This is a genomic window from Prosthecobacter sp. SYSU 5D2, assembly GCF_039655865.1.
Classification (GTDB): domain Bacteria; phylum Verrucomicrobiota; class Verrucomicrobiia; order Verrucomicrobiales; family Verrucomicrobiaceae; genus Prosthecobacter.
This window is the reverse complement of sequence record NZ_JBBYXL010000008.1, coordinates 288,358-346,028: the sequence shown is the minus strand read 5'-3', so window position 1 is coordinate 346,028 and position 57,671 is coordinate 288,358. Positions and strand designations below refer to the sequence as shown.

The 57,671-nt window shown below is 60.7% G+C and carries 43 protein-coding genes (2 of these 43 only partly in view); 17 read left to right on the top strand and 26 right to left on the bottom strand.

Features of this window, described 5'->3' with window-relative positions; all coding sequences use genetic code 11:
• The 3 genes from WJU23_RS15940 to WJU23_RS15930 all read right to left on the bottom strand — a co-directional run.
• A protein-coding gene (locus tag WJU23_RS15940) for a DUF1501 domain-containing protein (RefSeq protein WP_346333593.1) crosses the window boundary here: on the bottom strand, positions 1-1,130 show its 5' portion. Its footprint begins 151 nt before the window's first position; the window shows 1,130 of its 1,281 coding nt (coding positions 1-1,130); the start codon lies at positions 1,128-1,130; its stop codon lies off the left edge, out of view.
• A gap of 21 nt (positions 1,131-1,151) precedes the next feature.
• Complete coding sequence (locus WJU23_RS15935) at positions 1,152-3,272, bottom strand: DUF1549 domain-containing protein (RefSeq protein WP_346333592.1); 2,121 nt, start codon at positions 3,270-3,272, stop codon at positions 1,152-1,154.
• An 82-nt stretch (positions 3,273-3,354) separates the two neighbouring features.
• On the bottom strand, positions 3,355-4,878 hold the full coding sequence (locus WJU23_RS15930; protein WP_346333591.1) for a sodium/solute symporter: 1,524 nt from the start codon (positions 4,876-4,878) through the stop codon (positions 3,355-3,357).
• 203 nt (positions 4,879-5,081) lie between these two features.
• Between WJU23_RS15930 and WJU23_RS15925 the strand changes: the two genes are divergently transcribed.
• On the top strand, positions 5,082-6,119 hold the full coding sequence (locus WJU23_RS15925; RefSeq protein ID WP_346333590.1) for a DUF3500 domain-containing protein: 1,038 nt from the start codon (positions 5,082-5,084) through the stop codon (positions 6,117-6,119).
• A gap of 62 nt (positions 6,120-6,181) precedes the next feature.
• Here WJU23_RS15925 and panB read toward each other — a convergent pair whose 3' ends face one another.
• Entirely contained in the window at positions 6,182-6,943 is a 762-nt protein-coding gene (gene panB, locus WJU23_RS15920; RefSeq protein ID WP_346333589.1) for a 3-methyl-2-oxobutanoate hydroxymethyltransferase, read from the bottom strand.
• A 133-nt stretch (positions 6,944-7,076) separates the two neighbouring features.
• Between panB and WJU23_RS15915 the strand changes: the two genes are divergently transcribed.
• Together WJU23_RS15915 and WJU23_RS15910 are read left to right on the top strand one after the other, a co-directional pair.
• Positions 7,077-8,147 carry a membrane dipeptidase gene (locus WJU23_RS15915; protein WP_346333588.1) on the top strand — a complete coding sequence of 357 codons (1,071 nt, stop codon included), beginning with the start codon at positions 7,077-7,079 and terminating at the stop codon, positions 8,145-8,147.
• Positions 8,148-8,210: 63 nt separating this feature from the next.
• Entirely contained in the window at positions 8,211-8,477 is a 267-nt protein-coding gene (locus WJU23_RS15910; protein WP_346333587.1) for a hypothetical protein, read from the top strand.
• A gap of 321 nt (positions 8,478-8,798) precedes the next feature.
• Here WJU23_RS15910 and WJU23_RS15905 read toward each other — a convergent pair whose 3' ends face one another.
• Together WJU23_RS15905 and WJU23_RS15900 are read right to left on the bottom strand one after the other, a co-directional pair.
• Positions 8,799-10,088 (bottom strand): DUF1501 domain-containing protein, encoded by a 1,290-nt coding sequence (locus tag WJU23_RS15905; RefSeq protein ID WP_346333586.1) that lies wholly within the window; start codon positions 10,086-10,088, stop codon positions 8,799-8,801.
• 24 nt (positions 10,089-10,112) lie between these two features.
• Positions 10,113-13,742, bottom strand: coding sequence for a DUF1553 domain-containing protein (locus tag WJU23_RS15900; protein ID WP_346333585.1), 3,630 nt, complete (start codon positions 13,740-13,742; stop codon positions 10,113-10,115).
• A 213-nt stretch (positions 13,743-13,955) separates the two neighbouring features.
• Here WJU23_RS15900 and proS point away from each other — a divergent pair, with 213 nt between their 5' ends.
• On the top strand, positions 13,956-15,470 hold the full coding sequence (proS, locus tag WJU23_RS15895; RefSeq protein ID WP_346333584.1) for a proline--tRNA ligase: 1,515 nt from the start codon (positions 13,956-13,958) through the stop codon (positions 15,468-15,470).
• 163 nt (positions 15,471-15,633) lie between these two features.
• Here proS and WJU23_RS15890 read toward each other — a convergent pair whose 3' ends face one another.
• From WJU23_RS15890 to WJU23_RS15880, 3 genes are read right to left on the bottom strand one after another with little or no spacing between them, the layout of a single operon-like run.
• Complete coding sequence (locus WJU23_RS15890) at positions 15,634-16,215, bottom strand: hypothetical protein (protein WP_346333583.1); 582 nt, start codon at positions 16,213-16,215, stop codon at positions 15,634-15,636.
• A gap of 18 nt (positions 16,216-16,233) precedes the next feature.
• Positions 16,234-17,943, bottom strand: coding sequence for a DUF1501 domain-containing protein (locus WJU23_RS15885; protein ID WP_346333582.1), 1,710 nt, complete (start codon positions 17,941-17,943; stop codon positions 16,234-16,236).
• 43 nt (positions 17,944-17,986) lie between these two features.
• A complete protein-coding gene (locus WJU23_RS15880; protein WP_346333581.1) occupies positions 17,987-22,789 on the bottom strand; it encodes a DUF1800 family protein in 4,803 nt (1,600 codons plus the stop codon).
• A gap of 324 nt (positions 22,790-23,113) precedes the next feature.
• On the opposite strand from WJU23_RS15880, the gene WJU23_RS15875 reads away from it, so the two are divergent.
• Together WJU23_RS15875 and WJU23_RS15870 are read left to right on the top strand one after the other, a co-directional pair.
• On the top strand, positions 23,114-24,169 hold the full coding sequence (locus WJU23_RS15875; protein WP_346333580.1) for a TIGR02597 family protein: 1,056 nt from the start codon (positions 23,114-23,116) through the stop codon (positions 24,167-24,169).
• Between the two features lie 28 nt (positions 24,170-24,197).
• Positions 24,198-24,848 carry a PEP-CTERM sorting domain-containing protein gene (locus WJU23_RS15870; RefSeq protein ID WP_346333579.1) on the top strand — a complete coding sequence of 217 codons (651 nt, stop codon included), beginning with the start codon at positions 24,198-24,200 and terminating at the stop codon, positions 24,846-24,848.
• A gap of 19 nt (positions 24,849-24,867) precedes the next feature.
• Here WJU23_RS15870 and WJU23_RS15865 read toward each other — a convergent pair whose 3' ends face one another.
• The 9 genes from WJU23_RS15865 to WJU23_RS15825 all read right to left on the bottom strand — a co-directional run bounded on the left by WJU23_RS15865 (position 24,868) and on the right by WJU23_RS15825 (position 37,310).
• Complete coding sequence (locus tag WJU23_RS15865) at positions 24,868-26,397, bottom strand: SGNH/GDSL hydrolase family protein (protein WP_346333578.1); 1,530 nt, start codon at positions 26,395-26,397, stop codon at positions 24,868-24,870.
• Between the two features lie 30 nt (positions 26,398-26,427).
• Positions 26,428-26,601 carry a hypothetical protein gene (locus tag WJU23_RS15860; RefSeq protein ID WP_346333577.1) on the bottom strand — a complete coding sequence of 58 codons (174 nt, stop codon included), beginning with the start codon at positions 26,599-26,601 and terminating at the stop codon, positions 26,428-26,430.
• Between the two features lie 323 nt (positions 26,602-26,924).
• Positions 26,925-28,598, bottom strand: a complete 1,674-nt coding sequence (rpsA, locus tag WJU23_RS15855; protein ID WP_133796293.1) for a 30S ribosomal protein S1 — start codon at positions 28,596-28,598, stop codon at positions 26,925-26,927.
• 403 nt (positions 28,599-29,001) lie between these two features.
• Positions 29,002-29,979, bottom strand: a complete 978-nt coding sequence (locus WJU23_RS15850; RefSeq protein WP_346333576.1) for a GDSL-type esterase/lipase family protein — start codon at positions 29,977-29,979, stop codon at positions 29,002-29,004.
• Between the two features lie 273 nt (positions 29,980-30,252).
• Entirely contained in the window at positions 30,253-31,719 is a 1,467-nt protein-coding gene (locus tag WJU23_RS15845) for a DUF1501 domain-containing protein (protein ID WP_346333575.1), read from the bottom strand.
• Positions 31,716-34,463: a PSD1 and planctomycete cytochrome C domain-containing protein gene (locus WJU23_RS15840; RefSeq protein WP_346333574.1), complete on the bottom strand. Its 2,748-nt coding sequence runs from the start codon at positions 34,461-34,463 to the stop codon at positions 31,716-31,718. The genes WJU23_RS15845 and WJU23_RS15840 overlap by 4 nt, the downstream gene beginning before the upstream one ends.
• Before the next feature lie 6 nt (positions 34,464-34,469).
• Positions 34,470-35,933: a LamG-like jellyroll fold domain-containing protein gene (locus WJU23_RS15835; protein WP_346333573.1), complete on the bottom strand. Its 1,464-nt coding sequence runs from the start codon at positions 35,931-35,933 to the stop codon at positions 34,470-34,472.
• Entirely contained in the window at positions 35,930-36,463 is a 534-nt protein-coding gene (locus WJU23_RS15830) for a sigma-70 family RNA polymerase sigma factor (RefSeq protein ID WP_346333572.1), read from the bottom strand. Before WJU23_RS15830 ends, WJU23_RS15835 begins: the two co-directional genes overlap by 4 nt.
• A gap of 52 nt (positions 36,464-36,515) precedes the next feature.
• A complete protein-coding gene (locus tag WJU23_RS15825; RefSeq protein ID WP_346333571.1) occupies positions 36,516-37,310 on the bottom strand; it encodes a class I SAM-dependent methyltransferase in 795 nt (264 codons plus the stop codon).
• Positions 37,311-37,441: 131 nt separating this feature from the next.
• On the opposite strand from WJU23_RS15825, the gene WJU23_RS15820 reads away from it, so the two are divergent.
• The 3 genes from WJU23_RS15820 to WJU23_RS15810 are packed head-to-tail and all read left to right on the top strand — an operon-like array spanning position 37,442 to position 42,172.
• Positions 37,442-38,668 carry a Gfo/Idh/MocA family oxidoreductase gene (locus WJU23_RS15820; protein WP_346333570.1) on the top strand — a complete coding sequence of 409 codons (1,227 nt, stop codon included), beginning with the start codon at positions 37,442-37,444 and terminating at the stop codon, positions 38,666-38,668.
• A 29-nt stretch (positions 38,669-38,697) separates the two neighbouring features.
• On the top strand, positions 38,698-39,531 hold the full coding sequence (locus WJU23_RS15815; protein ID WP_346333569.1) for a GDSL-type esterase/lipase family protein: 834 nt from the start codon (positions 38,698-38,700) through the stop codon (positions 39,529-39,531).
• A gap of 13 nt (positions 39,532-39,544) precedes the next feature.
• Positions 39,545-42,172 (top strand): amidohydrolase family protein, encoded by a 2,628-nt coding sequence (locus WJU23_RS15810; RefSeq protein ID WP_346333568.1) that lies wholly within the window; start codon positions 39,545-39,547, stop codon positions 42,170-42,172.
• Positions 42,173-42,211: 39 nt separating this feature from the next.
• Here WJU23_RS15810 and WJU23_RS15805 read toward each other — a convergent pair whose 3' ends face one another.
• Genes WJU23_RS15805 through WJU23_RS15795 form a run of 3 tightly spaced genes read right to left on the bottom strand, consistent with a single transcriptional unit; the run spans position 42,212 to position 43,803 of the window.
• On the bottom strand, positions 42,212-42,655 hold the full coding sequence (locus WJU23_RS15805; RefSeq protein ID WP_346333567.1) for a YiiD C-terminal domain-containing protein: 444 nt from the start codon (positions 42,653-42,655) through the stop codon (positions 42,212-42,214).
• 14 nt (positions 42,656-42,669) lie between these two features.
• The gene (gene rpiB, locus WJU23_RS15800; RefSeq protein WP_346333566.1) at positions 42,670-43,098 is read right to left on the bottom strand and encodes a ribose 5-phosphate isomerase B; all 429 of its coding nucleotides are present in this window, start codon (positions 43,096-43,098) and stop codon (positions 42,670-42,672) included.
• Between the two features lie 27 nt (positions 43,099-43,125).
• Positions 43,126-43,803, bottom strand: coding sequence for a histidine phosphatase family protein (locus tag WJU23_RS15795; RefSeq protein WP_346333565.1), 678 nt, complete (start codon positions 43,801-43,803; stop codon positions 43,126-43,128).
• A 173-nt stretch (positions 43,804-43,976) separates the two neighbouring features.
• Here WJU23_RS15795 and wrbA point away from each other — a divergent pair, with 173 nt between their 5' ends.
• The 3 genes from wrbA to WJU23_RS15780 all read left to right on the top strand — a co-directional run bounded on the left by wrbA (position 43,977) and on the right by WJU23_RS15780 (position 46,980).
• Entirely contained in the window at positions 43,977-44,576 is a 600-nt protein-coding gene (gene wrbA / locus WJU23_RS15790; protein WP_346333564.1) for an NAD(P)H:quinone oxidoreductase, read from the top strand.
• A gap of 128 nt (positions 44,577-44,704) precedes the next feature.
• Positions 44,705-45,997: a hypothetical protein gene (locus tag WJU23_RS15785; protein WP_346333563.1), complete on the top strand. Its 1,293-nt coding sequence runs from the start codon at positions 44,705-44,707 to the stop codon at positions 45,995-45,997.
• A gap of 83 nt (positions 45,998-46,080) precedes the next feature.
• Positions 46,081-46,980, top strand: a complete 900-nt coding sequence (locus WJU23_RS15780; RefSeq protein ID WP_346333562.1) for a metal ABC transporter substrate-binding protein — start codon at positions 46,081-46,083, stop codon at positions 46,978-46,980.
• A 123-nt stretch (positions 46,981-47,103) separates the two neighbouring features.
• On the opposite strand, the gene WJU23_RS15775 is transcribed toward WJU23_RS15780, so the two are convergent.
• Entirely contained in the window at positions 47,104-48,312 is a 1,209-nt protein-coding gene (locus WJU23_RS15775; RefSeq protein WP_346333561.1) for a class I SAM-dependent RNA methyltransferase, read from the bottom strand.
• Between the two features lie 209 nt (positions 48,313-48,521).
• Between WJU23_RS15775 and WJU23_RS15770 the strand changes: the two genes are divergently transcribed.
• The 3 genes from WJU23_RS15770 (at position 48,522) to WJU23_RS15760 (ending at position 53,933) form a co-directional block, all read left to right on the top strand.
• Positions 48,522-49,853: a hypothetical protein gene (locus tag WJU23_RS15770; RefSeq protein ID WP_346333560.1), complete on the top strand. Its 1,332-nt coding sequence runs from the start codon at positions 48,522-48,524 to the stop codon at positions 49,851-49,853.
• A 139-nt stretch (positions 49,854-49,992) separates the two neighbouring features.
• The gene (locus WJU23_RS15765; protein WP_346333559.1) at positions 49,993-51,726 is read left to right on the top strand and encodes a hypothetical protein; all 1,734 of its coding nucleotides are present in this window, start codon (positions 49,993-49,995) and stop codon (positions 51,724-51,726) included.
• Between the two features lie 425 nt (positions 51,727-52,151).
• A complete protein-coding gene (locus tag WJU23_RS15760) occupies positions 52,152-53,933 on the top strand; it encodes a glycine--tRNA ligase (RefSeq protein WP_346333558.1) in 1,782 nt (593 codons plus the stop codon).
• Positions 53,934-54,063: 130 nt separating this feature from the next.
• Here WJU23_RS15760 and WJU23_RS15755 read toward each other — a convergent pair whose 3' ends face one another.
• From WJU23_RS15755 to WJU23_RS15745, 3 genes are all read right to left on the bottom strand, one after another.
• On the bottom strand, positions 54,064-54,474 hold the full coding sequence (locus WJU23_RS15755) for an HNH endonuclease signature motif containing protein (protein ID WP_346333557.1): 411 nt from the start codon (positions 54,472-54,474) through the stop codon (positions 54,064-54,066).
• Positions 54,471-54,749, bottom strand: a complete 279-nt coding sequence (locus tag WJU23_RS15750) for a hypothetical protein (RefSeq protein ID WP_346333556.1) — start codon at positions 54,747-54,749, stop codon at positions 54,471-54,473. Before WJU23_RS15750 ends, WJU23_RS15755 begins: the two co-directional genes overlap by 4 nt.
• 191 nt (positions 54,750-54,940) lie before the next feature.
• Complete coding sequence (locus tag WJU23_RS15745) at positions 54,941-55,510, bottom strand: hypothetical protein (protein ID WP_346333555.1); 570 nt, start codon at positions 55,508-55,510, stop codon at positions 54,941-54,943.
• Positions 55,511-55,588: 78 nt separating this feature from the next.
• Here WJU23_RS15745 and WJU23_RS15740 point away from each other — a divergent pair, with 78 nt between their 5' ends.
• The gene (locus WJU23_RS15740) at positions 55,589-56,254 is read left to right on the top strand and encodes a hypothetical protein (RefSeq protein ID WP_346333554.1); all 666 of its coding nucleotides are present in this window, start codon (positions 55,589-55,591) and stop codon (positions 56,252-56,254) included.
• Between the two features lie 28 nt (positions 56,255-56,282).
• Here the strand turns inward: WJU23_RS15740 and WJU23_RS15735 are convergent, their stop codons facing one another.
• Positions 56,283-57,347 (bottom strand): hypothetical protein, encoded by a 1,065-nt coding sequence (locus WJU23_RS15735; protein ID WP_346333553.1) that lies wholly within the window; start codon positions 57,345-57,347, stop codon positions 56,283-56,285.
• A gap of 102 nt (positions 57,348-57,449) precedes the next feature.
• Between WJU23_RS15735 and WJU23_RS15730 the strand changes: the two genes are divergently transcribed.
• On the top strand, positions 57,450-57,671 hold the start of the coding sequence (locus WJU23_RS15730; protein ID WP_346333552.1) for an exosortase/archaeosortase family protein. It continues 1,473 nt past the right edge of the window; only the first 222 of its 1,695 coding nucleotides appear in the window; it begins with the start codon at positions 57,450-57,452; its stop codon lies off the right edge, out of view.

The following is a 57,671-nucleotide window of genomic DNA, read 5'->3' as shown; positions in this document are numbered from 1 at the left end:
GCGAAGCCGTCCTTGTCACTGGCACCAAAGATGGTGCCGCCTTTGACAGGGCCGCCGGCCAGGAGGGTGCTGAAGACTTTGGGATGATGGTCACGGCCATTCCGGCTGTTGATCTTGGGCGTGCGGCCGAATTCTGAGCACAGCACCACCATCGTCGTTTCCAGAAGACCGCGAGATTGCAGATCACTCAGCAGGGAGGACAGGGCGGTATCCAGCAGTGTGCCATTGTCCTCCATGGCGTCAGCGATGTCGTTGTGCATGTCCCAGCCGCCGTGGGCCACTTCTACAAAACGCACCCCGCGCTCCACCAGGCGGCGGGCCAGCATGCAGCCCTGGCCAAATTTGTTCATGCCATACTTCTCACGGGCGGCGCTGTCCTCTTCCGTGAGGCGGAAGGCATTCAGATCCTCCGTGCTCAGCAGCTTCAGCGTATCATCATAAAAATCGGTATAGGCCTTGAGGTTGGTATCCTCAAATTTGGCGCGGAAACCGGCATCCACCTTGTTCAGCAGGGCCAGGCGCTTATCAATGAGGTCCTTGGGCGCGCCGAATTCGGCATACTGGAGACCGGCCTCCGGATCGTGAATGGGCAGCGGGCTGTAAGCGGCGGAAAAGAAGCCATTGCCAGCCTCCGGCGCACGGCCCACACAGACGGTGGAGGGCAGGGACTGGCTGCTTTTACCCAGCAGCTCCTGCGCCCAGGCGCCCAGCACCGGGTGCTTGATCGTGCCGCGCTGCTCATAGCCGGTGCGCATCAGGTACTGGCCGGAGGCATGAACCCCGGTTTTGGAGGTCATGCTGCGGATGATGGCCAGCTTTTCCGAATGGTCTTTGGCCAGCGTCGGCAGGAAGCCGCCAAGCTGGTAACCGGCCTTCGTCTGGATGGGATCTCCAGGGCCTTTGGTATCGCCCGTTTTGGGGTCCAGCGTGTCAATGTGGGACATGCCGCCGATCATCTGCAGCCAGATGACATTCTTGGCCTTGCCAAAACCGGGCAGCGATTTCGCATCGCCCGCCGCCTGGCCTTTCAGGAGATGCGGCAGCAAAGTCACCCCCAGGGTGGTCTTGGCCACATGCTCCGCGAACTGGCGTCGCGATAGGCAGTCGAGGGATCGGAGGGAAGTGTTCATGGCTTGGGGAAAGGGTACAGATTACTGCACAAAGACAAACTCACGGGCATTGAAGAGCACCCAGCAGAGGTCGGCGGAGCTCAGGCCGGCATCGAAGGCCTGGGTGGCGGCGGTCATTTCCTCTGTAGTGGGTTTGCGGGAAAAGAAGCTGTAATAAAGAGACTCCACTTTTTTGGCCGTTTCAGCCTCGCCCATGGCGGTGGCCAGGACGAGCGACTGGGGATTTTGCAGCACGTTCTGGGCTTCGCCGTTCATGAGCATCAGCACCTGAGGGATGCTGCCTTCGAAGGTGTTGCTGTCGGCGATCTGGCGGTCGCTTTGGCCGAACATGCGCAGGAAGTGGCCGTCACGCTCCGGCTGGCGTAGCTCAGAGGCGCGGGCCAGGGCGAGGCCATCCATCATCTTGGGCCGGGTGAAGTCTTCTTCGGCTTCATCCGCCATCGGCTCCATCATCTGCGCGCGGCGGTTTTTCTTTTTGGCATTCGGGCCTTTGGCTTTGCCGCCGCCCAGGGGGCCGTCGGCCATGCGGCGCATGGACTGCATCTCACCCAGCTTGGTGACGATCTGCGCCGGGGTGATTTCAGAGACGTTGAGAGCCATGACCTCTTTATAAGGATCAGCACGCTTGAGCTTGAAGCCGTCCACCTTGTCCCCGATGGCCAGCGTCACGCAGGAATCCCATGCCTGCTCGGCCGTCATACGGCGCAGGATGGGGCCGGGGAAATAATAGGGCTCGCCCAGGGCCAGCTCGCGGGTCACGGCCTCGCGCTGATAAGTCTGGGTGTTGCAGAGCAGGCGCATGAAGGCGCGAATGTCGAATTTCAGGCGCACCATCTCGCGGCCCAGATGCTGCAGCAGCAGCGGATTGCTGGAGGCGCTGGGATCATCCAGATCTGTGACCGGCTCTTTGATGCCGACGCCGAAGACCTGCTTCCACAGGCGGTTGGCGATGGTCATGGCAAAGCGCGGATTGTCCGGGCTGGTCATCCAGTCGGCAAAAATATCACGAAGCTGGCTGTCATCATCGGCTTTTTTCAGGGCGGTCTCGGCGTTCTGGTAGCAGCGCAGGCGGCGGTCATCCTTGGTCCAGGTGACGAGCTTTGGTGCGACGCCATCCCCTGGTTTGCCGTCCTTGTATTTGTAGTCATCCGGCAGGGTGACATCATTTTTTTTGCCGTCGGTAATCGCCAGGGAGTTGACGTCAAAAAGGCGGCGTGCCTGCTGGTATTGCTGTTGGGTCAGCTCCGCACGCAGGTCGCGCATCATGGCGCGCGGAAGGTCGCGGTTGTAGGTATCGGAGGAGCCAAAGAAGGCGGCCATTTCATAAAACTGGCGCTGCGTCCAGTCGGCAAAGGGATGGTCATGGCACTGGGCGCAGGAGACGTTGGCCCCGAGGAAGGTGGAGAGGGTGAGGCTGAGGTTGTCCAGCCGCATGCCACGGTCACGTAGCAGATAGCCGGCAGCGCCGTTGTCCAGGAGCTTGCCATCGGCCACCATCATCTCGCGCACCAGCTCATTCCAGGGGCGGTTGTTGGCGATCTGCTCCTTGAGCCATTCCTGGTAGGAGAAGAATTTCGCCTTCTGCGCATCATCCGCCACGCGGAGCATGTCGGAAAAGTAGTTGAACATGTGGGAGGAGAACCCGTCGCTGTTGACCAAGGTGTCTATGACATTGGCGCGCTTCGCGGCGCTGGTGTCAGCCAGGAAAGTCATCGTCTCCTGGCGGGTGGGGATGCGGCCGGCGAGGTCCAGATAAACCCGGCGGATGAACTGCTCGTCACTGGCCAGGGCATTGGGTTGTTGGCCGGCTTTTTGCAGCCCCATCAGGACGCCCCGGTCAATGGTGGCGGCGGACTGGGCCAGACCGGTGTTCTTTTGGATGCCGAGGCCTTCGGGCTTCAGGGTGGCGGCCACTTGCTGGTCCTCAGGAGTGAGGTTGGAAAGGGGGAAATCAAACATGCGCCCGTCGCGGGTCTGCAGGTAGATTTTGCCTTCCTCAATACCGCGAAACGTGGCTTCCACCTTGCGGCCCTGATTGTCCTGCCAGACTCGGAAATTGGTATTGCCATCCGGGGCGGCAGTTTGGGCCGTCACCAAGAAGGCGGGCAAAAGAGCACAGAGGGCAAGGGATCGGGCTTTCATAAACGTCTGAGGGCGGGGTCACCCTTATAACAGAACGTTTGGACCGAAGTTGCGTTAGAATATTCCCGAAGCCGCCTTGGCCTCACGGTTCGTTATTGCGCTGCTGCCAGGTCAGGCCTTCCAGTTCGCGGGCGGGTTTGCCCGGCAGGAAAAAGCTGAGCACCCAGGCGATGGCGATGGTCACCACACAGCCGACGCTTGTGTACCACAGGAACGAAACCTTGATCACCTGTCCGTCTGCCGCCTCTCCCCGCCAGAGGACGCTGAGTAGCGAGGCGGCAAAACCGATCACAGTGCCAATAAGGATGCCCTTGGCCGAAACGCGGCGGATAAAGATGCCGCAGAGGAACATGCCCAAAACCGGCCCGCCAACGAGGCCGATGACCGTATTCGTGGCTTCCACCAGATTGCCCAGTTTAGAGACGATGAAGGCCAGGGCGATGACCATGGACCCGTAAAGAACTGTCCACAGCCGGGCCTGGAAGATCTGCTTTTCATCTGCTGGCAGCGGCTTGCTGGTCAGGCGTTGCTGAAAATCCACCATGGTGGCGGAGGCCAGGGAATTGAGCCCTGCGGAGATGGTGGACATGCTGGCGGCAAAGATGGCGGCAATGAGGATGCCCGCCATGCCCGTGGGCAGCTCATGCACCACGAACCAGGGCAGGATCTGGTCAGACTTCAGGATCTGGCCGTTGGCGAGGGGATCCGGCACATGGTTGTAAAAGGTGCGCAGCACGCAGCCGGTGCCATAAAACAGCACCAGTACGGGGATGGTGACGATGAGCTTATACCAAAGCCCTCTTTGCGCCGTTTTCAGGTCCCGCGCGGTCATGTAGCGCTGTACTGCCACCTGGTCCGTGGCCATTTGAATCAGATTCAGTACCGCTCCGCCGATGAGGATGCCGGCCCAGGTATAAGGGATGGTGGGATCCAGGCTGGCGATGGGGGTGGGCTGGCCGTGAGTCTTGGCCACCTCAATGACTTCTCCAAGGCCGCCAGGGATCTTGCCCAGGGCCACAAAAAGGATCACCAGCTGGCCACCAAACAGCACGCCAAACTGCATCACATCCGTCCAGATGACCGCCTTCATGCCGCCCATCATGGTATAGAGCGTGGTCAGGATGCCGGTGGCCAGAATGGAGAATTCCAGCGGCAAACCGGTGGCCTGTTGCAGCGCCAGCGCCGGGGCATACGTGGCCGCCCCCAGCCACAGGAGCACGCGCAGAATAAACAGGCCTGAGCCAAGGAGCCGCACCGGCAGGGAAAAACGCTCCTCCAGATAGTGATAAGCGGTGATGAACCGTGACCGGTAAAAGAACGGCAGGATGAAGATCGTCGTGACCGGCGTCGCGATGAAAAAGGAGAACAGGATCCAGCCAAATGCCGCCCCGTTTTTAAACACCTCCCCCGGCCCACCGATGTAGCTGATGCCGGAAAACATGGCCGCCATCACCGAGATGGCCACGACCACACTGCCCATGCTGCGGCCTGCCAGGAAGAAGTCCTTCATCGTTCGCTGCTCTTTCACAAACAGGACGCCGATGAGCACGGAGGCCAGGAGATAGATACCAAAGAAAATATAGTCGAGTGTGGCGAAATGGCTCATGCGGGAGAACAGGGCAAAGACAGATGACGGCAGGTAGAAGAGACGGGCTGAAAACGGAATGTCTTGCCGACGGATTGGCCGTTGGGCGTCATAGCCGAAACCTGTCCGTCTAGGCGGCCTCGGCAGAAAGGAAGGCGATTGGCAGGTTGGATGACAAACTGGCCTTGTGCAGAGCGTTCGTGTCTGTCATTCCTTTCCTTCCTATGTCGCGTCTATCTCTTGTCTCTCTCGCCTGTGCGGTTGTCTTTTCCCTGGCCTCTGGCCGGGCCCATGAAGCGGGCCTTCAGATGGCGGAGGTGGCCAATGTGCTCCTGCTTTCCCTCAATGATGAGCAGCGCGCCAAGGCGACCTTCAAGTTTGAGGATGAGGAGCGCATCAACTGGCACTTCATTCCGCGTGAGCGCCTGGGCCTGTCCATGAAGGAAATGACCCCGCAGCAGCGCCTGCTGGCCCACGCTTTGATGAATACCGGTCTGGGCTTTCGCGGTGCCGCCAAAGCGGTGACCATCATGTCCCTGGAGGAAGTGCTCTTCCAGATGGAGAGCGAGGATGAATCCAAAAAGGCCACCGCGCGTGAACGCCGTGACCCAGAGAAATACTTTGTCAGCATCTTCGGCACTCCAGACCCCAAAGGCACCTGGGGCTGGCGCATCGAGGGCCATCATATGTCCCTGAACTTCACCATCAAAGACGGCAACCTGCTGCGCGCCACCCCTTCCTTCATGGGCACCAATCCCGGCGAGCTGCGCCAGGGGCCTTTGACCGGCCTGCGTGTGCTGGGTAAGGAAGAAGACCTGGGCCGTGAGCTGGTGAAGTCCCTGGACGAAGCCCAGTTTAAAAAAGCCCTGGTGGATGAAGTCGCCCCCAAGGAGATGCTGACCGCTGCTGAAAAGCGCGTGGATCCCCTCAAGCCCGATGGCCTCGCGGATACCGATTTAAACGCCGAACAGAAGGCCAAGCTGCGCGAGATCATTGACGAATACCTCACCCGCCTGCGCCCCGAAATCGCCGCCGAAACCTGGGCCGAGATCGAGAAGAGCGGCCCCGTTCACTTCGCCTGGGCCGGTGGCAAAGAGCGCGGTGAACCCCACTACTATCGCGTGCAGGGCAAGACCTTCCTCATCGAATACGACAACGTCCAAGGCCAGGCCAACCACCCCCACAGCGTCATCCGCAGCTTCGACGGCGACTTCGGCCGCGACCTGCTCGCCGAGCACTACAAAGAAGCTCACTCCAAGTGAGGTTGGGCGGATGGTTTTGCGGGGAAGTTTGGTTTAAAGTTCTGTTTTGTTCCCAGCCTTCGTCATTTAGCTTTCACCTCCTCCACCCACTCCTTCACCGCTCGCTGAATCTCGCCTGCGACATCGGCACGGGCTTTCGCAAAGGGTGGCCTGAACCAGGGGAAGCTGCCGATGAGGTCGGGGGTGACAAGGACCTGGGCATCGGTGCCTGATCCGGCTCCGATGCCAATGGTGGTGGCCTTCACCTGAAGGGTGATCTCGGTGGCGACTTCGGGCACCATGCTTTCCAGGACGATGGCGGAGGCTCCGGCGGCATCCAGGGCGAGGGCATCGGCGATGAGCTGCTCGGCCTGCGCGGGGGTCTTGCCCTTCTTTTTATACCCGCCTTCCTCCACCACACTCTGCGGCAGCATGCCGATGTGGCCGACGAAGGGTATACCCGCTTCAAGGATGGCGCTGATCTGAGGGATGAAGGGTACACCGCCTTCCAGTTTCACGGCATCAGCCCCGGCTTCCATCAGCAGGCGGGCATTGGCCAGGGCCTGGGCGGGGGTGTCATAACTATGGAACGGCAGGTCGCCAATGATGGGCGCCCGTTTCACGCCACGGCGCACAGCGGCAATGTGATGGAGCATCATTTCCATGGTAACCCCGGTGGTGTCCGGCAGGCCCAGGACCACCATGCCGAGGGAATCGCCGACGAGGAGAAGGTCAATGCCGGTCTCGTCAAGGAGGCGGGCGGTGGGATAGTCGTAAGCGGTGAGAACGGTGACGCGTTCACCGGCTTGTTTTTTCAGGGGGAGTTCGGCGAGGGTGGTCAGCATGGCGGGGGAGGGGAACCATTCGCAGGAGCGGGCTCAGGTCAATGCAATGCAGGAGCGGCGTTCTTACAATATGGAAGGGCGTGCTTTCTGAGCGCATAAAATCTGCTTATATTCACGTTCCCGTCTCACACTCATGCTCACCTTCGACGCCCACCTTGACCTCAGTCTGAATGCTTTGGAATACAATCGCGATCTGCGCCTGCCGGTGCATGAGATCCGCCGCCGGGAGGAAGGGATGAAGGACATCAAAGGGCGTGCAGCAGGCACCACCGCCTTCCCGGAAATGCGCAAAGCGGACATGGGCCTGTGTGTGGCCACGCAGCTGGCCGGGTGCATGGTGGGCCCGCGACCCATGGCCAACTGGATGTCCTCCGAGCAGGCCTATGCGCAGACGCAGGGCCAGCTCGCCTGGTATCGCGCCATGGAGGAAGACGGCCAGATGCGCCAGATCATTGATCTGCGCGGATTGGATGCGATGGTGAAGTTGTGGACGGACGGGACGCCGAATGAAGGCAAGCCCATTGGCTACATTCTGAGCCTGGAAGGTGCGGACAGCATCCGCAGTGTCGGCCACTTGGAGCGGCACTGGGAGCAAGGGCTGCGGGCGATGGGGCCTGCGCACTATGGAGTCTGCAAATATGCGCTGGGCCATGATCAGGTGGGCGGACTGCCCAAAGGCGGCAAAGAGCTGATCCAGGAGATGGACCGGCTGGGCATGATCCTGGATGTGACCCACCTTTCCGACGGCTGCTTCTGGGAGGCCCTGGATATCTTTCAGGGCACCATCTGGGCCAGCCACAGCAACTGCCGCGCCCTGGTGCCGGATGTGCGGCAGTTCAGCGATGAGCAGATCAAAGCCCTGATCGAGCGCGGCGCAGTTCTTGGAGCAGCATTGGATGCCTGGATGATGATCCCCGGCTGGATCAAAGGCCAGACAACTCCGCAAAGCTCCGGCCTGAAACTGGAGGTCATCTGCGACCACATTGACCACATCGCCCAGCTTGCCGGGAATACTCTGCACTCGGGTATAGGCACCGATCTGGATGGCGGCTACGGCATCGAACAGACCCCGGAAGACCTGGATACCATTACCGATCTGGTGCGCATTCCCGACATGCTCGCGAAGCGTGGGTATACCCAGACAGACATCGAGAATGTGATGCACGGGAACTTCTTGCGGGTGCTGAGGAAGGCGTGGGCGTGACGGAAAATGACTTTAGAAGTGGTTCGCAGCGCGTATGTTAACCCGTTCACTCAAAAGACCGCCATGATTCTGGAACTTGACCTGCCTCCCGATCTGGAACGCCAAGCCCATGACATTCCCGACATTCAGCAGAGGCTGATGTCGTTTGTCAGGCATCAGGTGGCCCTTGAATCATGGCGAAGCCATCACGGCAGTGACCGGGCGAGGCGCTTGGTGGATCAGGCAATGGCGGACGGGGATGCGTTGCAGAACCAGGGCATTGATCGGGAAGCTGCCTTTGCGCTGCTGGAAGAGGCGCATCAACGGATCAGCATTCAGATGATGGCGTAGCGGGGAAGAAGAAAGTGCTCAGCCAAATACTGGCGATTGCGAGGGTGTTAGGAAGAGTAACTTTTAATGCACAAGTGGCGATGGATCCGGCGGGGGCTTCCAGCGTCCCTCCGGGACGCTTTGCTGGTGGATCGTGGGTTGTCGGCTGTCCGGTGGTTCACGGTCGCTACGCTCCCTCCACCACCGGCTATCTTCCAGGGTCCCTCCGGGACCGGGGAGGACGCAGGGGAATCATTGTGGCTCAATAACATGTGCAGGTAGTTATTCAGAAGTGCGCAGTGCGCGGATTCTATGAACTGATCACTGAGCACTCCTGCCGCCTTAACCAAACAGCTCCGCCACAGGCTTCCCGCCATCGGTAATCGGCACCGGGCGGTCGCCGTCGTAGAGTTCTTTGGAGGGGTTGATGGCGAGGGTGGCGAGGACGGTGGCGAAGAGGTCGGGGACGCTGCAGGGGGCTTCGACGGGGGTTTTGGAGAGGTCGTCGGTGACACCCCAGGCGCCGTGGTGCTTGAGGCCGCCGCCGGCGAGGACGACGCTGAAGGTGCTGCCCTGATGGCCGCGCCCGCCGCCGCCATCGTAGCTGGAGGGGCGGCCGAACTCGGTGTTGACGACGATAAGGGTCTTGTCCAAAAGGCCCTGGGCTTTGAGGTCGGTGATGAGGGTGCTGAGTGCCTGGTCGAGATCCTGGATGAGCAGGTGCTGCTTTTGCTGGCCCTGGTTATGCGTATCCCAGCCGGTGCCGTTGACGAAGTTCAGGTTATGCGAAACCTCGATGAAACGGACGCCGCGCTGGATGAGGCGGCGGGCCAGGAGGCAGCGCTGGCCGAACTCGCTGCCGTAGGCGGTGCGCAGCTCGCCCTTCTCGGATTTCAGGTCGAAGACCTCCATGAATTTGGGGCCGGCCAGCTTCAGGCTTTCGCGCAGGGAAGTGTCGTATTCATTGAGCAAGGGGCCGGTGCGGAGGTCCTTGGCGCTGTCGCGCATGGCATGGAGGAGCTGCTCACGGCGGCTCTGGCGGGTATCGGCGATGTGCTCGGGGCGCTTCAATCCGGCGGGGCCGGCATCGGTATCCAGGAGGTATAAAAAGCCGGCTTTGGCACCGAGGAATCCGGGGCCGCGTGAGAAGTTGGGATAACCAATAAGAACGTACGAAGGGACGCCGTCAGTGACGGGGCCGCGCTCGCTGGCGATCATGGAACCGAGGGATGGATAAACCGTGGTGCCACTGACACTGCGGCCAGTATGCATGCGGTTGGAGGCGGCGGCATGCTCATCAATGACGTCATGGTTGACGGTGCGCATGGCGGTGATGTTTTCCATAAGGCCGGCGCAGCGGGAGAGATGCTCGGTGACCTTGACGCCGGGGACGGAGGTCTCGATGGAAGGATAGTCGCTGCCGGGTTTCTTGTCCTTGGCGCTGCCCATGGCCTTGGGATCCCAGGTGTCCACCTGCGAGGCGCCGCCGCCTAACCAAATGTGGATGCAATGCTCCGCCTTGCCCATGGGGAAGTGGGCGACGTGGGAGGACTCTTTGGCGAGGAGCGAAAAGCCTGATTGCGCGGCGAGTCCGCCAGCGCCGGCGAGCTTGAGAAAGGAACGTCTTTTCATGATGAAAGGGCAGTAAAAATGGGATCAGGGAAGGTGGACGAACTCGGGGGAATTGAGGGTTGCCCAGACCATGTCTTCGAGCAGCTCGCGCCATTCGGCATTGAGGGCGGTGGTGGGCGGATCGCCTTCACGGGCGCGTTTTTCCATTTCGATTTTGATGCTGTTGGCCCCGGCGGAAAGGTGGTTGGACCAGGCGACGTATTTGAGGGGCTTTTGCTGGACGGGCGGCGGGCGCTTGCCTTCGGGGATGATGCGCTCATTGAAACCGGGGCTGAGGAATTCAGTGAACAGGGCCAGTTCTTTATCCGTAGGATGGCGGGTGAGCAGGCGGAGGAAGACCTGGTCAATGAGCTGCGCCGGGGTAAGATCCGGCTGGAGGGCGATGGCGGTGATGGCGCTGTCCTCGCTCAAGGTGCTGACCCAGCGGCCCAGGATGCCGTTGGCGATGATGGCGGGCTGGCGGACGTTGGGATCGGTCTCGCGGACGCTTTTCGGTTCCTGGCGGCTTGGGCGCCAGCCAAAGTTTTCCAGCACGTCCACAATTGCCTGGGCCTTGGGGATGGCGAGGCTGGGGCGGTCGCGCTCATTGGACATGGAGGTGAACTCCCAGGCACGGCGGGGGATGCCGAGGCTGATCATGGCCTTCTCCGACTGGGTTCCGTCGTTGTCCATGGTGAGCTCTTCGGAATCGAGGTCCTTGCCCACGGAAGCGAAGAGGGAATCCACAAGCTGCTCGGCCGTCATGCGACGCTGGACGGGGGCGGCGAAGGTGGGCGGGGCACCGGGAATTTCCGGACGTGTCTGCCTCTGGTAGGCCTCAGAATTGAGGATGAGGCGCTGAAGAGTTTTCATGTCGTAACCGCTGGAAACGAACTCTTTGGCGAGCCACTCAAGCAGTTCGGGATGGGAGGGCTTGGAGGCTTCCCAATCTTCCACCGGCTCGACAAATCCACGGCCGAGAAGCTGCTTCCAGATGCGGTTGACGATGACCTGCGCGAAGCGGTCGTTGTGCGGGGAGGTGATGATGGCGGCGAGCTGGGCGCGGCTGTCTTCTTTGGCGGTGGCCGGGGCGGCCTCGCTGGCGGAGAGGAGCTGTTTTTCAAAAAGCTCCGGCCAGGCAGGTTCGATGATCTCGCCCGGCTTGAGGGTGATCTCGATGAGAGGCTTGCGACCGGCGAAGGTGGTCAGGGGCACCGAGGAGGTGGCCGGCAGGGTGATGGGCTTGCGGCCAAGCATGGCGGCCATTTCAAAAAGGTCGCGCTGCTTGGACTGGTGATAAGGGGAATCGTGGCAACGGGCGCAGGTCATCTCCTGGCCGAGGAAGGCGGTGCTGAGGATGTGGGCCTTGGCGGCCATGGGCACATCGTTTTCAGCGGCGAGGCTGAAACCGGCGGGGCCTCCACCAAGGACGCTGCCCTCCATCATGATGAGCTCGGTGACGAAGCGGTCCATGGCGAGGTTGTCGCTGAGGGCTTCATGGATCCAGAAACGGAAGGGGCCGGAGTTGTTAAGCGTCGGCTTGAGGATGTTGGGGTTTTCCGCGAGGACGTCCTGCCAGTAGGCAGTCCAGTGGTCGGCCCAGCGGGGATCTTTCAGCAGGCGGTCAATGGCCTGGCTGCGGCGGCTGGGGGAATCTGTGGCGAGGAAGGCAGCGATCTCCTGATGGCTGGGGACGACACCGACCGTATCCAAGGTGACACGGCGGAGGAACTCCAGGTCGGCGGTCAGCGGGGCAGGCTCGATCTTGCGGGCGGCGCTGGTGTAAGAAGCGCCTTCTTTGATCCAGGCGGTGAGGAGCTGGCGGTCTTTTTCGGGAAGGGGATCGCCCTTCGGAGGCATGATGTCATCGGTGGCATCGGGGTGGATGATGCTGATGAGGCGGCTTTCTTCCGGCTTGCCGGGGACGATGGCTGGCTCGCCGGATTCGCCACCGAGCATGGCCGCTTCGAGGGTGTTGAGGCGGAGGTCACCTTTGGCTTTCTCCTCGTGGCAGCGGTAGCAGTTTTCCGAAAGGATGGGCTGGATGTGCTTGGCGAAATCAATGCCGGTGGCGCTGTCGTCGTTGCTGCCGGAGGCCTGTTTCCATGAGGCGGAAAGGAGGGAATCAATGCCGGGCTGCGATGGGGATTTTTTGGTGGTGGCGATGGCGCGGGCTTCGCTATGGCGCTTGGCCCAGAAGGCATCGTGCTTTTGGCGGAGGGCGAGGCGGTTTTTCTGGTCGAGCGAGGTGTAGTAGCTCATGCGCTCTTTGCGATAAGCGGCCCAGCCGGCATCGGTGAGGGGGATGGCGCGGTCAGTGGGGGTGAGGAGCAGATGCCGGCCATCGGGGCTGAGGAGGCTGAGGCTGGTTTCGCCCAAGGTGGTGCGGACGCGGCCATTGCCGGCGAGCATTTCCAGGATGTAAACGTGGGGCTTGCCGTCGCTGTTGATGGTGAGGCGGGTTTCGCGGTCGCCAGGGCCGAGCAGGCGGAGGGCGGGGCCGCTGGATTCGGCTTCCTCATGCTCCACTTCGTTGTGGGCACCGCCGCCGGATTTGCCCAGGGCGACTTCGGCGATGATCTTGCCATCCATCCACAGGCGGGCCTGGCCACGAGCGCGGAAAAGCAGGTCCTGCTTGCCCGCAGGCAGGGTGACCTGGGCCATGGCGCGGAGGAGGTAGGGATTGCTGCGCTCTGCGCGGACGCCGGGGGCGATGTATTTTTGGGCGATCTGGAAGAAACCAAAGGCATCGTCCTCATAGACATCCGTGGGGGCAGGGAAGAGGCGGGGCCACTTGGCGGTCTTGCCGAGGTTCTCGACGATCTCGACGCGGACTTTTCCTTCAGGCAAGCCGGTTTTTGGCAACTGAGGTGTGTAAGGAACGATGGGGTAACGCTGGGCGATGACCTTCGATGACAGGGTGGTGCGGTGGAGCTTCACCTCATCCATGAAACCGGTGAAGGTGACGCTGGGCTGCTTGCTCATGGAGGTGCCGAGCCAGATTTCATCATCATCCACGACGGGGGCCTGTGTGGTGGCACCGCCCATGTCCCAGGCACCGGGCATGGCCTCGCCGTCCACATAGGCGCGGATGGAGTCAGGCTTGCCGAAGGTGTAGGTGATGGCGACATGATGCCAGCCGGAGCCGATGCCAAAACCGCCGGTGGTGGACCAGCGGTGCCAGTCGCCAGCATGATCGCCGTCTTTGCGGCTGCGGAAGAGGAAACCGGGGCGGAGGAAACCGCCGCTTTCCCAAAGGCGGAGGGCGTAGTTCTGATTGTTGCTGGCAGCACCGGGATTTTGGGTGCGGCCTTTGCCGAGGATGTAAACATTGCCTCCTTTGGGGACGGCGGTGGGGTTGACCCAGGCCTCGAGGGTGATTTCGTCGCCATTGTCGAAGTCGTAGGGGCTGTTCGCGCCGGGATCGGTGACGCGGATGAGGCCGTGTTTCTCACCGCCAAAACGGGCGGCGCGATTGGCTTCGGCGAAACTGGAGAACTGCTTGGGCGAAGGGCCCTGCTGATCGAAGACGACGGCACCTTCGAGCTTGCAAGGCTGCGAGGGATGGCCGTCGAAGCTCCACTGGGCGACAGGGGCAGGCGCGGGATCAGCGGCGGAAAGGAGGGCGGTCTGGGCGAGTGCGCAGGCGCAGATCTGGAGCAGGATCTTTTTCATGAGTGGTCGGCGGAAAGAATATAAACGCGGGTGGGAAGAGGTTTTTGGCAAATGGGGAGGCCCCACGATCGTGGGGGTGGGGGTGATTTATGATTTGAAGGAATTGGAGGGAATAGGGTGGCGGTCTTTCTAGATCGCATCACTGGGAGAGTGATGAGTACTTTACGGGGACGTTGACCGTTGGCTGAATGGTCTTACTGTGGGCATCCAATCATGAGCCAAGCCCCCGCCATTTCCCCGACCCGCGAGAAAGATTTTCCTGAGTGGTATCAGCAAGTTGTCCGTGCTGCCGACATGGCAGAGAACTCGGAGGTGCGGGGATGCATGGTCATCAAGCCGTGGGGCTATGGGCTGTGGGAGAACATCCAGAAGCAACTGGATGTGAAGTTTAAGGAAACCGGGCATGTGAATGCCTACTTCCCGCTGCTGATCCCGCTGAGCTACCTGGAGAAGGAAGCGGAGCATGCGGAGGGTTTTGCCACGGAGTGTGCGGTGGTGACGCATCACCGGCTGGAGGCGCAGAAGCAGCCGGACGGGACGACGAAGATGATCCCGACGGGAAAGCTGGAAGAGCCTTTTGTGATCCGGCCGACCTCGGAGACGATCATTGGCGCGGCGTTTGCGCGCTGGGTGCAGAGCTACCGTGACCTGCCGCTGCTGATCAACCAGTGGGCCAATGTGATGCGCTGGGAGATGCGGCCACGTCTGTTCCTGCGCACGGCTGAGTTCCTGTGGCAGGAAGGCCATACGGCGCATGAGACGTATGAGGAGGCGATGGAAGAGACCAAGCTGATGCACAAAGTGTATGCGGACTTTCTGCGCAACCACCTGGCCATCCCGGTGATCCCTGGGGAGAAGACAGAGAATGAGCGCTTCCCCGGTGCGGTGAACACTTTTACCGTTGAAGCGATGGTGCAGGACAAGAAGGCGATCCAGGCGGGGACGTCCCATTACCTGGGGCAGAATTTTGCCAAGGCTTCCAACATCCAGTTCCTGGGCCGTGACAATACGCGCCAGTTTGCCCATACGACGAGCTGGGGTGTGAGCACGCGGCTGATCGGCACGCTGATCATGGCGCACGGGGATGATGACGGGGTGATCGTGCCGCCACGGGTGGCTCCGTATCAGATCGTGATCCTGCCGGTGACACCGAAGCCGGATACGCGGCAGGAGGTCATTGATGCCTGCGAGGCACTGGCGAAGACACTGCGGACGCAGGTCTTTGGCGGGGAGCCGCTGCGGGTGCATGTGGACAAGCGCGACCTGCAAGGCGGGGCGAAGAACTGGGAATGGATTAAAAAAGGCGTGCCGATGCGGGTGGAAATGGGACCGCGCGACATCACCAGCCGGAGCGTAGCTGTGAGCCGCCGCGACCAGGGACCGAAGGCGAAGGAGATCATCGGCAAAGAGGACTTCCTGCGCGATGTGACGGAGAAACTGCAGGAGATCCAGGATGCGCTGCTGGCGCGGGCCACAGAAATGCGGAACGCGAACATGAAGAAGATGGACACGATGGAGGAATTCCAGGCCTTCTTTGCGGACAGCGGCCCCGGCGGCTTTGCGTTGATGCACTGGGCGGGCAGCAATGAGGAGGAAGACAAGATCGCCAAAGACATGAAGGTGACGATCCGCTGTGTGCCGCTCAGCGATGAATTTGCGGAGGAAGGGAAGTGTTTTATGACGGGGAAACCGAGCAGCAAGCGCGTGGTTTTTGCGAAGAGCTATTGAGAGGCAGAGGGCGGTACTGTATTCCACACTCTCCGAGTGAGGGGTATGGGCGCTAAGATCGCGAGGGACCTAAATGGGAGCTTCGCGATTGGAAAGGGAAGAGGGCGGCGGTGGTTCTGGATCGCATCACTCGGAGAGCGATGAGTACTGTACTGCTGCGGTCTCACTGCTCCGGGGTGGCGCCGAGGCCGGCGGGGCTTTCGTTGAGGATGACATCGTCAGAGGTGAAGAGGTTTTTGTCGGGGCCGGCGGAGCGGATTTCAATACTGTTCTCGCCGTTGGCGTGGAACCAGTAGGGGGTGCCCCAGCGGTCGAGGAGCTCGCCGTTGCGGATGCGGGGGGACTGGCGGGGGAGCCAGATGCCGTCGCCGGTATCGCCGACGAGGGCGCGGGTGACGTCGTTGTTGTCGCCGAAGGTTCCGGGGCCAAGCGCGCGATTATGCTGGGAAAGGAGGTCCTGAATGATCTCCAGCTCTCTTTCCGGGGAGGTGTCCTCCCGGGTCATCTCCTGGTGCAGTTCCACGATGACAGGGTCTGTGGCGGTGGTGTCTGCCAGCGTTGGTCTGGCGGGGATGAGCTGGAGGGCGGGATCCGGTGGCGGCGGGGTGCGGCCGGCTTTGGTCTGGGCGGCTTTCTGGAGGGCGGGGTCCGTGAGCACCCGGAGCATCCAGGTGGTGAGGATGCCGAGGACGATGAGGAGGAGCGCGAGGATGTAAGGACCGGGGCGCTTGGGAAGCGAAAACATGGTAGAAATCTGCACCGGTCAGGCGCTATAGTCCACAAAGTCGAGCTTGCCGGCGGGGGAAAAGGGATCGGTGAAGCGGGAGAGGTTGGGGAAGATGGTGCCGATCTGGCCGGAATCCACGCCGAACCATTTGGCGATGACGGAGGCGTACTGGTCCACGGAAGTGGAGGGGATCCAGCGGCCGCGGTTGCCCTGGACATCGATGCCGCCGTTGGTGGTAAGGTTGGGGAACTGGCCGAAGACGCGCTTGCCTTTGACCTTGCCGCCCATAACCATCATGTGGCCGCCCCAGCCGTGGTCCGAACCACCGGTAGCATCCGTTTTGTTAGGCGTGAAGGTGCGGGTGAAGTCGGAGGCGGTGAAGGCCATGACATTGTCCCAAAGACCGACGGAGGCGACGCTGTCGCGGAGGCCTTTGATGGCGCAGGAGAGGCCAAGGAGGAGGCGGTGGTAGCCCTGGTCGGTGCGGGCGACGTTATTGAGCACGGGGATCTGGGAGACGTGGGTGTCCCAGCCGCCAAGCTGGACGAAGAAGATCTGGCGCTTGTTATTGAGGACGCTGTTACCGGCGATGAGGCGTGAGACCATGCGCATCTGCTGGGCGAAGCCATCGGTGAGGCCGTTGATGCCGCTGCCTTCATAGGCGCTGATGAAATGCTCGTCGAGGGTGGTGCCGCCTTCACCGTTATCGGTGATGGAGAGGGCCTGGCCGATGAGGCCTTCGGTGACACGGGCGTTTTTGGAGACGTTGATGTAGGCCTCGTCAAAGAGGCTGGCGTGGCTCATGCCGAGCATCTGCTCCAGGGCGGCGAGGCGCCAGCCGTTGGAGGTGTTTTTGTAATTGGTGCCGGCGACATTGGGGGCCTTGAACGGATCGTATCCGGAAAAGGGTTTGGGGGTGAGGGAGAGGAGGCCGTTAGTATAGTTGGTGCCGTAGCCGCTGAGGGTGGTGACGCCTGCAGCTCCCATGACATAGGGCTGCTGCTGGGTGCCGACCTGGAAGCTGTTCAAACCGCTGATGGAGACCATCATGGCGAGGGCATCCTCGTCAGTGTTGTGGGTGCTGTCCAGGATGTCTGCCAGGCGGCCGCCCCAGCCGCTGGTGAAGGGTTTGTCCGGGATGGAAGACTGCCATTGGCGCTGCTGGTCGGAATGGGAGAAGAGCTGGGGCGGTTTTTGGGAAGGGGGGAGGGAGGTGAAGTTGGCGCGGGTGACGTTGGGCTGGGTGAGGACGCCGACATTTGAAATGAAGGCGAGCTCTTCGTTATCAAAGAGGGTCTTCAGGTGGATGCCGCCCGGATGCACGGCCAGGCGGTTTCCATTGCCGTCAGCACCAAGGTATCCGGAGGTGTATTCGTATTCGGAGACGGGATTGATGGGCGCTAGCTGGGTGCCTGCACTGACGATGTCTGCGAGCGGGATGGCGATGCCGCCATTGCCACCGGCGTAGGTTGGGACGCCGCGCCCGCTTTCATACTGGGTGCGGGCTCCGCCGGCCAGGGGGATGAGGAGGTTGTTCGTATCCGTGCCGCCGTTGAGGAAGATGCAGATGAGGGCCTTGTAGTCCCCGGTGCCGGCCCCCTGGGCAGCCGCTGTGCCCATGAGCTTTAAATGGGCCAGGGTATTGACGACGCTAGTGATGCCAAGGCTGGCGCAGCCGGACTGGACCATGAAGTCGCGGCGGTTGGGCTTGCTGCGGTCCGGAGTTTTACGAATGAAAGGATTCATGGCAGGTGCGGAAAGAGTGGGAGAGGCGCTAATCGCGGGCGGTTTACCTGGCGGTGAAGGACTGGGGGCTGATGCTGACGAGATAGGCGGCGATGCGGCAGCGGTCGCGGATGTTGTTAGGCGTGCCTGTGCCCTGGGTGGTGCTGTATCCGTAAAGGAGGGCGGCGACGATGGACTTGCGGGAATGAACGATGGCCGGGTTTGCCAGGTCCTCCAGGGTGAGATCGGGGAGCTGGGCCTGGAGCTGGCCGCCGCACCACCACAGGTCAAATTTGTTCACGATGGCAACGGTGGCTGCGAAATGGGCGGCGGTGTTGTTGCTGCTGGTGCCAGAGATGCCGCCGGCACTTAGAAAGGTGGTGTTGTAGAGGCTGATCAGATCGGAGTAATCCAGGAGCACGGTGTCCTTTTGCAGGTTGCTGGCGGGGAGGTCGCTGGCGAAGTAGCCCATGGCTTTGGCATGGTTGGACATGCGCGCGGTGTGCCGCTGGGGGGTGATCTCCACGGTGACATTGGCGGTGGGCTGGCTGTTGAGGCGAATGGTGTAACTGTCCAGGCCGGTAAGGGCGGCTCCCTCCGTGGCGGTGGTGGTGCCGCCGGATTCTACTATGGTGACGCCGCCACCGTCATTGTCATTGATGGTGACGGGGACATTGGCACTGACACTGTATCCGCCGCCGCTGGAGGTGTAGCTGATGGTGGTGCTATGGGTGCCCTCGATGACGGCATCATCCACGGCAGTGACGGTGACGGTCTGGGGGATGTTGTAGTTGGCAGAAGTGAATGTCAGGGTGGAGGGGGAGAGGCTGACCTGGCTGTTGGCGGCCGGGGTGAAGGTGAGGGTGCTCGTCGGGGTCCTTCTCATCGTCACCCGGAAGGTGTCAGTGTAGCCGCCCTCCAGAACGATGGTGCTGTTTTGGGTCTGGGTGATGGCGACGCTGGTGCTCTGTTCATTGTCCGCGACAGTGGCCTGGAGGGAGGGCGCATGCACACTGGTGTAGATGGCATCAGCGGTCTCGATATGATGGCCGATGATGCCGACATGGGGGCCTTCATTGGTTGTATCATTCACCGCGGTGACGGTGAAGAACTGCGGGGTGGCGTAGTTGGCCGGAGTGAAGGTGAGGCTGGCCGGGGAGACGGTGACCTGGGTGGCATTGTTGGCCCCGGTGACCATCGGGCGGGCGAAGACGGTGACATTGGAGCCGGGTGCGGCCGTCAGATGAAGGGAATAGGTGTCTGTGGCACCACCTTCGACGACGAGGGTGCTGTCTGCGGTTTCCGTGAGGACAACGGAGGCTCCCGCGCCTGCCTCATTGTCCATGAGGGCAACATCAATGGCGGGGAGGGTGCGGTTGCTGTAGTTCGCGTCGGTGCTGATGGCTCGATGAAAGATGGAAGTGAAGTGGCTTCCTTCGATCTCCAGGTCATCCACCGCCGCAACGGTGACGGTTTGAGGAGAACTCCAGTTGGACGGAGTGAAGGTGAGATTGGTGAGGGGGAGGAAGTTATTGGCGACAGCGGTGGCTCCAGGAGGAAGGACTTTCACCTGGGGGCCGGCGCGGGACGAGATGGTGCTGATGATGTCATCCACGCCCGTGCCGGGGAAGGTGGCCATGCCCTCAAGGGACGCCCAGGTAAAGGTCCACAGCCGGTTGATGCGGTTGACAAGACTGGTCTCAGATGCGATCTGCATTTCTGGAGAAAAGAGGCCTGCCTCAGCCATGGGACCCGGCACGACATAATCCGGCAGGAACCAGTTGAAGACACTGGGGGCGCGCAGAGGGGACTGGCCGAGGGAAGTCGTCTGGTCCGGCATGCGGATGCGGGTGGTGCCTGAGACGTATTTGTCCACCTCGGCGGCAGGGAGTGATTTGGAATAGCCGGGCAGGCTCATGCTGTCGGTGGAGGAGAAGGGCACCTGCATGTCCCGGAGATGGGTGAGAGGGAGGCCCGTGCTGGCTTTGAGGCTGCGCAAGACGGCCATGAAGTGGACGAGGGGCTCCTTCATGCGGCCGTGGGAGATGGAGGTGTCCGCCAGCTCCAGGCTGCGGGCTTCATAGTCCAGCAGGATGGCCTTCATGACGGCCCCGAGGTTTCCATTGCTGTTGCGATAGACATTGGAAACGCGGTAGAGATAGCCGGCGCTGGGATTGGAGGTGGTGAGGCGCTGAATGAGCCAGCGTGAGATGTTGATGGGCGTGTTGTTGTGCCCGTTGTAACTGCCGGAGGTTGGGTCGCCAGCAAGGAGGTTGTGGGCAAGCCTGAGATCAACATCCACCATGGCATGGGTCTGGGCATCCGTGCGGCCTGCCAGGGATTGGGCCGGGATCAGGGTCTCGCCGTGCTTGCCTTCCAGGAGAATCTTTTGCCCAAAATCGTGGTAAACGGTGCTGCCCACACGGCCCAGGGTTTTCATGGGATAAATCCAGGGACCCTGGAACCAGCGATCCCCACCGCCCTCACCAAAGCTGGTGAAGCTGACGCCGGCAGTGTTGGCACCGCCCTGGACCTCCAGATTGGATCCTACACGCTGGTTGTTGGAAGCAGTCATCTGGAGGCCGTTGAAGCGCTGGATATTGACCGCCTGATGGCGGACGCCGTGGCAGAAGCCGGTAAGGACGCGGGCCAGCTCGGTGATGTCATCGTTATCATAAGTGGGGATGGGCAGGCCATCGGATCCGAGGACGAGGCTGCCATCCGGATGGCGAAGCACCAGGCCGATGCTGAAGAGCTGCATGATCTCGCGGGCATAGTTTTCATCCGGGTGGATGGTGACGCCTGAGGAGACGTAAGTGGCGCGGTTGCGGATATGGCTGAGGTAGATGCCCATCATGGGGCTGTAGGTGACTTTTTCGAGAAGGTCGCGGAACTTGCCAAAAGCACCGTCGGCTATCATGTCCCAATAGCTGGCTGCGGCGTAGTGGCGGTCCTGGACGGTCTGGTCCATTTCTGAGATGACGAGGATCTCAGAGAGGGCCTGGGCCATGCGCTGGCGGACCTGGGCCTTGGCCCCCATGGCGAGCGTCCACATTTCCCGGCGGCGGTTATTGTGAAAGGGGTGGTTGTTGTTGTAGGTGCCGTCAGTGGCCGTGTTGATGGTGGGGTTGCCAAAGGTGTCATAAGTGACGGTGTAGGTGACCCCGCCAAACTTGGGGTCATTTCCGGCAAAGATGGGTTTGTTCCCCCGCATGATGAACTCCTCATTGTCTGCTGCGATGACAAGCTGCATGAGGTTGGCATTCGGCGTTTCCTCTGGATCCATCTGCTTGTCCAGCCAGGCTTCGTAGCCGTCCAGGTAGGTGCCGCCGCCGGAGATGGCGGCCGTGACCTCGGCCAGGACCTCCTGGTACAGGGCCTCTGTGCCCCCATAGGTGCACTGGTTGAGGAAGCGCCAGATGTCACGCTCCAGCGCGCCAGCGGTTGGATTTGCCCAGTTCTCGCTGCCCGGGGCGGGAGCGTCATGGATATTGGAATTGAAGGTGAATTCAGAGGAGCCGGCAGCTTTGTTGAAGTAGCCGCGGATTTCACCGGTGGGATTGTCTGCGGTGGTGACGCTGATGTAAAGCTGGCCGGCGTGGAGGGCGGTGAGCATGGCCTGATCGGTAAATTTGGTCTGGGCGGCGCGGATTTCCCACTGTCTGCCGCTGACCTGGCCAAAGCCGACATTGATGATTTCCAGGTCGCTGTCCACCCGCAGGTAGGCGGTGTTCTGGGGGGAGGTGAGGTTGCTGAAGGTGAGGCTGATGGCGGCTTCATCATTGTCGCCATTGACGAGCGCGGTGGCGATGCCAGTGGCGGTGGTGTTGACGCCGGCCTCACGGCCCAGGTAGGCGACGAAGAGGGTGCGGTTGGCTTCCTCGGCGGGGTCCGCATCAATGATGGTGGCGGTGCCGGTGAGCGGTACGGTGCCGGAGCCGATACCTGGTTTCAGGACATTGAGGGTGAGCAGTTCGGGGACTTCCGGTGAGCTGTCCGCGACGGGGTTGACGATGATGTCCATCTCACTGGCTCCTGCAGGAATGGTGACGGTGCCAGTGGCGGTGCCGGTGACCATGCCGCCTGCCTGGCTGACGGCGAGGGTGTAATCATTGCCGCTGGTGGAGCCTTTGGTGCTGTCAGGATTGGGGGCGGTGGTGAAAGCGAGGGTGAGTCGTGCGCCGCTTTTATCCACAGGGCGGACGAGGCGGAGCCGGGCAGCGGTGCCCTCCTTTTCCAGGGCGTCTTCCTGGCCGGGGAGCTGGGTCATGCTGAGGGCGAAGAGGCTGGCCATGACGTCACCGTCACTGGCGGTGCCGCCGGAGGCATTGCTGGGACTGCTGGCGAGCGTGGGGCTGGTGCCGGTGATTTCTTCGGCCCAGTCGCTGACACCGTCATTGTCGGTATCCTGGTCGGTGGTGCGGATGCGGTAAAACGCACGCCCGGTGCCGCTGTCCATGGGGGTGACGAACTGGAGTACGGAGCCGTCACCAGTGACAGGATCTCCCCGGTTGGTCCAGGTGGGGCCGCTGGGCGTGTTGCTGCTGATGAGCTGATAGCCCTTGCCCACTTTTGACTGGATGCTCAGAACGACAGAATTCCCTGCGACGAGTACATCCCCCACACGGTTGCAGTCGGCCGGGTTGCGAGGGTTTGTTCCGGCGATGCTTTCGGTCAGGTTGGTGCAGCCATCGTTGTCCTCGTCCCCGCCAGGTACCAGGTCCCAGGCATCATAAAACTGCTGCCAGATGTCGCAGAGACCGTCGTTGTTGTAGTCGGTGCCTGCAATCAGGGGAGATGAGAAGGCGAGCAGCACTGAGCCGGCGGCCAGGGCTTTCACATTCATCCAAGGGGTGGCGCGATGCATGATGGTTGGGAGCGGGTTGATGCGGGAGAAGCTTCCCCGGCGGCAGGCAGGAAAGGCGTATGAAATTGGAGTTTTAACAAAAAGTTGCGAAATATGTCAATCTCCAATTTCCCGCTCACTTGGAGGGCGATGGCCGTTGATTATCAAAGATGAAAGGCTGGCTTGGGAGGAGGATTCCTTTCATTTTTGAGAAACATGTATCGAACAGGCATATTTCCCCAGGCCGATGCCCAGCCGGATGATTTTTCACGCTGGACTTTGTTACACTTTTTGTTCACGCTGCGAAAAAACCGACTTAAAATCAATCCGCCTGTCTGACTGACCATGAAAAGATTGCCGCTCCTGACTATCTTTGCCCTTGCCTGTTCCCTGCACTGTCCTGGCCAGGAGATTTCCACTCCGCCGGTGGGATTCAACAGCCTGGTCTGCCCGTCCGGGTCTGATACCTATGTGTCGGTTTCATTTAACCGGCCGATGGCTTTTCTGGGAGCGGTGGACACGGCGGGCGGGAGTGCGGTCACGCCGCAAGGGGAGCTAGCCTGGACTGCCAACCAGTTTGTCACGTCAGGGGCGCATTTTGTGAAGTTCATCACGGGTTCCAAGGCCGGGGCTTTTTATGAAGTGACGGGGAATACCGGCAGCGCCCTGACCCTGGACCTGGCAGGTGACAGCCTCAGCGGGGTGGTGGAAGGGGACCGGATCGCCGTGGTGCCCTACTGGACTCTGGCGGACCTTTTTCCGGTGGGGAACCAGACCATCCACCAGTCCGTCAATACGACGAGCTTTGGCCGGCGGACAGTGGTGTTGTTTCCCAACCTCACCGGTTCCGGGATCAACCTGGCACCTGGGGGCATGTACTATCAGACAAGCGACGGGTGGAAGGATGCGCTGAACGGAAATGCAAGCGTGAACCCGCGGCTGGAGCCGGACCAGTACCTGATCATCCGCCACCGCAGCCAGGATGCGGCCACCACCTTTGCAGCCGCCGGCGCGGTGGATACCTGGACGGTGCGGAGCGTGCTGGCCACCCAGGCCAATGCCGGCGTGGACAATCCGGTGAGCAACCTGCGGCCGGTGCCGGTCAAACTGAAGGATCTGGAGCTGATTTCCAGCGGGGCGTTTGTGGGCAGCGGCGGCACGACATCGTTCGTCCGCAAAGACCTGTTGCATGTGTACGACCATGCTGTTGTCGGGATTAACAAAATCCCGTCCCGTGTTTATTTTTATAACACCCTGACGCAGCAGTGGCTGTCCGCGCTGGAAAGCAACCGGGTGGCTGATGATGACCTTATTTTGCCAGCATCCGGCTTCATCATCCGGAAAGCGAAGACGGGTGACGGGGCCTCCAGCCTGTGGACCCACCAGCCTGTCACCCAATAATCCTGTCCTGTTTTTTTATTGAATCACCATGAAAGTGCTCCCTGCGGTTGTCCTGATCTTGTTAGCGGTTGCGCCTGCCAAGGCGGCCACCTTTCTTTTAACCTATGGCATCGGTGAAATCACCGGCCTGACTGCGGGGGTATCCAAAGCCATGCTGGTGGTGGACACGGCCGGGGACGGTTTTGCCGGCATCAATGATCCGAACACCGACAATGTGAACCACTTTGACCTGGCCAACTTTTCACTGACCGCAGGCTCAACCGTGGGGGATGACATGGCGATCTGGATTGCGACGGCGCAGGATCTGGGAGATGGGTTGCTGGGTTTTGATTTCTCCAGCCAGGCCTTTAACACCAGCGACAGTGTCTGGAACGGCCTGCTGGGAACGAATCAAAGGCTGGGAGTGTATTGGTTTCCTGAAGGCACCAATGAAGGCGGCGATCCGTTCGGTTTCTACCGGACGAATGAAATCGAAGAAGGCGATCGCGGGTATTTCACCCCGCTGGACGGCGGGATCAATTCCATCCAGACAGCGACTCCTACATTAGGTGGAGAAACGGATCCGAATGCCTTGACCGCCAACAATGGCACGATCGGCGCCATCCCTGAGCCTTCCCGGATGATGCTGATGCTGCTGGGGTTTGCCGGTCTGATGATGCGCCGCCGGCGTCGGGCTTGATATCCTGGGACTGCGGAAATTATGTTTTAGGCAGGGCTTTTTTCAGGGCTTCGGCCCAGATATGGTAGCCTTTTTGGTTAGGGTGCACCCCGTCCGGCATGAGGTCCTTGGGCAGGGTGCCATCGGGCTCAAGCCACTTGTCCGTAATGTCCAGGAAGGTGATGCGGGGTTTTTGGCCCAGAGGGGCGAGGCGGCGGTTGATATCGGCCAGGATGGCGCGGCGGGGATCGGTGGGCAGGTGGCCGCGCGGGAAGATGGCCATGAGGATGATCTGCGCCTGCGGGCATTTGGCCTGGGCTTTTTCGATGATGAGGGAGATGCCTTCGGCAATTTCTGCCGGGGTGTTGTCGCGGGCGTTGGCGGTCTTGGAGGTGTTGTTGGTGCCGATGTGGATGACGATGGTCTTTGGCTGAAGTCCGTCCAGCTCACCTAACTGGATGCGTTTCAAGACGTTCTGGGTGCGGTCCCAGCCGAAGCCGAGATTCAGCACCCGGCGGCTGCCGAAGAGGGCTTCCCAGCTTTCGGTGCCCCGGTTGGCTTTCTTGCCGCCATCCGGCAGGCCGCCCCAGAAATGGGTGATGGAATCACCAATGAGGACGATTTCAGGATCGAGGTCATCTTTGATCTTCATGACCTCCGCGTGGCGTTCTTCCCAACCATACATGTCCTTTTCCAGCTTGCCGACGGGGAGAATGGCGGTGTTGACGGAGGTGAGAGTGGGAATGACTTTGGTGATGGCGGCGGTGACCTGTTCGGCCAGCCGGGTGTAACCCTCGCTGCTGAAATGGACGTCCTTGGGGTTTTGCAGGCGGGCGAGATCGGGCTCAATGAAGGAGTAAAGGTCATTGATGGCGATGCCGTGCTTTTGCATGACGCGGGCTGCGGCGGCGTTGCGGGCGATGAGGTCGGCATTGGTCGCATCCTTCATCCCTCCCTCCGCCACGGGCGTGGTGCTGGCCCAGATGACGGTGGCACCGGTGGCCTTGAGTTGGGTGGCAATGCTGTCCAGCCGCTGCTCATAATCCGCCAGCGGAGTCTTGCGGTCATGGATGCCGAAGTTGAAATGAATGATGTCCCACTTACCAGTGCCGAGCCAGACGGGGAGTTTTTTGAGGCCGTTGGCCGTGGGGCCGCAGTTCTCCGGCGCCCGATGCAGATTGGCCACGCCCGCCAGGGCCTTGCGCGTGGCCAGCGTGTAACCCCGGGAGATGGAATCACCAATCAACAGCACGCGCGGCAGCTTGGGGTCGTCCTGCACATAATCCCAGGCGGTAACTCTCCCGGCCAGCTTGTCCTTCTGATATAGTGGCAGGTAAAAGCCCATGCCCAGGTTTTCCTCAAGCACGGTTTCCCAGGCCTGCTGGTCGGGCGGCAGCGTGGCTTTCCAGGCGGCGAATTTGGCGGAGAGCGCCTGCTGGTCAGCGGCTTTCTTTTCGGCGGCGGCGGCTTTTTGGGCTGCGGCTTCCGTGGCGTTGGTTGGCTCGGCGGCGGATCCAGTGAAGGGGAGGGCAAGGAGGAGAAGGACGAGGATGCGGAGGAAAGTGGGCATGGGGATGATTTTAATTTATCAAAAAATGCGTCAGCCGTTGCGATAAGGTTTGGTGGGTCTGCCTGACTTGGTAACCAAGCCTGCGCGCACCAGAAAAGCGAGGGCCGTATCCTTCGATTTGATTACTTCTAGATGGTGTTCGCGCATGAGTTTGAGCTCATAATCAATCTCTTTTTTGCTGCGATGGTGGACGATGCCGCACATAGAGTTGAAGATAGGTGGGGCTGCTTTTTTTGACAAACCCAAGTTACGTGTGCTGGGGTAGTTTGCCAGCCAGCAAGGATGTTCTGAATGAGGAGGCGGGAGTGATTCGATAGGCGTGAGGGAGGCCCGGTGTGGGGTGTCTCGCCCTTACAGGGCTTTGGGCTGGGTGGGGATGGGGCTTGAGGTACACCAGGGCTGCGTCGCTTCGCTCCTTGCCCTTCGCTAGGGTGTTGCGCCCCTTTGGGGCTGATGATCTGAGCACAAAAAAGAGGGACGTCTTGCGACGTCCCTCCGTGAGGTTTTCAGGCTGTGGCCGGGGGCGATTACTGCCCGGGGCGCCAGTCTTCGGTGGCGAACTTGAATGCCTGCTCGAGACCGACGAGGTCGGTGCTCGGGCGGAGTGCTTCGAAAGCCTGGCTTTCTTTTTGCACATCGGCTTCGCTGTAGTTCATGGCCTTGATGGAGAGGCCGACGCGGCGCTCCACTTTGTCCACCTTGATGACGCGGGCTTCGACGTCGTCGCCGACGTTGATGACGTCCTTGACCTTGGCCACATGATCTTCGCTGAGCTGGGAGATGTGAACCAGGCCGTCGATGTCGCCTTCGAGTTCCACGAATGCGCCGAAGGAGGCGATCTTGGCGACCTTGCCCTTGACGACGTCGCCGACTTTGAAGCGGCTGTCGATCTCGGACCATGGGTCGGTCTCAAGCTGCTTCATGCCGAGGCTGATGCGCTGGTTGGCCTTGTCGATGCCGAGCACGGTGGCTTCCACTTCCTGGCCCTTTTTGAGCATTTCGGATGGGTGGTTGACCTTGCGTGTCCAGGAGAGGTCGGACACGTGGATCATGCCGTCGATGCCTTCTTCCAGTTCCACAAACGCGCCGTAGGCGGTGAGGTTGCGGACCGGACGGGTCATCGTGGTGCCAATCGGGTAACGAACGTCGATGTCGTCCCAAGGATTGGTGTCGAGCTGGCGGACGCCGAGGCTGATCTTGCGCTCTTCCTTGTTGATGCCAAGGACGCGGGCTTCGATTTCCTGACCGACCTGGAGGACGTCGGAAGGACGGGCGATGCGCTTCGTCCAGGAAAGCTCGGAGACGTGAACGAGGCCTTCGACGCCTTCTTCCACTTCGCAGAAAGCACCGTAAGCGACGAGCTTGGTGACCTTGCCCTTGACGGTCTGGCCGACAGGGTAGCGTGCTTCGATGTTTTCCCAAGGGTTGTTCTGGAGCTGCTTGAGGCCCAGAGAGACACGCTCTTTTTCGCGGTTCACTTCCAGGATGACGACGTCCAGGCGCTGACCGATGCCGACCATTTCGGTAGGATGGTTCAGGCGGCCCCACGACATGTCGGTGATGTGGAGGAGACCGTCCATGCCGTTGAGGTCCACAAACACACCGAAGTCGGTGATGTTCTTGACCACGCCGACGACTTTGTCGCCAGGGTTGACGGAGTCGAGGAACTTCTGGCGCTGCTCGGCGCGTTCTGCCTCGATGACTTCGCGGCGGGAAAGGACGATGTTTTTGCGGTCGTCGTTGATCTTGACGATCTTGAATTCGAAAACCTTGCCAACGTATTCGTTGAGGTCTTTTGGCGGGATGATGTCGATCTGGCTGCCGGGGAGGAAGGCTTCGACGCCGACGTTGACCATGAGGCCACCTTTGACGACGGATTTGACCTTGCCTTTGACGAGACCGCCGTCGCGGAAGACGGATGCGATCTTTTCCCAGTTCTGCTTGTAGGCGGCCTTTTCCTTGGAGAGGACGACCATGCCTTCATCATTTTCCAGTTTTTCGAGGAGGACTTCGACCTCGTCACCGACCTGGATGTCTTCATCTTCAAACTCGTTGGCGGGGATGGCACCTTCGGATTTGTAACCGATGTCCACAAGGACGATCTGCGGTTTGATTTCGAGGATCCGGCCTTTGACGATGGATCCTTCGGAGAGTTCACGGAAGGATCCTGCGATCATCTCCGCGAGAGTAGCTGCGCTCATGTATGTTTTTCGGGTTAGGAGTGTTCTGTTGATAACCGAACACGGCCTCCCACTCCTGAGGGCTGCGTCGGGCTGATGTCCTGCGAGGCCAGAGGGCCACCGGACAAAAGGGCCGCCATTGTCGGAGGAGAACGGCGGATGGCAAGGGGAAAGACGGGGTGGGAAGAGTTTCCTGCGGGGAGGGCTTTTGGGCGGCTCGTGTGGGAGTACGGTGTGGAAGGCGGGGATTTTTAAACCACTAATGCTCAGCAATGGGCACTAATAGGGGACGGTGAAATGGAATGCGCGCCACTTTGGGGGGCTTGCGCGCCACATTAAATGCCATTCGCGTCACTTTTATCCCTAATCGCGCCATTTGCGCGCGACGGGGGTTCGGGGAATCAGTTGGGGCCCAACTGAGCTGCTACAAAGGCTTTTTGCTGGAGAGGAGGGCGGACTTCAGCTCGTGGATCTTGGCGTCGGCCTGGTCGATGAGGGGGTCGAACATGGGGATTTCTTTGGCGTTCTGGCCTTGTTCGTGTTTGCGGAAGCCGAAGAGGTAGGTCTCGTTTTGGGGACGCCAGCGGTTGAAGAAGAGCTCGTCTTTTTTCAGGACTTCCTGCTGGAGGGGGGCGAGTTCGGCGGGGGTGACCTGGGGGATGGTGAGGCCGAGGCCCTGGATGAGCTTGGTGCTGAGCTGGGCGTAGCCTTCGCGGGTGTAGTGGAGGCCGTTTTCGGTGAGGGGTTTGGCGGTCTGGCCAGGCTTGGGGATGCCGCCCATGAGCTCGAACCAGTCCACGAAGAAGGTATTTTGGGAGCCGGCGAATTTGCGCAGGGCATCGCGGAAGCTGGAGAGATCCTGGTTTCCGTCGGTCTGGTCGGGCAGGGGCGGGGGGAGGTTTTCGAGGGGGGGCGGGCTGGCGATGATGATGCGGACGCCGGGGGATTGCTTGCGGATGAGGGCGAGAAGATTGCGGTAGCCAGTGAGGAAGCGGGGGAGATCCTTGAGGCCTTCGAAGGCCATCTCGGAGCCGTAGCAGAGGAGGACGACGGTGGGCTTGAGAAGCTTGAGGTGCTCCGCCATGCGCTGGAGGCCTTCTTCGGGCGGACCGAAGTAGGAGCGGGCGTGGCCATAAACGGTATCGCCGCTCCAGGCGAGGTTACGGACGGTGATTTCGATTTCACCCAGGGCGAGGGCCAGGCGGGGCTCGAAGGTGGCGTAGCGCTGCTCACGCTCGATAACGGTATTGCCGATGAGGACGAGGCGGTCGCCGTTTTTAAACTGGAAGGTCTTTTTCTCCGCTGTGGCGGCTGGCGGGGTCACGGCCACGGTCTGGGCGGGGGCCGGTGAGATGCCCAGAAGGCAGGCGAGGGCTGCGGTGAGTGTGGCGGTCCGGATCATGCGGCTGATAATGGAGATGATGGGGAGGGGGATGTCCAGAGGGGAATGAGGGGGAAGGTAGGCGGAATGACGAATGACGAATGACGAATGACGAATGACGAATGATTCGGCGGGCGGGCATCCCAAGGTGTGAGGGCGTCCCGCCCTCAATATGAGGCCAGGATGGCCTCGCTCCTTGATGGGCGGGTCATGGAGATGAGGCACGACTGGGGACGGTTTTCCGCGAGACGCAGAAAACAGCCCGCGAGACGCGGGCGTTACAGGACCGCTGCCCTAAGTCAAAATATCTCCAATCACATGCCCATGCACATCGGTCAGGCGGCGGTCGATGCCGTTGTGGTAGTAGCTGAGGCGCTCGTGGTCGAGGCCCATGAGGTGGAGGATGGTGGCGTGGAAGTCGTAGATGGTGGTGACTTTGTCCACGGCCTTGTGGCCGAGCTCGTCGGTGGAGCCGTAGCTGATGCCGGGCTTCACACCGGCACCGGTCATCCAGGTGGTGAAACCCTGCGGGTTGTGGTCGCGGCCGCTGGCGCCTTTTTGGAAGGTGGGCATGCGGCCGAATTCAGTACACCAGACGACGAGGGTGTCCTCCAAAAGACCGCGCTGGCGGAGGTCGCGGATGAGGGCGGCGGCGGGCTGGTCGAAAATGGGGGCGTGTTTGTCGTACTGCTCCTTGAGCTTTTTATGGCCGTCCCAGTTGCCGATGCCTTCGCCCATGGCATAGGCGCCGTTGTAGAGCTTCACGCAGCGGACGCCGCGCTCCAGCAGGCGGCGAGCGAGGAGGCAGTTTTTGGCGAAGCCGCTCTTCACGGGATTCGGATCGTCCACGCCATAGGCCTTGAGGGTGGTGGGCGATTCTTTGGAGATGTCGCTCACTTCCGGGACGGAGAGCTGCATCTTGGCGGCGAGTTCATAACTGGAAATGCGGGCGGCGAGCTCGGTATCGCCGGGGAACTTTTCCAGGTGCTTTTCGTTGAGGAATTTGAGGACATCGCGGGCGGCGAGGTCGCTGGCGACGGAGACCTTTTCCGGGCGGGCGAGGTTATAAATGGGGCGGCTGGAATTGAAGGCGGTGCCCTGGAAGACGGCGGGGAGGAAACCGTTCCCCCAATTGTTGACGCCTGCCTGGGGAACGCCGCGAGGATCGGGAATGGCGACGTAGGCGGGGAGGTTTTCGGCTTCGGAGCCGAGGGCGTAGCTGACCCAGGAGCCGAGGCTGGGGAAACCATCGAAGATGAAGCCGGTGCTCATCTGGTTTTCCGCCGGGCCGTGGGTGTTGGACTTGGCGGTCATGGAATGGATGAAGGTGAGGTCATCCGTCATGGAGGCCAGGTGGGGGAAGAGGTCGGACACCATCTTGCCTGTCTGGCCGCGCGGTTTGAAGTCGTAGAGCGGCCTAACCAGGTTTCCGTTCTCGCCCTGAAAGGTGAGGAAGTTTTCTTTGGCTCCAGGCATGGGCTTGCCGTCCATTTTGAGGAGCTGCGGTTTCCAGTCCCAGGAGTCCAGATGACTGACGGCACCGGAGCAGAAGATGACGAGCACGCGCTTGGCCTTCGGCGCGAAGTGGGTGGTGCGGGCACCGAGGGGATTTTCCGGCTGGATGAGCGGGCGGATGGCCTGAGTGGAGGCGCGGGCGGTGTTCTCAGACAACAGCGAGGCGAGGCCAAGGCCGGCGGCGCTGGAGAGAAAACTGCGGCGGTTCAGCAGGCCGAGGCCGTTGGTGGAGAGCGGGGAATTCATGGCACAAAAAGGAATTCGTTGGCATTCAGCAGCACGCGGCAAAGGGCGGTGAGCCCGTGGTCCTGGACGAGGGTTTGACAGGCGGTGACTTCCTCCTCGCTGGGCGGGCGCTGGGTGGTGAGGGCAAAGGCGCGGTGGATCTGCTTCTCTGGCTCGGGGCCGGCCTCGCGCTGGATGCGGACGGCAAAGTGGTCGGCCTGCTGGTGGACGAAGCTGCTGTTAAACAGGCTGAGGGCCTGGATGGCGGTGGTGGAACGGGAGCGTTTTGGCTGGGCCTGGCCGGCATCGGGACAGTCGAAGCTGCCAAAGGTGGAGTCCTGGGCGACGCGGACTTTGGTCATGTAAATCATGCGTCGCCAGTCCTCCGGGCCGAAGCTGTCCTTGGGGTCATAGACGCGAACGTAATTGCTGTTAGGCGCAAAGGCGCTGTAACCGGGGCCGCCCATTTTGAGATCCAGCGTGCCGGCGACGGTGAGCATGGCATCGCGCAGGGCCTCGGCCTCCATGCGGCGCGGGGGATAACGCCAGAGGAGCTGCGTCTGGGCATCGGCGGCGAGGCCCTCTTCACGCGGGGCGCTGCTTTGCTGCCAGGTCTGGCTCATGACGATGAGCTTCTGCATGTGCTTGATGCTCCAGCCGCTGCGGATGAATTCGGAGGCGAGCCATGAGAGCAGTTCGGGATGGGTTGGCAGGGCACCGTTGCGGCCAAAGTCGTTGGGCGTATTGACGATGCCCTCGCCAAAGTGATGCTGCCAGAGGCGGTTGACGAGCACACGTGCAGGCAGGGGATTCGCGGGATCGGCCAGCCATTGGGCCAGGGCCATGCGGCGCTGCTGCTCAGGTGTATCGTTGGTTAGGCTTAAAGGGCTGCCGATGGCGGTGACGGCACCGGGGGGAACCTCCTGTTTCGGCTGGGTGACATCTCCACGATTGAGCAGAAAAGCGGGGGAGGGCTGTTCAAATTTGCCTGCATAAACCATGGGGCCGGATTTCAGCGTGCGCAGTCTGGCTTCCAGGGCGGAGATCTGACCGCGCGAGTCATACCAGGCGGCCATTTGGGTTTCGTCCAGGGGTTTGACCTGTTGCAGTTTTTCCTTGGGGCCACGGTAGGGTTTGCGGTCGCTGGCATCGCTGACTTTGAGCCAGGTGCCATCCGGGCGGGCGACTTCGATGTGGTATTCAACAGGCAGGCGGTCTTTGAATTGATCCAGCCGGTCACGGCCCCAGACGACACCTTCGATGGTTTCGTTTTTGGCGAATTCCACCTGCACCCAGCCGCTGCCTTTGGTGGTGCTGATCCAGCTCCGGTCATTGCCATAGATGCCGTCATTGAGATGCATAAGCTGATGCTTGGCACCGCCCCGGCTGCCGGAGGCAGACACTTTGACGCCGGGTCCGGCGAGGGCAACATTGCGACCGTCGGTGCTGTAGATTTCCAGTTCGTCCAGGCAGGGTTCGTAGCGGTTGTTTTCCGATGTGGCGAGGATGGTGAAGCGCAGCTTCTGCGTTTTCACCGGGGAGAAGTGCTCGATGTTCCAATGGGTGTGAACGGGAGGGCGCATAGCTTCGCTGCCGACGAGAGGCTCGATTTGGAGATACTTGTGGGTGGCTTTGGCGAGCTGGGGCAGGAGGGTGGCATTGTCCTCCTCGTGCTGTTTGGCCTCTTTGCTTTTTAGCGGGCGCTCGCCATGACGCACGCCGCTGAAGATGGCATGCAGGCCGTAGTAGTCGGCCTGGGAGACGGGGTCAAATTTGTGGTCGTGACAGCGGGCGCAGTGCAGGGTGAGGCCCAGGAAGGCTCCGCCGGTGATGCTGACCATGTCATTAAGCTCGTCCTGGCGGGCTTTGGCTTTGGACTCTTCATCCTTGCCGGTCTGGCCGGGAAGCAGGGCGGCATTGGCGACGATGAATCCGGTGGCGGCATCGGTGCCGACGGCATCTCCGGCGAGCTGCTCCAGGATGAACTGTGGATACGGCGTGTCGTTATTGAAGGCGTTGATGACGTAATCGCGATACGGCCAGGCATTGGGGCGCGGGGTATTGACTTCAAAGCCATGCGTCTCGCCAAAGGCGATGACGTCTAACCAATGACGTGCCCAGCGCTCGCCATAACGGGGCGAGGCAAGCAGACGGTCCACGAGCTTTTCATAAGAGTGCGGGTCGGTATCGGCAGCGAAGGATTCGACTTCCTCCGGCGAAGGTGGGAGGCCGTGAAGGACGAGGTAAAGGCGACGGATGAGGGTGCGGCGGTCGGCCTGGGGCGAGAGGGTGAGGCCTTTTTCCTCCAGCTTGGCCGTGATGAAAGAATCCAGGCTGCCCTGCTGAGGAGGCAGCGGTTTGAAGGCCCAGTGGTCGCGCTTGTCCACGCTTTTGGCCAGGTCCACGCCATCGGGCCAGGCAGCGCCTTCATTGACCCAGCGGGTGAGGATATCCACCTCGGCGGCGGAGAGGCGTTCGCCTTTGGGAGGCATCTGCGTGTCTTCATCCTCGGTGGTGATGAACTGGATGAGCGGGCTGTCCTGGGCATTGCCAGGCAGTATGTTAGGCGCGTGGGAGTCGCCGCCTTTGAGAGCCTCGGCCTTGATGTCGAAGCGCAGGCCGGACTTTTGTTTTTCCGGTCCATGGCAGGAGTAGCAGTGCTGCTCCAGCACGGGGCGCACGTCATGGAGGAAATCCACTGGGGCGGCACCGAGGCTGGCAGTGAGGGTGATCCAGGCGAGGGAGGCGGGTTTCAGCTTGGTCATGCGGTCTCAATGGTAAGGATTGCCTGCATCAAACAGGGCGCGGATTTCATCGTCGGTCATGGCGCGGCCTAACAGGATGAGTTCGTCAACACGACCGCTGAGCTTGCGGTCTTTGGAGTTCCAGTTGCCGATCTGGGCGGGGCCGAGCAGGGCAGGGTGGGCGGTGGCCTGGCGGGTTTCTTTGTCAAAGCGGCCATTGAGATAAAAGCGCACGGTGGCAGCCGGGGCATCATAAACGACGGCGAGATGTACCCAGCGTCCCTGCTCTGGTAGGACGGGCGTGAGGGAATCCGGGAAGCCTTGCTTTTCCACGGCACCCGGGGCGAGGGTGTTGTGCTTCAAGGCCAGGCGCATGGTGCTGTCGCGGTTGATCATCCAGTGGACCTGGCCGGGTTTGTCCTCATCCCAGCCGTCTGTGTGATAAAGCGACTGGTAAGGCTGGCCGAGGCGGTCCAGGCGCACCCAGGCAGCGAGGGTGAGTTGCGGCCAGGAGCGGCCATTGCCACCGGCCGTGAGCTTCATGTGGTCGCCCACATGGACGAACTCCGGTGCGCGAGAGCCGGGCCAGCGGCCCTGCGTCATGCGGAAGGTGCCGGAGGGTAGCGTTTCCTCTTCAAAGTCCAGCAGGGCGATGAGGGATTCATCCTGACGCAGCGCGGCGATGGCGGCATCTGAACGGGCTCGCTGACCAGAAGTGAGGGCAGCCTGGAGGGCCTGCATTTCATCCGGCTGAATGAAGGCAGCGGAGCGGATCTCGCGTGCGGCACCGGCACCGGATTGAAGGGAGTAAGCCTCGCCATCACGCAGGCTCTGGCGTTTGCCACCCTTGTCGGACTGGGCGATGACTTCGCCCTGAAAGACGTGGATTTCAGCCTGGCCGTCGGCGGGGACATCCACGCCAAATTTGGTGCCCAGGTCCACGGCCTTGCCGGTGGGGGTGATGACGGTGAAGCCTTTGGCCGCAGGCGGCACATCCGCAGCCAGACGGCCCTGTTTCAAATGCAGAAGCTGGGCGGAGGCGAACTGGAAAGAAGCGGGTGCCTCAATGACTACCCTTGCTCCGCGTGCGGTGATGAACTCAACGGTGCCTGACTGGATGGAATAATGTTTTCGATAGATTTCCATGCCCTGTGGAAACTCGGTGAGGCCGATGCCGCGCGCGACGGTGGCATAGATATGGGTGCTGCTCTGCCACCACCACGCGCTGGTGATGAGAACGGCGATGGTGGCTGCGGCGGCCAGACAGAGGCGGGATGGGGCGGTGCGCAGCGGTTTGGCGGGAGCGGGTTTGGATAACGGTTGCGGTTCCCAACCGGCGGCCTGTTCGGCGAGGGCTGAATCAAGATTGGCGAGGTCGGCAAAGTGGCGGCGGGAAGCGGCCTGGGTGCGCAGGAGGTGGTCGAGCTGCAGCACTTCTTCAGCACTCGCCTGTCCGTCGAGATAGCGGTTGGCCAGTTCGTCCAGATTCATGACGGTTCCTCCTTGGCCAGCTCGCGCTGCACGCAGTCCTGAAGCAGACGCCGGATGCGGTGCAGCCATTGATAAAAACCGGCGACGGTGCGGCCGCTGGTGGTGGCGATGTTTTGGATGCTGGCCTGCGGTTGATAGGCCTGCATGAGGAGCTGGCGCTGGTCCGGCTCCAGCTTCTGGGTGCAGGCTTCCAGGGCGCGGCGCTGGCGCTCCAGGCGAGTTTCGTCCAGGGCGTTTTCTTCGGCCATGAGGTCCACGACCTCCTCGCTCAGCACCAGGCGGTCGCGGCCTTTGTCGCGCAGCCAGGAGAGGACTTTGAACCGGGCGATGCTGAAGGCCCAGGGGCGGAATTCGGCCCCTTCGCGAAATTCCCCAAATTTGTCCCATAGGACGATGGCGACCTCTTGCATCACATCGTCGGCATCGGCGCGGCTCGGGACCAGGCGGCGCACATAGGCGCGGACCGCGGGCTCATGGGCGGTCAGGGCGCGCAGGAAGCGCTGGTGCTGTTCGGTTTCGGCAGGGGACATGATGGGCTTGCAAGAGTAGTTTCCAGAAGCCGGGCGGATTTAACGAAGTATTTCATTGTACCTGCCGTTTCAGCACTAGCACGATATCCGGGTAGCTGTCATCGAGCTGGCGGGGAGTGTCGAGGTCGTAGGTGAAGTCGTAGCAGATCATCAGTTCCAGTTCTGGCACTTTGCGCAGGAGGGCCTTTAGCTGGCGGGCATTGTAGGTACGGAAGTGCCAGCGGGTTTCCTGGAGGTGGGTGCGGCCGGCATGGCTGATCTTTAGCCGTGTGCGCAGGGCCTCCAGGCGGGTCTTGCGGTCGGGCGGCCAAGTGTGGGTGTTGCAGACCACTTCGATGTCATCGCGCCGGGCCTTCCAGCGTTCGTGCTCTTCTTTTTCGGCGGCGTAGTCGCTCAGGTGAAGGCCGAGTACAAACAGGCCGCCGGGTTTCAGGGCGGTGGCCACGCGTTGCATGCAGGCGAGGGCATCAGCTTCGGTTTGGAGGTATTTAAACGTGCTGACCAGGCAGTGGGCGAGGTCGTAATGGCCGTTTTTGGTGACCTGGAAACTCTGCATCCAGTCGGGCCACAGGCGGGCTTTGAGACCTTCTTTTTTCAGACGTTCCCGGGCAAAGGCGAGCATGTGTTCATTGCCATCAAAGCCGTCCACCTTCCAGCCACGGCGGGCCATTTCGATAACAAGTCGGCCGCTGCCGCAGGCGGGCTCCAGGACACGGCGGGTGCGGCTTTTCTCGCCAAAGATCGTCCACACGGTTTCCAGGAAGGTGGCCTCGCGCGGGGTGTCGGCATCAAAGATGATGTCGTAATAAAGCGGGGTGTCATACCAGTCGCGGAGGTCGGTGGGCATCAGATTTTTAAGCATAGCGGTTTCAATCTTGGTCACAAGTGATGATGAAAGGGGCACTCCGGTTCCGTTTCTGTTCCATGTCCGGATTGCTCCCCACCACACGACGTCAGTTTCTGAAATCTGCTGCTCCCATGATCCTGCCAGCCGCGTTGCTGGGCCGGGCGGGAGCGGTGGCCCCTAACAGCAAAATCCGCCTGGCCTGCATCGGCGTGGGCGGGCAGGGGACGAGCAATCTGAGGGCTCTCCTGGCGGATGAAAGGGTGCAGGTGGTGGCCATCTGCGATGTGGATGGCAAACATCGTGAACGCGCATTGAATTTGGCCGGGCTGAAGGCGGGCGATGGCTACAATGATTTTCGCGAAGTGCTGGCACGCACGGATGTGGATGCGGTGATGAATGCGACTCCTGACCACTGGCATGCGAATGTGGCCATCGCGGCAGCGCAAGCGGGCAAGGACCTGTTTTCGGAGAAGCCGCTGGGGGCCAGCATTGCCGAAGGGCGGGCGATCTGCCGGGCGGTGGAGGACAACAAACGGGTGCTGCAATGCGGCACCTGGCGGCGATCCGGACTGAAGGTGCGCATGGCCTGTGAGCTGGTGCGCAACGGATACATCGGTGAGCTGAAGGAAATCCAGGTCGGCGTGCCGGGCACCTTTGCCATCCGTGGCGGGTACACCGGTATGGAAGGGCCGGAGGAGGTGCCAGCGCATCTGGATTATGCCATGTGGTTAGGCAGTGCGCCGGAGCGGCCCTATACGGCAGCACGATGCCATTTTAACTTCCGCTGGATTGACGAATACTCCCCTGGCTACATCACGGACTGGGGCGCACATTTTGTGGACGTGGCGCAGTGGGGCGCGGGTATGGATGAGACGACGCCGACGGAAGTGGAGGCCCTGGAGGTGAAACGCCGCAGCGCCGGTCTGTATGATGCGCCGGAACAATACCGGATTGAATACCGCTATGCCAACGGGTTGAAAATGTCCATGTTCAGCACGGATGACAAAGCGACCTATGGGACGAAGTTTATCGGCAGCGAAGGCTGGATCTTTACCGAGGCGGAGACGCTGAAAGCCAGCAACCTGGACATCCTGCGCATCAAGATGAAGGAGGGCGACACGCGGCTGTATGAGTCCAAACATCACCATCGCAATTTCATTGATGCGGTGATCTCGCGCGGGCGCACGGCGGCCCCGGCAGAGATTGCGCAAAAGGCGGCGACGATCTGCCACATGGGAGCGATTGCGGCCAAGGTGAAGCACGGGCTGAAGTTTGACCCGAAGGCCGAAACCTTCGCCGGTGATGACGAGGCGAATGCCATGCTGATGCGCCCGATGCGGGACGCGTGGAAGATCTGATGACATTCGATTTAAAAGACACATACATAATGAATATACACTTAAAGTTAGGCTGGTTGTGGCTGGTGATGGCCGCTGTGGTGGTGCCTCTGCAGGTGCATGCGGAGCATGAGGGCAAGATGCAGGTCCTGCTGCTGGGGGACAGCACCACGGAGGGAATCATCCCCCGCAAGACGCATCCTCAGGGGCCCCATTTGGAGGAGGTGATCCGCATTCTCCTGGCGGCGGAGAAAGACCTGCCGCCGTGCAATGTCATCAATGTGGGCCGCAGCGGCGAATACGTGCGCGGGCTGCTGGACGGTGCGCGCTATGACCGCGACGTGGCCAAACATCCAGGGCTGGATTATGTGTTTATCCGATATGGTATCAACGACCACAACAAGCGCGAGGACTTCGAAGCGAACTACGTGAAGGATTACCAGGAGCTTATCGGCCGGCTGCGCAAAGATCATCCCCAGGCCACGCTGGTGGTGACGACGGTCATTCCTTATATGGATGAGGCTACGAGTGAGAAAATCAACGCGCTGAACCGCGAGGTGGCCGAGAAGGAAAAGCTGCCGCTCTTTGACCTGTATCCGCGCTACGCGGAGGAGCTTAAAAAGCAGGGGCCAAATGCTTTGAACTATCGCCGCTTTCCCCCGGAGCAGATTCCTGCGGACAGGCAGGAGCTGGTGAAATCTTTCCTGGTGAAGCATGGCGACACGGATCGGGTGGTGGTGATGGACAACCAGCTCGACGCCCACTTTGCACATCTGCCGAACTGGTTTGGCGACCGGCATCCGAACCTGGCGGGTTACCATGTCATTGGCGATGAAACGGCCAAGTGGCTGGCCAAAACCATCCGCGAAAAATCGAAAAAGTAAGGAGCCTCATTTTATGAACCGTCTCAGCCACCTCCTCGCCGCTGCATTATTATCTCTTCCCTTTCATGCGGGGGCGGAGTCCTTGCAACTGACCCTGCCGCCTGCGTGGCATGGCGTGGTGGGAGTGCCGATGAGCCTGTATTATGACAATGTGGTGCTGACGGAAAACCCGGATGCTTATGAGTTTGTGGTGGACTGCGCATTGGGTAAAGCTGGGGAGAGGGCATGGACCGTCACGGCCACGGAGGCGGACATCGGGCAGCACCTGGTGGAAGTGACGGTGAAAGACAAACAGGGCCAGGTCATCGAGACCGCGCAGACCACCTTGCACATTTCCCCGCGTCCTGCGGGGGAGGGCAAGGAGAAGCGGCTGCTTATCGTGGGAGACAGCCTGACCAACGCGAGTGTGTATGCCAATGAGCTGTCGCGGCTGTTTGCCGAACCGGGAAATCCCAAGGTGACCTTCCTGGGGACGCGCCGTCCTGCATCGGTGAAGCCGGGCGTGGCACATGAAGGGTATGGCGGCTGGAAGTGGGTGGATTTTCTAACTAAATTTGCTCCAACGGTGCCACAGGTGGCCGCCGGACCGGTGGCGAAGAAGACGACGAGCCCGTTTGTCTTTGCCAATGCCGAGGGCAAGGGGACCTTTGACCTGCCACGCTACATCCGGGAACATTGCGACGGTCAGCCACCGGATGCGGTGACATTTCTGCTAGGCATCAACGATTGTTTTGGTGCGAACCCGGAAGATCCGAAAGCGGTGGATGCGAAGATTGATGAAGTGCTCAATCACGCTGACCGGCTGCTGGCTGAATTCCGCCAGGCGATGCCAAAGGCCGAGCTGGCCGTGGGGCTGACACCGCCGCCGAATGCGCGGGAGGCGGGTTTTGTGGCGAGTTATAAAGGCAAGTATCATCGCTGGGGATGGAAGCGTATCCAGCACCGGCTGGTGCAACGGATGATCGCGCGGCTGGGCGGCAAGGAGCATCTGGGCATTCACCTGGTGGCCACTGAGTTGAATCTGGACCCGGTGCGCGGCTACCCGGAAAATAACGGCGTGCATCCCAATGCCAGCGGCTATGCGCAGATTGGGACCAGCTTTTACGGCTGGATGAAGGCGTGGCTGAATGAGCCGGAGAAGGACTATGATTTGATCATTCGCAATGCGCGCATTGTGGATGGCACTGGTGACCCTGCACGGACGGGCAGCATTGGTGTTTTGAACGGACGTATTGTCAGGCTAGGTGAGGTGACGGGCACGGCGAAGGCGGAGGTGGATGCAAGTGGCAAAGTAGCTGCGCCCGGTTTTGTAGATGTGCACACGCATTCGGAAAACATCGCGTCCCTGCCTGCGGCGGAGAACTTTTTGCGCATGGGCGTCACCTCCATCGTGACGGGGAACTGCGGGTTCTCGCGCACGGATGTGGCGGGCTTTTTCCGTGAACTTGAAGAGACCGGTGTGAGCCTGCATGTGGCGACTTTGATCGGCCATGGCGCGGTGCGTGAGCAGGGGATGGGCGGGCGGTTTATCCGGGCTCCCAATGCGGCGCAGCTTGAGACGATGAAGGGGCTTGTGGAGCAAGGGATGAAGGACGGCGCGGTGGGCATGAGCACGGGCCTGATTTATGTGCCAGGCTCCTTTGCCAAGACGGATGAGATCATTGCCCTGGCCCAGGTGGTGGCGGCGCATGACGGGGTGTATGCCAGCCACATGCGTTATGAAACGAACCGCATTTTCACCGCGCTGCATGAGCTGACGGAGATCGCCCGCAAGGCCGGGGTGCGGACGGAGCTTTCCCACATCAAGCTTTCCGGCCCAAGCGCCTGGGGACGTGCCAGGGAGGTGCTGGAGTATCTGGACAAGGCACGTGCTGAAGGGCTACAAATCACCCATGACCAGTATGCCTACACGGCCTCCAGCACTGGCCTTCGGCAGACCATGCCGGACTCTGCACTTGAGGGAACAAAAGAAGATTTCCTTGCGCGGATTGAGGACCCTGAAAAGAAGGCCAAAATCATCGCGAGCATGAAGGAGATTCTGGCTCGCAGCGGGCGCACGGACTATTCGTATGCGGTGGTGGCACGCTTTCGGGCGGACCCGTCACTGAACGGCCTGACCATCCCGCAGGCAGCGAAAAGAGTGCGTGGAGCAGATACTCTGGAAGACCAGATTGAGCTGTTGCTGGATATCGAGCGGCGGGGCGGTGGCAGCGGTGTCTTCCACGGCATGAATGAGGAAGATCTGGCGGTCTTTTTAAAGCATCCGCAAACCATGGTCGCCAGCGATGGCGGTCCCCGGCGGCTGGGGGAGGATGTGCCGCATCCACGCAGCTATGGCAATAATGCCCGGGTGCTGGCCCGCTATGTGCGCGAACAAAAAGTGCTGTCGCTGGAGGAGGCGGTCCGCCGAATGGCCAGCCTGCCTGCGGAGACTTTTGGACTGAAAGGCCGGGGGGAGCTGAAGGTGGGCGCCTGGGCGGATGTGGTGATCTTTGATCCGGAGAGAGTGCAGGATGTATCAAGCTTCGAAGATCCGCATCATTACTCCGAAGGTTTCAGCGATGTGCTGGTGGACGGCGTGCCGGTGATCCGCGACGGGAAGCTGACGGAAGCGCGTCCAGGCGGGCCGTTGAGGAAGTGATGCCGGGACTTGGCAAGTCCCGCTCCTTGCACGGGGACCTTATTTCAAGGCGACGAATTCGCCATCGAACTCGACACAGGTCTGGCCATCCTTTTCGATGCGGACCTGGAGGCGGAGGCGGGCTTTGCCGGTTTCTTCAAACTGGGTTTTGAAGGTGGTGAGTGTGGCTTCGTCGGGGCGCTGACAAACGGCGCGGATGGCCCCGGTGACGGGGCGGCGATAGCGAATGCTGCTTTCCCGGATCACGATGTGGGCGGAGCGGTCGCCCAGCAGCAACCACAGGAGGGTATAACCGGCGAGCGTGGCGATGGCGCTGAGGCTGCCGCCAAAGGCGGTGCCAAGGTGATTGTGATTCGGCTCCAGCGGGGCGGTGATGACGAGATGCCGGCCATCGTAGCTGTGCACCTGCACGCCCATGGCGTGGGTGATGGGGATCTGCTGGTGCAGGAAGGCTTCGGTGTCTTTGAGAAGCGCCGCGTTCATGGCCGGGGGGGGCATCAGGCGTCCAGTTGCTGGATGCGGGCGAGGTGGCGGCCGCCTTCAAAAGGGGTGCTGAGGAAGATGTTCACGATCTGCAAAGCGGTGTCCTGATCCATCATGCGCTCGCCCAGTGAGAGGACATTGGCGTCATTGTGCTGGCGGGTGAGGCGGGCGGATTCCAGGTTCCAGCACAGGCCACAGCGGATGCCTTTGACCCGGTTGGCGGCGATAGCCTCGCCATTGCCGGAACCGCCAAGGACGATGCCGCGCTCATGCTTGCCTGCGGCCACGGCTTCAGCCACGGGGCGGATGAATTTGGGGTAGTCGGTAGATTCTTCGGAATGGGTGCCAAAGTCGGTCACCTCATGCCCTGCCTGCTGGAGGTGGGCGATGATGGCCTGTTTATAACGATAGCCTGCGTGGTCGGAGCCGATGGCGATGTTCATGATGTTTAAAAAATAGTTAGGCCAGGTTCAGTGCGTCCACCATTTGGACAGGCGGGCTTCGGCGGAATCAGGTTTTTTCAGGTCGGCTTCGGCGTAATGGGAGGTGTCGTTAAAGAGCATGAGGCGGGCGCGCACGGTGTCCTTGAAATCCACAATGTTCAGCGCGGCAGGGTCTTGGTCCAGGTTGTCCCGGTAGCGGCGGGGATCAAAGCCTAACAAGGAGCTTAGAAGCAGGCGGATGGTGGCCTTGTGCGAGACGACAATGACGGACTGGCCCTCGTGATGGCGGACGATGTCCAGCAGGGCAGGAAGTGCGCGGGCAGTCACGGCGAGGCCGCTTTCTCCGCCCTCCGGGGCGAAGGTGTAGGGGTCCTCGTCCCAGGCGGCAGCCTCCTTTGGATACTGCTGCTCCACCTCCTGGCGGGTCATCTGCTCCCAGTGGCCGTGGGAGATCTCTTTCAGCCCGTCGCGTGGCCGCACCTCCAGCCCATGCGGGGCGGCCAGGATGCTGGCGGTCTCCATGGTGCGGTCCAGCGGGGAGGCATAGACGGCGGCCACGGGAAATGCCTGCAGGCGTGCGGCCAAGGTGGCGGCCTGATGCCGGCCTTCATCGGCCAGGGCCACATTGATGGACCCGGCAAAACGGTCTTCAGCTGTCAGGACGGTGGCTCCGTGGCGGATGAGGTAAAGGCGGGTGATGGGCATAAGGTGCGGTCTTTATAGCACGGTGGAGACCAGAAGAGGGAAGGTTTTTGGCAAACAAAATGCGTGCCTGCCATGCCCAAAGGTTGGTCTCAGACTGACCAGCCTGCATTCGCCTGCACGCAGTTTGCTGGCGAGGTTCGATTCGTCAAGGGAACCTCAACTTCACCCACATCATGTCCAAGATCCTCGTCCTTTATTATTCCACTTACGGTCACATCGAAACCATGGCCAAGGCCGTCGCCGAAGGCGCGGGTTCTGTGGAGGGAACGGAAGTCTCCCTCAAGCGCGTGCCCGAAACCCTGTCCGAAGAGGTCATCCAGAAAATGGGCGGCAAGCTGGACCAAAGCGCCCCCGTGGCCACGGCTGCTGAGCTGCCGGATTACGATGCCATCATCGTTGGCACACCCACACGTTTTGGAAACATGACCGCGCAGATGCGCGCCTTCTGGGATCAGACCGGCGGCCTGTGGGTGAAAGGCGCGCTGATTGGCAAGGTGGGCAGTGTTTTCACCAGCACCGGTACCGGCGGCGGCAATGAATCCACCATCCTGACCACTCTCCCCACGCTGCTGCATCACGGCATGATTTTCGTCGGCCTGCCCTACTCCGCCCCGGAACTGACGGACATCAGCGAGGTGCGCGGCGGCAGCCCTTACGGCGCAGGCACCATCGCCGGTGCAGATGGCTCGCGCCAGCCGAGTGAGAAGGAACTGTCGCTGGCCCGTTTCCAGGGCAAGCACGTCGCGGAAATCACCGCAAAGCTGAACCGCTGATTGTTTCTAAAGCTGATCTTAGCGAAGCCCTCATCCCTGGGGTTGAGGGCTTCTCGCTTTTTGTTAATGCAAAAATGTTGTGAAAACATTTGACGATAATGCAACTGGCTTGCCATAGTTGCGTTGTCATGAAGCTCCCCGTTTTCATTCCTCCCCCCCTTTTGGCCGCCTTTGGGCTCCTGGTTTCTTTCAGTGCCCAGGCACAGACTTCCGCCCAGTTTGAGGCGCAGCAGCAGCAGCGGTATGCGTATTCCACTTTCAGCGCCATGTCTGCCCCGGTGGTGCTGCCGATGGATGGCAAGGCCGACTGGCTGACAGGATTGGATGTGAGTTTCGCAGGGAAAATCTTTCCGCACGTACACCTGGATACGGCCTATGGCACGTCCTCCATTGACCAGGGGGAACTGCGTACCGGTCACCATGACCCGGAGAGACGCGATGCAGTGACTTTTCAGAATGTGGAGTTTGGACTGTCGGGTCGGCTGGATGATCACAATGAGTTTTTTGTCACGTATGCGGCAGCGGTTGAAGGCGGGCGCATTGACCCGATTTTCGAGGAGGTGTTTTGGAAGTTCAAAAACCTGCCGGGTGCGTTTGAACTTCGTTTTGGCCGCGTGTACAACCGCTTTGGCATCCAGAACACTTATCACCCGCACGGCTTCGACTGGATTGACCAGTATCTGGTGAACACCCGGATGTTGGGGGAGGACTCCATGACGACGATCGGCACGGAAATCACCTGGCTGGCGCCGGTGCCGTGGACATCCCAGTTTGACCTGGCCCTGGGCGTGGCTCCGAAGCATGAGGAGCATGGTCACGGTCACGCCCACGAGGATGAGCATGAAGATGAACATGCTGCCCGTTATGCGGCGGAAGAATCCCACTTTGCCGAAGGCCAGTTTATGATGGTGGCGAACTGGACGAATGTTTACAATTTCAACGACTTCCACCAGTTCCGTGCCGGTCTTTCCGGGGCCTGGGCGGATAATCATTCCGGCTACCGCACCAGCATCTACGGGGTGCATGGGGAGTACCAGTGGCGTGAAAACGGCTTTGATCCCGGTGGCCGTTACTTCCGCGTGCGCACCGAGGCCATGTTTAACCGGTATAAGGTTGAGGATGAAATCGTGGAAGGTCGCGATCCGCAGACCCAGCAGGACTTTGGTGCTTATATGAGCCTCCTTTATGGCCTGCCTAACAATCTGGAACTGGGCCTGCGCGGGGAGTATGTGGCAGGGAATTATGACACCGACCAGGATTCCCGGTTCCGCGTCAGCCCAGGCGTAACATGGTATGCGAATGATGCCCGCACGCTGCGCCTCCGCCTCCAGTATAACTACGACAACTCCAATGAGCGTGGTACGGACCACGCCGTGTGGGCGCAGGTGAGCTTCAACTGGGGCGGTCCGGAAGTTCGCTGATCTTTTAGCAACAATCTTGCATTAACAAACGTTTTTCTCTTGGGCAGTCTGGTGACAGGCTGCCCATCCCTCTTTCCACTGCCATGAAAATTTTTGCCTCTATTCTTTTCCTGCTTTCCCTGAGCCTCAGCGCCCAGGCCGCGCTCAAAGTGGCAACGCTGCATCCCATCCTGGCCGATGTGGCCCGGCAGGTCGGCGGGGGGAATGTGGAGGTGGTGGAAGTGCTGAAGGCGGGCGGGGATGTGCACCATTTTGAGCCCTCCGCCCGGGACGTGGCGGCCATGCGCGGTGCCCCTTTGATCCTGGCCTGTGGCAAGCATCTGGAGACCTATCTGGACAAGCTGCGCGACAGCGTGGGCAGCGGCGTGAAGGTGGTGGAAGTGGGCCGTCTGATTCCCTCGCTCCTGCTGGATCCCTCCAACGAAATCTTCGTCTGCTGCCCGGCGCATGCCAAGAGCAGCATTGACCCGCATTGGTGGCACAGCGCGGAGAACATGAAACGCGCCGCCCGCATTATTGCGGATGAATTCAGCGCGGCAGATCCGGCCAATGCAGCGGCTTATGAAGCCGGGGCCAAGGCAGCAGGTGTGAAGTTCATGCAGCTCAAAAGCTGGGCGCAAAAGGAGATCTCCCGCATCCCTCGCAAGGACCGCAAGCTGGTGACGGCGCACGCGGCGTTCGGCTATTTCTGCAAAGAATATGGCTTCAAAACCATCCCGATGCTGGGCATTGGCCGCAGCGACGACATCTCCGCCCAGTACATCGCCCAGACCATCCAGGCCATCCGCGATAACAACATCAAGGCCGTGTTTCCGGAAGACCAGGCCAATCCGAAAGTGCTGACCGAAATCGTCCGCAGCACCGGCGTGAAAACAGGACAGTCCTTGGTGGCCGATGGCACGTCTAAAAACGCGCACACCTTTGAGACGATGCTGGCGCACAATGTGCGCGTCATCGTGGCGGCGCTGGCTCCGGCACAGTAGTCATCACTCTCCGAGTGATGGTCTGAGAAGGTCAAGCGGCTTGGGATGTGGTGATTGAAGCGGGAGTCTTCCTGGCGACCGGATGTTCAGGGAATCATCACTCGGAGAGTGATGACTACTGTACTACCGGCTCAGCGTCATCACACATTCCAGGTGCTTGGTCTGCGGGAAGAGGTCAAAGGGTTGTACTTTTTCCAGCTTGAATCCGGCTTCGGTGAAGAGGACGAGGTCGCGCATCTGGGTGGCGGGATTGCAGGAGATGTAAACGACGCGCTTGGGATCAAAGGCGAAGAGCTGCTGCAGGAATTCCTCGCTGCAACCGGCGCGCGGCGGGTCAATGATGACGACAGTGTCATGCCCGGCGTGGGGCACTTCTTTGAAGATCTCCCGTGCATCGGCGGCGAGGAAGCGGCAGTTCGTGAGACCGTTGATCTCGGCATTGTGGGCGGCTTTGCGCACGGCGCTTTCGGACAGCTCCACGCCGAGCACTTCCTCAAAATGACGGGCGGCGCTGATGCCAAAGAGGCCGCTGCCGCAATAGGCATCCACCAGGAAACGCGCCCCGGCAGACTGGGCCTCCGCGACGGCGTAACCGACAAAGTCGGCGAGGATGAAGGGGTTGTTCTGGAAGAAATCGCCCGCCTGGAATTCGAACTTCACGTCCCCCACCTGCTCGATGGCGATTTGATCCGCCTTGGTGAGCACACCGTTCACAGCGGCACGCATGAGCAGGGTGGCACCGTTTTTGATGGCGTCCTGATTGGCCCGTGCCTGCGCCCGGACGATGGTGAGTTGCTCATTGAGCTGCGGCATGGCGATGGGACACTGCTCCACATCCACCATGGCATTGCGCGTGCCCACGCGGAGGAAGCCGATGGCCCCAATCTCACCCGCTTTGGGTTTGTGGAAATGCGGGGTGATTTTGGACCGGTAGCCATACTGCCTGGGCGAGGCGATGACCGGCAGCACGGGGTGCTCGATCTTGGCCATGTGCTTCAGCAACTCCTCCACCTGCCGCCGTTTCCATTCGATCTGCTTGGGGTAATCCAAGTGCTGGTACTGGCAGCCACCGCAGGTGCCGAAGAGCGGGCAGGGCGCCTCCACCCTTTCTGGAGAAGGCTCCAGCACCTCCACCAAGTCGGCATTGCTGTAGTTCTTGTGATTGCGGAAGATGCGGCAGCGCACCTTTTCCCCCGGCAGGGCAAAGGGCACAAAAACCACCCAGCCATCCACCCGCGCGACTCCGCTGCCCTCATTGGTCAGGTTGTCAATGTGGACATCGAGCTCCTGGTGATAGGCAAAGGGGTGCGGGACAAACTTGCGTGGGACCATCTTTACCCTGTAGCAGAGGCGGGAGGGAGGTCAAATGAGAGCCCGGCAATCGTGGCGGCCGTGACACGAAAATTTTTCTCGCTGGAGACTGGCGGGTGGTGGTATAACTTTAAGTATATAGAAGATATAAATCGCCGGCGGGTCACTGGGTCCGCATGCATCTGCCCTCCGGGTGGCCTAAAAACCGCAGCATAAACTTCCGCTCCCTTATGCCTGACTCCCCTATTGCTGCCCAGTGGCGAACCCGGGCCAATGCCCTCATCGCTGAGTCTGACCGCACCCATCAGGCGCTGGTGGCCGGGCTGCCCCAGTTTCGCAGCATCGTGAATACCTATCTTCACGCATTATCTACCTATCGGCAAACCAGCGCCCAGAGTGATGAACGCGACGCGCTTGAAGCCCTCGCCCGCCGCGCGGGGCAGCGGGCGCTGCTGTTTGCCCGGCGTAACGAGGTGACCGGTGCCCAGGTCGCGGTCGAGGGCGACCTGAGATTGATCAATGAACGCATTTACTGGGTCCAGGTCACGATCGCCGCCGGCAAGATGGCCGAAGTTGGCATCTCGATGGCCACCTGGATCAAGAGTGTGAAAACGAACGTTGACCGGGCCAAGAATATCCTGGATACGGCGAAAACGGCCCAGCCTTTCGTGCAGGCGGCGGTCGGGGCGGCGGGACACGGGGGCAGCAGTACCCCAGCCCCAGCAGAGCAGGCGGCCGCCATCGCGCAGATCCTGGTGTATTTTTCCCGCTTCAGTGAAGGTTTCGAAGCCGCGAAAAAGGTCTTCTGGGATGGCATTGGAACCTTTCGCCGTGCGCGTACCATGAACGACCGCTGGACGGGCCTAGCCACGGCGGCGCAAGCTTTGAAAGTGGTGGTGGAACTCCTGAAAGTCTGGGTGGAGCATACATTCCGGACGATTGAGGTGACAAGCTCCGCTGCAGGAACCCCTGCACGAGGCGTGGTGCCTGGGAATGCAGCCTGGCTCAGCCATCTGGGGAACTGCCTGACCATTTTGAGGGATCTGATTGACGCTTACCGGGCTCTCGAAGCGGCGTACAAAGCCTCCGAGGAGATCAAGTCGGGGATCGAGCAGATCGAGCGCCAGATCACCCTGGGCAACCGCTTCATGGGTAACGAGGCAGATGCTCTGGCCAGTCTGCCCAGTCTCAAAGGGCTTGAGGAGGAAGACGTGGAAATGCTGGCCACGGCGGCCAACGATTTTAATGCGGCACGCGTCCTGGGGAATGAGGCCCGCCAGCGGGCCACACAGCTCGCGTCGGATATCGCTGCGGCGCAGACCCTGCTTCGCGAAGCTTCCCTGCGGCTGCAGCCTGCCCTGCAGGCCATCCGCCCTCACATCGAGGCCATGCAGGAACAGATGGACTCTCATAAACGTCAGATCGTCAACATGCAGTGGGTGCCAGCCAACGGTCCTGACGGCGCAGCGGCAAAAGCCGTCATGGACGACCTGAGCAAGCACCGGGATCTTCTGCAACCAGTGTTTAACGAAGCGCGTGCGCTGGCCGCATCCATTGGCTGAGCCTGGGTCATGGATGTTTTCCGCACGGCAGATAAAAGATCTGTTTATGGAAAGCTGTGCAAGTTTGGCTGGATCGTTTGGCAGCGGCAGGCATAATTCAGGATTCACATTTGGATTTCTCTCATGCTCAGCATTGCTTATGATTTCTACCAGCTCCTTTAAGATTCTGATCCTCATTATTGCAGCAAGCCTGTCCGGTTCCTGGTCAGGCATTCAGGCCCAGCAGCCGGGGGCTGCTTTTCAGAGCACGGAGACTTTTTTATCCGCACTGAACAATTCCACCTGGGAGTGCTCCTTCAATAGTTATCAGCGCGTACGGTTCCATGCGGACAAGATCGAGCTGCTGTCCACGGACAACCGCGTCACCCGGACGCTCAATGACATCAGCCACCTGGAGCCGGGAGTGATCAAGGTTCCTTTCTCCAGTGGCGGGCTGGCGCTCTTCATCTTTGCGGATGACCTCAAAACCTTCGTTGTAGCTAACATGCAGGAGATCACGGAGCTTGAGATTCCCACTGCAACTGGACCGGTGAAGCTGCCGGTACAGGCCTCTGACCCGCCGCTGGAGGCCACGCTGAAAGAGCATTTCTTTATGGACAAGGTGCGCGTGCATGCCAGCAAGATGGAAGTGCTGGATGCTGCAGGCAGCGTATCCGCAACGAACGAGGGTTTCGCCTATTATCCGCACGGGTTGGGGCTGAAGCTGCCTGAAAAAGGGGCCGGTCTGGTGGTGCTGTCCCGGCAGCGGGCAGGCGGCTGGTATTTGGGCGGGCGGCATCTGGGCACGGGTGTGCGGACGGAACTGGTGGGACTTTACCGGCCTGGCTCGAGCAAGATGAAGGATTTTGCTCTGCGCTCGGCCCACTTTAACCGGCCTCTGTTGCGGGCCGGACAGGAACCGCTGGCCGATGCCCAGGAGCAGTATGCCATCTACCACGCGACCAACACCTATGGTGAAACCTCTGAGCAGGTGGTCTATGCGTATAACGAGATCGGCAAGCTGCGGGGATATGAGCGCAGTTATGACCGCGCGGCGGAGTGGCATGCGCGTGCCTATGCCGCTGCGAAGGCCCATTTTAGCACTGACCAGTCCAAGCTGCTGGAGCTGGGCACCGATCTGGCCGAGAGCCAGGGGGAGACGGGGGACTTCGCGGCGTCCAAGGCCACGCTGGCGGAGGTATTCCCCTTTCTGCCGCCAGCGGGCGGTGCGCTAAGCATTCCATACGGGTTTTATAAAGCGCTGGGGGCGGCTGAATTCGGTCTGCGCAACTATCCGCAAGCGGCGCAAATTTTCAACGGCAATTACCAACGGGCAGTGGAAGCCGGTTCCGATGGCTATATCGTGGACGCCCTGCTGGACCTGGCCGCCTGCCAGATGGCGCTGAACCAGCCCATTGAGGCGGCGGCCAGCCTGAACCTGGCCATGTCCAAGCAGGATGAGCGGAAGCAAAAATCCCCCAAATCCACCTTCGACACCTACAAGCTGTCCCTGGCTTGCACGGCGATGCAAAAATGGGATGAGTCCATCAAATACTCCGCCGAAAACCAGCGCCGCAGCTCCGTGACCTATATGGAATGCGCCCGCCTGCTGGCCCTGCTGAACAAAGGGGACAAAGCCGGCGCGCAAAAGCTGGCCCAGGGGTTCTCCCGCCGTTTCACCGGCGGGATTGATGATGTGCAGATCCGCCGTGACATTGACGCCATGATCCTTAAGGTCACCTCCACCGCTGCTGCCCTCACCCCCCAGGCCACCGCCGAGCTTGAGCAAACCTGGGCAGAGCAGGTGGAATCCCTGCGCAAGCGGCCTTTGCAAAATTACATCTTCGCCCGTGTCATGGTCGCCGCGATCGCGAGCTTGAAGAGCGGAGGGTAGGCGGGCAGAGGACTGGCTGTCCAGCAAGCCGCAGGCTTGAGTGATTAGACCGATGACCGCTGGCCTGCGCCGCATGCATTTCCGCCGTGATGCGCCCTGGCTGGGCCGCACGCTCAGGATAGACACCGCCCACCCTTTCCGCCACCGGTGCACCCGGTGCACCATGCCGGAGGACTTTGCTGGCGAAGGGCAGTTCTGCCAGGACTTTGACCCCACTGAGGATGATAAGTCAGGACCCTGCGGCTAAGCCGGACCTGATGAACCGGGTGATTTTTTGCCCCACGCCATCGGCGGTTATCCAAGAGCGCCACCTTTCCCTTGCGAAATCGCCGCTCTCGCGCTCCGTACGCGCCCCTTGTCGAGCCGGTTCCAGCCAGGATTCAGTTCGTCATTCGTCATTCAGTCATTCGTCATTCCTCCCCCTTATGTCCACCGACACCAAGAACAACACCGCCCTCATGGAGAAAATCGTCTCTCTTTGCAAGCGCCGCGGCTTCATCTTCCAAAGCAGCGAAATCTACGGTGGCTGTGGCGGCGTCTGGGACTACGGCCCGCTCGGTGCCGAGCTGAAGCGCAACCTGCGCACCGCCTGGTGGAATGCCATGACCCGCGAACGTGAAGACGTCCTCGGACTGGATGCCAGCATCCTCATGAACCCCGCCATCTGGAAGGCCAGCGGCCATGTGGACACCTTCGCCGACCTCATGCGCGAGTGCTCCCTCACCAACAAACGCGTCCGTGCCGATCATGTGGACCCGCAGGAAGGCGTCATCATGAACTACACAGGTGCCGAGGCCCCCACCGGCTGGAAGCTGGACCGCGTCATCTCCGTCCTCATGAAAAAGGGCGAGCACATCGAAAGCTTCCGCAAGCGCGTCCGCACCCTCATTGCCTCCAATGCGGGCGAGGCCGCAGGCAAAATCGAAGAGATCATTTTGTTAGGCGAAGCCAAAGGCGACACCATCGAAGGCAGCGTGGATTTCCATCCGGAAACCGGCGGCGCACTCGGCCCCGCACGTCCCTTTAACCTCATGCTCAAGACCTACCTCGGCCCCACCGCGACCGAGGACGACGTCACCTACCTGCGCCCGGAGACCGCCCAGGCCATCTTTGCCCAGTTTAAAAACGTCTTCGATTCCAGCCGCATGAAGGTCCCCTTCGGCGTCTGCCAGATCGGCAAAGCCTTCCGCAACGAAGTCACGCCGAAGAACTTCACCTTCCGCAGCCGCGAGTTCGAGCAGATGGAGCTCGAATTTTTCATCAAGCCCGATGAAGCCGTCGAGATCATCAGCGGCGAAGTCGCCCAGTGGAGCGAGACCGCCGATCTCAGCGAGCCTCAGCCCAACTGGGGCTGGGACATGTGGCACCGTTACTGGGTCGCCCAGCGCACCAGCTTCTATGAAGGCATCGGCCTCGGCGGCGTGCTGGAGTACTACTGGCAGACGCCGGATGACCTCGCCCACTATGCCCGCGCCTGCGTGGACATCCTGTGCGACTTCCCCTTCGGCACCGAGGAGCTGGAAGGCATCGCCGCCCGTGGCGCCTTCGATTTGACTGCCCACCAGACCGCCAGCGGCAAGACCCAGGAAGTCTTCGACGAAGACCTCAAAAACGCTGCCGCCAAACTGACCGACGAACAGAAAGAAGCCCTCATCCAGAAGCGTCTCGCCGCCGAGCAGGCCAAGGTCAAAGGCGAGCCCATGCCCGAAGCCGACGTCCGCGCCTGGTTCGACCGCCTCTTCAAAGGCAACTACGTCCCCCACGTCATCGAGCCCTCCGCCGGCCTCGACCGCATGGCCCTCGCCATCATCGCCAACGCCTTCAACGAAACCGAAAAAGTGGATGAGAAAGGCAAAAAGGAAGTCATCACCGTCCTCCGCCTGCACCCCCGCGTCGCCCCCATCAAAGTCGGCGTCTTCCCCCTGCTGAAGAACAAACCCGAGCTCGTCGCCAAAGCCCGCGAGGTCTATGCCCTCCTCAAGAAGCACATGAACGTCTTCTACGACGAGACCGCCTCCATCGGCCGCCGCTACGCCCGCCAGGACGAAGTTGGCACCCCCTTCGGCATCACCATTGACTTCGACACCCTCGGCGAAAAAGGCCCCGAGCTCCAGGACACCGTCACCCTCCGCCACCGCGACGGCGGCGAGCAAGAACGCATCAAAATCTCCGACCTCCTGCCCAAGCTTCTGGCGGCGGTGAGCTGAGGCGGGATGTCTTGACAGGTTTGACCAGCTTGACCTGAGTCCCACCCCAAACCGGCCTCCGTGATGCTCGCATCCGGAGGCCTTTTTTATGCCGCCCGTCCTTGATATTCCCCCTCAGGCCAAAGGACCCTCACTCAAACACAAAACCTTCCTCCAGGAGACTTTCGCGCAAAGCAACTGCCTCAGGAGCGTTGATGTTCAAAACCTGGATGGTCGCACGCGCAAAGTTGGTTATGCCAAACAGCCAGGCCTCTTTCCAGGCGAAGTGATCCTTCCACACATCTTGACGTGGGTGAAATAACCGGACGATCTCACCGCTCACAGGATCAATTCCTGCGATATTCGGCCCTTTGGACGAATTGCAAGGGTAACAGGCAAAGGCCAGATTGGATTCATCAGAAGGGCCATCATGTTTTTGAGCAATGATATGATCCATCTGAAAGGGCAAAGCCGCCACCACTTCGGGAAAGCGGCAGTATTCACAGCGGCCAACCCCGCGGCTACGGACATGCTGGGCAGTGACTGAATCAACCCGGCTCACGCGGCGCTGAGATTTTTGAGGGACTGACGCGCGCGCGATTGCATCAGCTCAATGAGCCGCCCCACATGCCGGTAGTCTTCCATTTCACGCTGCTCTTCAGCCGTCAGGGTATCCGCACCGGCTTTTTGAGCCAGTTCACTGGCACGCTCCTGATCCGAGGAGGGAAAAGAAAGGGCCAGGATGGCCTCCGCCGCCTCGCGCGACCAACCCGCCCGCTGAGGATCCACAACACGCCTCAGAAGCTCGGCCTCATGACTTGGGGTGCTAATTGTCATGGATCCAATATGTCAGGAGATGGCAGATCTGGCAAGTCTCACCTCGCCCCCTGTTTTGCGAAGCTGGATCTGTGCACGAAGTGCTAACCGAAAACTTCCTGTCCGCCCCTTTTGGGGAAGAAAACCCGGCGACGAAAGAATTGACTTTCCAGTCCTTTCCTGTCTTCGTTATAGGCTGAGAAGATAAACCTTTACCTCACCGAAAGGATGATGAGCAAGATCAGCCCCAGCGGCGGTAGCAGGCCGAGCGCCAGGAGGAGGCCGTGGGCCAGGTCTGCCCTGCGCGGTGCTGCCTTGCTCAGCACGTTCTGGGCACGGGTGGGGCCCAGGATCTGCTGCAAAATTTCCGGTGTCACATCGGTGCCGCCACGGCTGTTTCGCCACAGGCAGATGGGCGTGAAAATGAGGCCTGAAGGAAAGCCCCACCAGCCAAAACACATGGAAATGACACTGTAGAGAGCGGCCTGGCCAAAACCGGACTGCCAGGAGCGAAAGTATCGCACCGGCGTGGTGCGGGTGAAGGTGAGGAGGATGATAGACACGCACCAGTGATGGATGATGAAGCGGCCTCCCTTGAGAATGTCATGCTCCACATCCCGCAGTGTCAGCCCTTCGGTGCCGGGCATGGGCACTCCGCCGGTATTCAGCGGGCGGTCCAGGTAGGCATTCAGCTCATCCTGGCTCCAGGTTGCTTGGGCAGTCTGCGGAAGCGGAGGCGGGCTTGCTGGCGGCAGCGGAGGGGGAGAAATGGGAGCATTCATGTCGGGTCAGGGATTACGGATTTTTGCCAAGAAAAATCTTGCCTGTAAATGCTGAAATGTCATGAAGTAGTGCTCCTCATGAAATTCCCGACCTTCCCGACCTCCCGCCGTGGTTTTATCAGTTTAGGCTGCCTTGGATTCATTGTTGCCATAGCACTCATCTGGGGTGGCGGGCAGGGCCTGTACACGGCATTGAAAAACCGGGAGCCTCTGAAGATGACCTTCAAAGAATATGAAGAAAAGCGCCCGGACGCCGAATGGGTGAGCCTGTCCGAGGCCCAGCTCAACCTCCTGAACAGTGCTTACACCACCTCCCGCTTGAATGATGAGATCAAGGAGCTCTACATTTCCGTGGAGGCCGTGGGAGACCGCTCCGAAAAACCTGCCCTGGTGCTGCTGGAGACGAAAGATCCTGGACTGATCGCCCAGATGAACACCCTGGGCGCGATGAAGTCACCCGACGACCTCACCCCAGATCTTCTCTCCGCCCTCTTCCCCACGCGCCAGATCACCGGACTGGTTCAGTATGGCATTGATGCCGACAGCAAGACCCGTGAAAAACTGGCCAAACTGGACCTCTCCCTGGCACCGGATTTCATCATCATCACCGATGGCGGGGAGCCAAACCTGGTCGTCAGTGCCGTGATGCTGGTAGCCGGACTTCTGCTGCTCTTCTTCATGCTGCGCGGCAAAAAAGAGCCCCCCGCAGCCCCCAAGCCGCCGGATCTGCCAGCGATGCAATAAGACAGCCTGGCGAGCTTGCCTGCCCCTCTCACTTCTCTGGATCCAGCATCTTCACCGCCGGTTTTTCACCGCCCTGGGCCTGCCACCAGGCCTCGATGGCGGGGATGTCAAAGAGGCGAAATTTGCGGCCGACGCGGTTTTCAAAGGTGATCTGGGCCTGCTTGGCGACATCCAGGATGGAGTCTTCCTTGAGCGACTTCAGCAGCAGGTTGTTCGTCTCAGGATCCGTGCTGGAGCGCAGGAGAAAGGCGGCGCGCAGGCGGGCTTCCCAGGGCAGTTTGGGGTCCTGGAGCACGCCGTGCAGCTGGGCCGGGGTCAGGTCCGCCTCTCGGGCGGCCGTGCTGTCTTTGAAAAGCTCCCGCACGGGCAGGGTGTAGCCGGGGTCAATGCCGATGCCCATGTCATAATACGCCTGCACGCGCTTGAACTCGGCCTGGGCGGCATGGATCAGGTGCTGCATTTCCGGGTCCATCATGGCTTCCACCAGGGCCTGCAGCGACTGCCGGCTGCCGGTGGCGATGGCCTTGTCGGCATAGGAGGTCAGGCGGTTGCGCTCCTTGATCAAAATCAGTTCCCCGGTGGCCGGGGTCACGCTGGGCAGCATGGCCGCCACCTGGGAGGCATCGTCACTCGTCGCCCGCGGCTTTTCGGCGGAGGGCGAGTAGGAGGACTGCTGGATCACCAGCGCCATGCGGTCCGCCATCTCTTGCAGGCGGCCTTGGGTCTTGCTGCGCTCGGCATCCTGCGCATCCAGCTGGCGCTGCAGGGCGGAGATCTGGGCATTAGTCCGCTCCAGGGCGTTTTCCAAGGAAGGGCTGCTCCCGGTGCCACCGCTGGTGCCGGAGGCGGTTGTATGCTGGCGCAAATAATTCGCCCCCCAAGCCAGCGCAGCACCGAGCACCACTGCCTGCACCACCAGTCCGGCGACCACCGGTTTCCAGGAGGCACTTTTCACCACGGGCGCAGCTTCCTGCTTGGTGGCGCGGCTGCCGGTTACCAGGACACGGGACTGCGTGGCCACGGTTTCAGGGGCGGGAGGGGCGTCTTGCAAAAGGGGCTTGCGCGAGGGGGTGGAGCGAGGATGATCAGCCATGTGGGGGGAATTAAGCGCAATCTCAAATAATTTCCAGCCTGTGAACGTGGACAGATGTCTCACCCCGTGGCAGGCATGATTCCTGCCTTCCGCCCATCGCCCATGAGTGAAGCCCCCCCAGCGCCTGCCGCCCCGAATTCGAGAACCAACCTGATCGTCTGGGGAGCGGGCGGGCTGATGCTGCTGATCCTGGCCATTTTCTGGCCCTATCAGCACTGGGAATTCGCCGGGCGGTCCAGCATTTTCATGGGCATCGTCAAAAAAGCCCAGGTGGATTCCGAATGGGTCTATTGTCTCTTTGTCGCCCCCATCGTGGTCTGGCTG

What these genes read in the sequence shown, in the direction of transcription:
- WJU23_RS15875 (WP_346333580.1), top strand. Translation starts at nt 23,114, where the DNA reads ATGAAAAGATTGCCGCTCCTGACTATCTTTGCCCTTGCCTGTTCCCTG.
- WJU23_RS15905 (WP_346333586.1), bottom strand. Translation starts at nt 10,088, where the DNA reads ATGAAAAGACGTTCCTTTCTCAAGCTCGCCGGCGCTGGCGGACTCGCC.
- wrbA (WP_346333564.1), top strand. Translation starts at nt 43,977, where the DNA reads ATGTCCAAGATCCTCGTCCTTTATTATTCCACTTACGGTCACATCGAA.
- rpiB (WP_346333566.1), bottom strand. Translation starts at nt 43,098, where the DNA reads ATGAACATCGCCATCGGCTCCGACCACGCAGGCTATCGTTATAAACAG.
- WJU23_RS15865 (WP_346333578.1), bottom strand. Translation starts at nt 26,397, where the DNA reads ATGCCCACTTTCCTCCGCATCCTCGTCCTTCTCCTCCTTGCCCTCCCC.
- WJU23_RS15830 (WP_346333572.1), bottom strand. Translation starts at nt 36,463, where the DNA reads ATGTCCCCTGCCGAAACCGAACAGCACCAGCGCTTCCTGCGCGCCCTG.
- WJU23_RS15750 (WP_346333556.1), bottom strand. Translation starts at nt 54,749, where the DNA reads ATGACAATTAGCACCCCAAGTCATGAGGCCGAGCTTCTGAGGCGTGTT.
- panB (WP_346333589.1), bottom strand. Translation starts at nt 6,943, where the DNA reads ATGCTGACCACCCTCGCCGAACTCCCCCTGAAAAAACAAGCCGGTGAA.
- WJU23_RS15820 (WP_346333570.1), top strand. Translation starts at nt 37,442, where the DNA reads ATGATCCTGCCAGCCGCGTTGCTGGGCCGGGCGGGAGCGGTGGCCCCT.
- WJU23_RS15915 (WP_346333588.1), top strand. Translation starts at nt 7,077, where the DNA reads ATGCTCACCTTCGACGCCCACCTTGACCTCAGTCTGAATGCTTTGGAA.
- WJU23_RS15930 (WP_346333591.1), bottom strand. Translation starts at nt 4,878, where the DNA reads ATGAGCCATTTCGCCACACTCGACTATATTTTCTTTGGTATCTATCTC.
- WJU23_RS15890 (WP_346333583.1), bottom strand. Translation starts at nt 16,215, where the DNA reads ATGTTTTCGCTTCCCAAGCGCCCCGGTCCTTACATCCTCGCGCTCCTC.
- WJU23_RS15740 (WP_346333554.1), top strand. Translation starts at nt 55,589, where the DNA reads ATGAAATTCCCGACCTTCCCGACCTCCCGCCGTGGTTTTATCAGTTTA.
- WJU23_RS15785 (WP_346333563.1), top strand. Translation starts at nt 44,705, where the DNA reads ATGAAGCTCCCCGTTTTCATTCCTCCCCCCCTTTTGGCCGCCTTTGGG.
- WJU23_RS15775 (WP_346333561.1), bottom strand. Translation starts at nt 48,312, where the DNA reads ATGGTCCCACGCAAGTTTGTCCCGCACCCCTTTGCCTATCACCAGGAG.
- WJU23_RS15815 (WP_346333569.1), top strand. Translation starts at nt 38,698, where the DNA reads ATGAATATACACTTAAAGTTAGGCTGGTTGTGGCTGGTGATGGCCGCT.
- WJU23_RS15850 (WP_346333576.1), bottom strand. Translation starts at nt 29,979, where the DNA reads ATGATCCGGACCGCCACACTCACCGCAGCCCTCGCCTGCCTTCTGGGC.
- rpsA (WP_133796293.1), bottom strand. Translation starts at nt 28,598, where the DNA reads ATGAGCGCAGCTACTCTCGCGGAGATGATCGCAGGATCCTTCCGTGAA.
- WJU23_RS15835 (WP_346333573.1), bottom strand. Translation starts at nt 35,933, where the DNA reads ATGAATCTGGACGAACTGGCCAACCGCTATCTCGACGGACAGGCGAGT.
- WJU23_RS15745 (WP_346333555.1), bottom strand. Translation starts at nt 55,510, where the DNA reads ATGAATGCTCCCATTTCTCCCCCTCCGCTGCCGCCAGCAAGCCCGCCT.
- WJU23_RS15910 (WP_346333587.1), top strand. Translation starts at nt 8,211, where the DNA reads ATGATTCTGGAACTTGACCTGCCTCCCGATCTGGAACGCCAAGCCCAT.
- WJU23_RS15795 (WP_346333565.1), bottom strand. Translation starts at nt 43,803, where the DNA reads ATGCCCATCACCCGCCTTTACCTCATCCGCCACGGAGCCACCGTCCTG.
- WJU23_RS15860 (WP_346333577.1), bottom strand. Translation starts at nt 26,601, where the DNA reads ATGTGCGGCATCGTCCACCATCGCAGCAAAAAAGAGATTGATTATGAG.
- WJU23_RS15825 (WP_346333571.1), bottom strand. Translation starts at nt 37,310, where the DNA reads ATGCCCACCGACCTCCGCGACTGGTATGACACCCCGCTTTATTACGAC.
- WJU23_RS15810 (WP_346333568.1), top strand. Translation starts at nt 39,545, where the DNA reads ATGAACCGTCTCAGCCACCTCCTCGCCGCTGCATTATTATCTCTTCCC.
- WJU23_RS15770 (WP_346333560.1), top strand. Translation starts at nt 48,522, where the DNA reads ATGCCTGACTCCCCTATTGCTGCCCAGTGGCGAACCCGGGCCAATGCC.
- WJU23_RS15935 (WP_346333592.1), bottom strand. Translation starts at nt 3,272, where the DNA reads ATGAAAGCCCGATCCCTTGCCCTCTGTGCTCTTTTGCCCGCCTTCTTG.
- WJU23_RS15760 (WP_346333558.1), top strand. Translation starts at nt 52,152, where the DNA reads ATGTCCACCGACACCAAGAACAACACCGCCCTCATGGAGAAAATCGTC.
- WJU23_RS15885 (WP_346333582.1), bottom strand. Translation starts at nt 17,943, where the DNA reads ATGAATCCTTTCATTCGTAAAACTCCGGACCGCAGCAAGCCCAACCGC.
- WJU23_RS15845 (WP_346333575.1), bottom strand. Translation starts at nt 31,719, where the DNA reads ATGAATTCCCCGCTCTCCACCAACGGCCTCGGCCTGCTGAACCGCCGC.
- WJU23_RS15880 (WP_346333581.1), bottom strand. Translation starts at nt 22,789, where the DNA reads ATGCATCGCGCCACCCCTTGGATGAATGTGAAAGCCCTGGCCGCCGGC.
- WJU23_RS15870 (WP_346333579.1), top strand. Translation starts at nt 24,198, where the DNA reads ATGAAAGTGCTCCCTGCGGTTGTCCTGATCTTGTTAGCGGTTGCGCCT.
- WJU23_RS15900 (WP_346333585.1), bottom strand. Translation starts at nt 13,742, where the DNA reads ATGAAAAAGATCCTGCTCCAGATCTGCGCCTGCGCACTCGCCCAGACC.
- proS (WP_346333584.1), top strand. Translation starts at nt 13,956, where the DNA reads ATGAGCCAAGCCCCCGCCATTTCCCCGACCCGCGAGAAAGATTTTCCT.
- WJU23_RS15840 (WP_346333574.1), bottom strand. Translation starts at nt 34,463, where the DNA reads ATGACCAAGCTGAAACCCGCCTCCCTCGCCTGGATCACCCTCACTGCC.
- WJU23_RS15780 (WP_346333562.1), top strand. Translation starts at nt 46,081, where the DNA reads ATGAAAATTTTTGCCTCTATTCTTTTCCTGCTTTCCCTGAGCCTCAGC.
- WJU23_RS15765 (WP_346333559.1), top strand. Translation starts at nt 49,993, where the DNA reads ATGATTTCTACCAGCTCCTTTAAGATTCTGATCCTCATTATTGCAGCA.
- WJU23_RS15735 (WP_346333553.1), bottom strand. Translation starts at nt 57,347, where the DNA reads ATGGCTGATCATCCTCGCTCCACCCCCTCGCGCAAGCCCCTTTTGCAA.
- WJU23_RS15925 (WP_346333590.1), top strand. Translation starts at nt 5,082, where the DNA reads ATGTCGCGTCTATCTCTTGTCTCTCTCGCCTGTGCGGTTGTCTTTTCC.
- WJU23_RS15805 (WP_346333567.1), bottom strand. Translation starts at nt 42,655, where the DNA reads ATGAACGCGGCGCTTCTCAAAGACACCGAAGCCTTCCTGCACCAGCAG.